Consider the following 44,235-nt stretch of genomic DNA (forward strand, 5'->3'; position numbering starts at 1 on the left):
AGCCCATGACCGCCACGCTAAGACACCACCAAGCGGTGCGACAATCCCCAACCCGCACCAAACAAGGAAACTGTGGATAACCCACTAGGCCCACCACAGTTATCCACAGCCGGGCCGCCTAGCCAGAACTTGGCAGTGCAATAGCAAGGTCATTCGGCTTATCCTGAATGATCGGGCTCAAACGGAGGACAACCAACCAACAAAATCAATGCACTCCAAAACCAAAAGAGCCATTAAAGCTCACCACACCGCAGCGGTTTGCAAACCCCTAAAGAGCCCGCCGCTCCGCTATTGCCTTGGTGTACTGAACGCTGCGGACATTGGACACGAAGAACTCCAGAACGAGGCGTATCTGAATGACGTAGATAAAGAAGAACGCCGTTCCGAAGATGAGGTGTCCAAGCAGCGCCAAAACTATGGTAAACACACCATCACCCATGCCTGCAGCACCGAGGACGAGGGCAAGCAGGAATCCACCACACCAGCAGGCCACACCGATGAGGACGCGCACGGTGTAGATCATCGAGGCGAAGTGCACGGTGATGAACGTGGTGAAGCGCATGTCAAAGAGAGCCTTGAAGAAGCCCTCGCGCTGCGGCTCGCTGTCCCCGCGCCCAAACTGTGCCGTCTGGCTTTGCGCGGGCTGCCATGCTTGGCCCTGCTGCTGAGGTTGGGGCTGCTGCCAAGGCTGGCTCGGACCGGCTTGAGCTGCCGGTTGAGTTTGCCACGGGGAGGCCTGCTGCGACTGAGGCACCTGCTGCTGTGGCGCGGCCTGACCGAAGCCCTCATTGGCGCCAGCTTCGTGCCGGTTTCCTTCTGACCACGGCGCTGAAAAGTTGTCGCTGTAGTTGTCGCCGTTGCTGGCGTCGCTGTTGCTTGCGTTATCCGGGGTAGTCATTGAAGAGAGAGTGCTTTCTTTCGCCTTAGGAGGCGAAGATAGAGGGAAAGTTAGGGAAATCTCAGAGAAATCTAAAACAGAGAAAAGGGCGGGAAGCCCTCAAAGAGGGTCCCCCCGCCCTAGTTGCCGCCTCCGAAGCAATTAGTGGGAACGGCAGACACAAGCCATTTTAGACAGCCTGTGCCTCTACGCGTGCGATTGCCTCAGCAGCGACCTTTTCTTGAATGCCCATGTCCAATTCGGAGGTGAAGCCTACGCAGGAGCAGTTGATCTCTCCGAGCACGTAGGTGTCTTCCCCGTCTGGGCCATCCGCCAACATGAAGTCCGCGGTCCAGATGAGCGGAACGGTATCGGTATCCCCGAGCTTTTCCGCGATGACAGGACGGGCGTCGGCGAAGAGCTCGAGCAGCTCAGGCCAGTCATCTGGGTGATCGTAGGTGTAGGTGGCGCCGGAGAACAAGGTGGCGGAGAAGGAATCCCCACCGGCGGCCGGCTGCTTATGAACAATGAAGACGGGCTCGTTGCCTACGAGCAGAATGCGAATCTCACCCTCTACGATGCGCGGCATGAAGCGCATGTCCACGAGCATGCCATTGTGGCCAATGATGTACTTGTCGCAGAAGTCCATGAACTCCCCGAGGGTGAAATCATGGGTCTTATTGTCCACGGCCTCGGTGCACTTGAGCTCGGTATCGAGAGGCAGAGCAGTACCCGGCGTTAGCGACTCAGCCAGCGCCTTATCGGCCAAACGTACGCGCCAGATTCCCTCACCTGTGGAGCCCCGGTTCTGCTTGAGCACGCGCTCCCCGTAGGACAAGGTAACGGGGAAGGTCTTGTGGAAGTCCTCAACATCGTAATAAGCGCGGGTGTCCTCCGGCACGAGGGAGGTGTCATTGAGCTTCACCAAGGCATCCTTGGCACCATAGGCCATCATGTCTGCGGGAGTGGACATTCCCACCAGGCCGGCCTCCGCCAGGTTGGTCAGAAGCTCGAAGTAGCCCTTCTCACCGCCCGGAATATTCCCGGGATTAACGCGAGAGATATAGCCGTCATAGTTCTTAGAAACTTCGCGGAAGATCTCCTCCGCGCGGTCCGGGTGGAAGTAGATTACTGTGGATTCCCAGCCAGCATCCTTGATGGCGTTGACGATGGGAAGAGTGTCTTTGCGGTGGCCGTCCGGGCCTTTATCGGATCCGCCCTCGACTTCGAAGACGACGATTGCCTTGTGCACTTGTTAACTCCCTTTCATTAAGAGGGTCCGAGGAGATGTTCCCCGGTCATATCAGCCGGGGAGTGTCCTTCGATGGGACAGAGACCACCGAGTACTTTTCTAAAATTATCCTAAGAACCCCTTCCCCGCCGAGCTATTAACCAAACTTTAACCCCGCAAGGATGCGATCTAGCTCGGCTTTTTCTTGATGCAAGCTACACCACATTTGCGGGCCCCGCGTGACCAATCGAGATCGATACAGGCTAGAGTTGGTGCAGAAACTCTTTTCCCCAAAAGACTTTTTTCTTAGAGCACGAACCCCGAAAACACACAGAAAGGCAGACGGAAAGTGGCTGAATTTGATCCGAATCCCCCTTTTCAAGAATATGCAAACCCGCAGCGGCTCGTGTCTGCGCCATGGCTGTCTGCACGCTTGGGCATTAAAGGTCTGCGAGTGATCGAGGTCGATGAGGATTCGCTCCTCTACGACATTGGCCACATCCCCACGGCCAGCCGCATCATTTTCCAAAAAGAATTGCTCGATCCGCTTACCCGCGACACCGTGGACGGGGAGGCCTTTGCCACTCTCATGCAGGCCAAGGGGATCAATCGGGAAGATACGGTGGTGCTCTACGGCGATAAGTCGAACTGGTGGGCAGCCTACGCACTGTGGGTCTTTGAGCTCTTCGGGCACCCAGATGTCCGTTTGCTCGACGGCGGGCGTGACGCGTGGATGATTGAGGAGCGCGATACCTCCTACATGGTCCCGGAGTTCACTGCTTCCGATTATCCCGTCGTAGAGCGCAATGATGCGGAGTTTAGGGCCTTCGTGGCGGAGGTACGCGAAACCTCTGCACACATAGTTGATACCCGCACCCCTGAGGAATACGCAGGCGAGGCCACCGTGGATTCTCCGCTGGGCAATTCCTCCTACGGCACCACCATGCGCCACGGCCACATCCCTGGCGCCAGCAACCTCGAGTGGGATCGCGCGGTCTACCCCAATGCCTGCTTCCGCAGCGCCGATGAACTGCGCGTGAACTACGGTTCCCTCGAACCGGCCAAGGAGACCATCCTCTACTCTCACGTGGGAGCGCAGGCCGCGCACTCTTGGTTCGTGCTCAAGCACCTGCTCGGCTTCGATGACGTCCGCACTTATGACGGCTCTTGGGCAGAGTGGGGCAACATGGTCCGCATGCCGATAGAGAAGTAGGTCACCGTGGCGTAACACCACGGCCTGTCGCGACGAAAAACAGTTAAGACCCCGGCGGTAACACGCCGGTGATTCCCGCATCATCGCTGGTGCGGGATTATTTCTGACACAAAACTGGAACCTGACGGTTTTCTCATGTTTTTGTGTGCAAGAATAGTGGGCAGTCCAATTCAAGATTAATCAGGAGGGTTCCTGCCGTGGCAGTTGAAACCAAGAAGATCACCAAGGTACTTATCGCTAACCGTGGTGAGATCGCAGTTCGCGTGATCCGCGCCGCGCGCGACGCTGGCATTGCCTCCGTCGCCGTCTATGCGGAGCCGGATAAAGACGCATCATTCGTATCCTTGGCCGATGAGGCCTTTGCTCTTGGCGGAAACACCTCCGCCGAGTCCTACCTGGTCTTCGACAAGATCCTCGACGCCGCAGCTAAGTCCGGCGCCAATGCCATTCACCCCGGCTACGGATTCTTGTCTGAAAACGCCGCCTTTGCCCAAGCCGTCATCGACGCTGGGCTCATCTGGATCGGCCCCTCCCCCGAATCCATCCGCGACCTCGGAGACAAGGTCACCGCCCGCCACATCGCCGAGCGCGCCAACGCCCCGATGGCCCCTGGCACCAAGGACCCCGTCGCAGACGCGGCCGAGGTCGAGGCCTTCGCGGCCGCCAATGGTCTACCCATCGCCATCAAGGCCGCTTTCGGCGGCGGCGGACGCGGAATGAAGGTCGCCTACGAGGCCTCCGAGATCCTCGAGCTCTTCGAGTCCGCCACCCGTGAGGCCACCGCGGCTTTCGGCCGTGGAGAGTGCTTCGTTGAGCGCTACCTGGATAAGGCTCGCCACGTCGAGGCCCAGGTCTTGGCGGATCACCACGGCAACGTGGTCGTCGTCGGCACGCGTGACTGCTCCCTGCAGCGCCGCTTCCAGAAGCTGGTGGAGGAGGCCCCTGCTCCCTTCCTGAGTGATGAGCAGCGCGAGGCCATCCATGATTCCGCCAAGCGCATCTGCCGCGAGGCCGGCTACTACGGCGCCGGCACCGTCGAGTACCTCGTTGGCTCCGACGGGCTCATCTCCTTCCTCGAGGTCAATACCCGCCTCCAGGTTGAGCACCCTGTCTCCGAGGAGACCACCGGCCTCGACCTCGTTCTCGAGCAGTTCAAGATCGCCGAGGGCCAGGAGCTGTCCTTCCACGAGGATCCCACCCCGCGTGGACACGCCTTCGAGTTCCGCATCAATGGCGAGGACCCTGCTGCAGGCTTCATGCCCTCCCCCGGCACCGTGGTCACCTACTCGGAGCCTGCAGGCCCCGGCGTTCGCGTGGATTCCGGCGTGCGTCAGGGCTCTGTCATCGGCGGCCAGTTCGATTCCATGCTGGCAAAGCTCATCGTGTGGGGCCCGGACCGCGAGTCCGCTCTGCACCGCGCTGCCCGCGCTCTTTCTGAGTACAAGGTCGAGGGCCTGCCCACGGTCATCCCCTTCCACCGCGCTATCGTCGAAGATCCTGCTTTCGGCGAAGATTTCCAGATCTACACCAAGTGGATCGAGGAGGAATGGAAGAACGAGCTTCCTCCCTACACCGATGATGCCGAGGCTGAGGACGAGGAGCAGGTCCCCTCGCAGAAGTATGTCGTCGAGGTCGATGGTCGCCGCATTGAGGTCGCACTGCCTGCAAGCATGACCCTCGGTGGAGGCGCAGCACCGCGCAAGAAGTCCAAGAAGCACCGTGGCTCTGGCTCCAAGGCTGCCGTCTCCGGTGATACCGTGGCCGCGCCCATGCAGGGCACCGTCATCAAGGTCAACGTGGAAGAGGGCCAAGAGGTCGCCGAGGGCGACATCGTGGTTGTTCTCGAGGCCATGAAGATGGAGAACCCCGTCAAGGCTCACAAGGCCGGAATCGTCACCGGCCTCGTGGTCGAGACCGGTGGTCAGATCAACAAGGGCATCGCCATGCTGGAGATCAAGTAGACCCCAGCTCGACAAAGCACTCCGAGGGCTGGTGGGAACTGGCCCTCGGGTAGCGTGGTGTCTATGACTGCCAACGACACCGAATACTCAGTCCGCCTCGCCCGCGAGGAGGACCGTACATATCTCTCGCGCCTGCTTTTCCTCGCCGATGTTCTTGGAGACGAGGAAGCCAATATCGGGGACTTCCACACCGGCGACGTCGGCCTTTACGTGGAACAGTGGTCTCCTTTGGCAGATGGCGGGGTTCTCGCAGTCTCCTCCCACAACGTACCCATGGGTGGCTCGTGGCTGCGCTACTACACCGGCGTCGACAAGGGCGCCGCCTACCTAGGCAGCCACAGCGCGGACCCACATGATGAAGATCTGTGGGCAACGGAGTTTGACCCAGAAGAAATGCCCGAGCTGTGCATCGCGGTCGAGCACCGCTACCGCCGACTAGGAATCGGCCGCACCCTTCTGCGCAACGCCTGCGATCTCGCCCGCGCTCAGCAGGCGCCAGGCATTGCCCTGTGGGTCGATGAGAATAACCAGGGCGCACGCTCCCTTTATGAGGCCGAGGGCTTTGAAGCCGTCGATGTCCCCGGGGAGGATCCAGGTATCATGTTCAAGCGCTTCTGGCCGGTGGCTTAAGCCAGATAAGCTTCAGCAGCGCTTTCTAGAACAAGCTGCACTTTCAGATAACACGAAAGGCGGTGCTTTAACCCTCCATTGCTGGGAGGCTAAAGCACCGCCTTTGTGCTGTGGCTGCTACTTGATGACGGCGATGAGGTCTCCGCCCTCTACCTTCGTAGCCTGGCCGATGGCCACGCGGTCAACAACTCCGTCCTTCGGCGCAGAGATGGAAGCCTCCATCTTCATGGCCTCAATGACGGCGACTTGGTCTCCGGCCTTAACCTTGTCGCCCGCGGCAACGGTGGCATTGACAACTCCGGCAAACGGTGCCGCAACATGACCCTCGTTGGAGGGATCGGCCTTTTCCACGGTGGCGACGGTGGATTCGACGTTGTTGTCGCGGACCTTGAGCGGGCGTACCTGACCGTTGACGTTGAGCACCACGTTGCGCATGCCCTTGGCATCCGGCTCGCCCACGGCATCGAGGCGAACAACCATGGCGTTGAGATCGCTGCGGTCGGTGGAATCCTTGGGGAAGAAGTGAATAACCTTTTCTTCACCCTCAGTCAGGCCGTAGAAGAAGTCGGCGTCCGTGAGCGCCTCGGTGTTGCCGAACTTGCGGCGGAACTCCTTGAACTCCTCCCACTGCTTCGGGAACAGCAGGCGGTTGAGTGCCTCACGGCGCTCGGTGGAGTTGTCAGAGTCGAGGTGCTTTGCCTCCTCCTCTGGGACCTCGGTGAGCTTCGCACCGGTCTGGGCGCGGCCGTCCAAGATCTTATCCCGCAGCGGCGGCCAGCCACCGGGAGGGGTGCCCAGCTCGCCGTGTAGGAAGGCGATGACGGAATCCGGGATGTCGTACTTCGTGGGATTAGCCTCGAAGTCCGCAGGATCAACGCCTGTACCAACCAGGTGTAGCGCCAAGTCCCCGACCACCTTGGAAGATGGGGTCACCTTGGTGGGACGGCCCAGCATCTCGTTGACGGCGGCGTAGTTGTTCTCAATGACCTCGAAGCGATCAGACAAGCCGAGCGCAACCGCTTGGGCACGAAGATTGGAGAGCTGGCCGCCGGGAATCTCGTGCTTGTACACGCGGCCGGTGGGGCCGGGAATGCCGTTCTCGAAGGGAGCGTAGAGCTGACGGACGGCCTCCCAGTAAGGCTCCAGATCGGAGACTGCCTGCAGGTCTAGCCCGGTATCGCGCGTGGAGTTCGAGAACGCCGCAACGAGGGCAGACAGCGAAGGCTGCGAGGTGGTGCCCGCCAAAGGAGCGGAGGCACCGTCGACGGCGTCGGCCCCAGACAATGCAGCGGCGTAGTAGGTAGCCATCTGCCCGCCTGCGGTGTCGTGCGTGTGCACGTGGACCGGAAGGTCGAATTCCTTACGCAGCGCCATGACGAGCTTGGAGGCAGCCTCTGGGCGCAGTAGTCCCGCCATGTCCTTGATGGCCAACACATGGGCGCCGGACTCGACGATCTGCTCTGCCAAGTGGAGGTAGTAGTCCAAGGTGTAGAGCTTCTCATTCGGCGAAACCATGTCCCCGGAGTAGGCCATGGCGACCTCGGCAACGGTGGTATTGGTCTCCAGCACGGCCTCGATGGCCGGGCGCATCTGAGATACTTCATTGAGTGCATCGAAGATACGGAAGACATCGACGCCGGACTTGACGGCCTCTTCAACGAAGCCGCGGCAGACGGAATCCGGGTAGGGGGTATAACCCACGGTATTGCGCCCGCGCAGCAGCATCTGAATGTTCTGGTTGGGCATGGCCTCGCGCAGCAGGTCGAGGCGAACCCAGGGATCCTCGTGGAGAAAGCGCATGGCTACGTCATAGGTGGCGCCGCCCCAGGCCTCGACGGAGAAAAGGTTCGGGGTCAGCCGCGCCACGGCCTCGGCCGCGGAGACCAGGGCGGTGCCTCGCACGCGGGTCGCAAGCAGGGACTGGTGCGCGTCACGGAAGGTGGTATCGGTGACGGCGAGGGCATCCTGCTTGCGAATCTTCTCCGCCCACTTCTGCGGGCCGAGCTCAAGCAGGTCATCGCGCGAGCCGCGCGGCAAAGGCTGTCCGTGATCCAGCTTGGGGAGCTTGTCAAAGGGACGCAGGGAAGTTGGGCGCTTGCCGTTGGGCTTGTTGACCGTGACATCGGCGATGTAATCGAGGATGCGTCCAGACTCATCGACCGCCGGGGGCGCCTTGAGCAGCTCAGGGTGGTCCGTGATGAAGCCGGTGTCAACGCGCTTGGCGGTGAAGTCCGGCTCACGCAGAAGCGCACGCAGGAAGCCGATGTTGGTGGCCACGCCAGAGACCGTGAACTCGTTGAGCGCGCGCTGGGCACGCGCGACGGCCTGTGCGAAGGTGGCGCCACGGCAGGTCATCTTGACGAGCAAGGAGTCGAAGTTCGGGGAGATTTCCGCTCCCACGGACGTTGCTCCGTCGAGGCGCACACCCGCGCCGCCCGGCGAGCGATAAGAGGTCAGCGTTCCCGTATCGGGGCGGAAGCCGTTGTTCGGGTCCTCGGTGGTGATGCGGCACTGCAGCGCGAAACCATTGATGTGGATCTTGTCCTGGCTCAGGCCAAGATCCGCCAGGGAAGCGCCGGCGGCGATCTGCATCTGGGATTTAACGATGTCGACGCCGGTGATTTCCTCGGTCACGGTGTGCTCAACCTGCACGCGCGGGTTCATCTCGATGAATACGTGGTTGCCACGCTCATCCACCAAGAACTCCACGGTGCCGGCACCCTCGTAGTTGATGTACTTACAGAACTTCACCGCATCCTCGCAGATGCGATCCCGCAGCTGCGGGTCCAGGCTCGGCGCCGGAGCAATCTCGACGACCTTTTGGTGGCGACGCTGCACGGAGCAATCGCGCTCGAAAAGGTGAATGACGTTGCCCTGCGAGTCCGCGAGGATCTGCACCTCGATGTGCTGGGGCTTGATCACCGCAGTCTCAAGGTAGACCGCACCATCACCGAAGGCTGCCTCGGCCTCGCGGGAGGCCTCAGCTGCCTTCTCCTTGAGCTGCTCGGGGCTTTCGACGAAGCGCATACCTCGTCCGCCGCCGCCGGCCACGGCCTTGACGAATACGGGGAAGGTGAAGTCCTTGGCGTACTCGACAAGCTTGTCGACGTCCTCAGAAGGCTCAGAATCCTGCAACGTAGGCAGGCCGGCCTTCTGCGCTGCGGACACCGCGGCAGCCTTATCACCGGTGAGATCGAGCGTTGAGGGGCTGGGGCCGATGAACTTGATGCCTGCCTCTTCGCAGGCGCGGGCTAGGTCAGCACGCTCGGAGAGGAAGCCATAGCCTGGGTAGATGGCGTCAGCTCCGGACTTCTTGGCGGCACGGATAATCTCATCGATGTCGAGATATGCCTTGACTGGCTGCCCCTCGGTACCAATGCGGACTGCCTCATCAGCAAAAGCGCGGTGAAAAGAATTTCGATCCTCGCGGGGGTAGACGGCCACTGTTTTAGCACCGGTCTCGAACGCGGCACGGAAAGCACGAACGGCGATCTCGCCACGGTTGGCTACGAGAATCTTGTTGAACGATGGAAGCGCGGTTTGAGCCACTTCTTTATGTTCCTTTCAATAACGGGTAATTGCCTCTGATGTTGGGGGAGTTATGGCACCACTAGCAATGAGCCCTCACGGGTGATCCGCATCTCACATTAGTGGGCGCGAACCTAAATATCCACAGGTTTGGGATGCGGATTGTGCCACATTAGGGCCTAAATTGAGAGCAATCGCGTCCCAAGGCACCCTGGGACGCAGGTGAAGAACTCTTGTCATATTGCAAATACTGCAAAGAAAAGAGGTGCGAAGAAGTCTCCTCCCTCGCACCCCCAATCCCGGGTTGCCGCCTTAGAAAGACTTAGGCGGAACCGAGCGCTGCGGCTCGCCAATGTAAGCCGAGAGCGGGCGAATGAGGGAGTTGCTCTCATTCTGCTCGACGATGTGAGCGGTCCAACCGGTGATGCGGGACATCACAAAGATCGGAGTGAAGAACTCGATGGGGAAGCCCAGGATGTAATAGGCCGGGCCAGCCGGGAAGTCCAGGTTGGGGCGAATCTTGATGGAGGTGTTGTCATACATCGTCTGAGACATGATGTCATACATCTCCACCCACTTTTCCTGGCCATGCTTGGCTGCCAGCTCACGGAAAGCAGCTTCCATGGTGGGAACGCGGGAGTCACCCTTCTTGTACACGCGGTGACCGAAGCCCATGACGAGGTCCTTGTTCGCCAGCTTGTTCTTGGTCCACTCCTCCGCCTTGGCGGGGTCTCCCACCTCGATGAAGTTGTGCATGACAGCCTCGTTGGCGCCGCCGTGCAGCGGGCCCTTCAGCGCGCCGATGGCGCCAACAACGGCGGAGTAGGTATCCGACATCGTAGAGGTGATAACGCGCGCCGCGAAGGTCGAAGCATTGAAGGAGTGCTCAGCATAAAGGATGAGGGACTTGTCAAAGGCCTCGATGTCGGCACGGTTGGTGGCCGGGGAGCCTTCCTCCTCACCAAATACCATCCACAGGAAGTTCTCGGCAAAGCCCTTCTTGCGGGAAGGCTCGATGTAGGCCTCGCCGCGGCGACGGCGAATATCCAGGGCGATGATGGTCGGAATCTTCGCCATCAGCTCGAGAGCGGTGCGACGAATGTGCTCGGAGTCCTTGGTGTACTCCTCGGGGTCCTGGGCGCCAATGAAGGAGACGGCGGTGCGCAACACATCCATGGGGTGGCACGACAGCGGCATAGACATGATGAGGTCGATGAGGTGGCGGTCGAGGTGACGCAGCGCCTTCTCACGGGCGGAGAAGCGGGTGAGCTCGGCGGACTCGGGCAGGTCGCCATTCCACAACAGGTAGGCGACCTCCTCAAAGGAGCAGTAGCGGGCGAGTTCTTGGACAGGGTATCCGCGGTAGGTCAGCGAGTTGGTCTCAGGAACGACCTTGGACACTGCGGTTTCGTCGACGACGACGCCGTAGAGGCCCTTACGGATTTCTGGTTGCTCTGGGGTGGTGGACATGGTGAAGCTCCTTCAAGTTTGGCTTTCAGGGGTTAGGGGGAGGTGGGAAAAATGCAGGGAAAGGGAGGCGACTTAGTCGAAGGTGGGCTTGTAGGAGTCCTTCGAGTAGGTAAATACTTCTTGGTCAAAAGCGTTGTACTCGTTGTAGCGAACGAGCTCGTAGAGGCGTGAGCGGTGCTGCATGCGGTCAAGCCATTCGCTTTGGATGCCGGTTTCTTGCAGGTCGCGCAGGAAGTCCTCGGTGGCGCCCATGGCAACACGGAAAGTGGAAACCGGCCAGATGACTGCGTTATAGCCCAGGTCTTCGAGCTGGCGGGCGGAGAGCAGCTCGGTCTTGCCAAACTCCGTCATATTGGCCAGCAGCGGGGTGTCAACAGCGGCGCGGAAGGCCTCGAAGTCCTCCGGGCGATAGAGAGCCTCGGTGAAGATGAGGTCGGCCCCGGCATCGGCATAGGCCTTCGCGCGTTCAATAGCATCGTCGATACCGTTGACGCCGGCTGCATCCGTGCGTGCACAGATGATGAAGTTCTCATCGCGGCGCTCGTTCGCGGCGGCGGTAATGCGGCGGACCATGAGGTCTACCGGCACGACTTCCTTGCCATCGAGGTGGCCACAGCGCTTGGGGTTTACCTGGTCCTCAAGGTGACAGCCGGACAGTCCTGCGTCCTCGAGTGCGGCGATGGTGCGCGCGGCGGACATGGGTTCGCCGAAGCCAGTGTCGGCGTCGACAAGCACGGGCAAATCGGTGACACGGGCAATCTGACCAGCGCGGGTGGCCACCTCGGTCAGGGTGGTCATACCGATGTCCGGCAGGCCCAGATCATTGGCCAAGACGGCACCGGAGATGTAGACGCCGCCGAAGCCGCCGATATCCTGGATAAGACGGGCAGACAAGGGGTTGAAAGCACCAGGCAGGGTGGTGATGCCAGGACCTTCGAGCGCGGCACGGAAGTCCGCGCGCTTTTGGGCGTTGGTCTTAAGAGATCCAAACAGGCCGGCCATTTAGAACACTCCCTTCGGGGTATGCGGTGCGGAAGCAAGGTTTTCTTCAGTGACGCGAACGTTGAGCTCACGCAGGTCCTGGAGGTTTTCCAGGTTCTGGGCGGCGGCGAGGAAGCGCTCCTGCTCCTCGGGGGCGACGATGCCCTCCGCCAGGGTGCGGAACTTCTCGATGTACTGCTCGCGTCCAAAGGGACGGGCGCCGAGCGGGTGCGCATCGGCCACGGCCATCTCATCCTCGATGACGGTGCCATCGCGGAAGGTGATGACGGCGCGGGCGCCGAAGGCCTTTTCCGCCGGATCCTGCGAGTGATAACGCCGGGTCCACTCAGGGTCCTCCACCGTGGAGATCTTGTGCCAGAGCTCAATCGTCTCGGGGTGGTGTGCACGCTCAGGGGAGTAGGACTTGACGTGGTGCCAGCCCCCATCCTCTAGAGCGACGGCGAAGATGTACATGATGGAGTGGTCCAGGGTCTCGCGCGAAGCGTCCGGATCCATCTTCTGGGGATCGTTGGCACCGGTGCCGATGACGTAGTGGGTGTGGTGCGAGGTATGCAGAACGATGGACTCAATTTCGGAGGTCGGGCGTCCGGCATCCGCCAGCGTCTTCTTCATCCGGCGAGCCAGGTCGATGGGCGCCTGGGACTGGTACTCTGCGGAGTGCTCCTTGGTATAAGTCTCCAGGATGGCGCGCTTTTCCTCGCCGGGGCCGGGCAGCGGGACGGTGTAGGTGCGGTCCGGGGAGTGCAGCATCCAAGCGATGAACCCGTCCTCGCCTTCCCAGATGGGGGCAGGGGCACCCTCGCCGCGCATCGCACGGTCGGCGGCCTCGATGGCCATCTTGCCGGCGAAGGAGGGCGCATAGGCCTTCCAGGAAGAAATGAGGCCCTTGCGCGACTGGCGGGTGGCGGTGGTGGTGTGCAGCGCCTGTCCAATGGCCTGGTAGATGGTGTCAACGTCGAGGTCGAGCATGGTTCCCAGTCCGGCAGCCACGGAGGGTCCGAGGTGCGCGACGTGGTCGATCTTCCACTCGTGCAGGCAGATACCCTTGACCAGGTTGACCTGGATTTCATATCCGGTGGCCACACCACGGATGAGGTCTTGCCCACTCAGGCCCTTGTGCTGGGCGACGGCGAGGATCGGCGGGATGTTATCCCCCGGGTGAGAGTACTCGGCAGCCAGGAAGGTGTCGTGGAAGTCGAGCTCGCGCACTGCGGTGCCGTTGGCCAAGGCTGCCCACTCCGCGGAGTAGGTGCCGTCGATGCCGACGACGTTGGCGCCGCCTTCAGAAACAGGGTGAGCCTGCGCCATAACGCGGGCGGAGGTCACGGGACGACGCGCAACCGAGGCCACGGCGACGGCAGCGTTGTCGATGATGCGGTTGATGATCATCTCCGCCGTATCCTGCGGAACGGCTACCGAATCGGCGGCTACCTGAGCAATCTTATAAGCCAGGTGCTCTTCAATGGGGAAATCCTCGGCGGACTTGTGGGTACGTACTTCGTGGTTGATCACGGCCGGTGGTGCTCCTTCATCTTGATGCCTCGTCGTGCGGGGCCCGGTATGAAACGAATATTCAGCATTGCTAAGCGCTAATGCGTTGTCGGTCACATTAGTCAGTTGCGTGTGCTGGGAACCATAGGTAAGGTTTGCGTAAACTAGCGGCATGAAAACGCGGATCTTGCGTAATCTGTAAAAATCGCTGCTAATGGCCGGTTTTTCAAAGGAGACAAACGTGAGCAAACTCTATGCGGGGGCAAGAATCCACGCGCTGCGCAAAGCCCGGAATCTCACCCAAGTCGCCATGGCCAAGCAACTTGATCTGTCCACGAGTTACCTCAATCAGCTAGAAAATGATCAACGCCCCCTTACCGCGACGGTGCTCATGCAACTCTCGCGGCGCTTCGACCTCGACCCCGCCTACTTCTCCCCCGACCGCGATCTCCACGCCATAGCAGAACTGCGCACTCTCTTCCCCGCGGCTGCCGAGGACACCCTCTCCGACCTGGCATCGCGGTTCCCCGAGCTCATCCCCCGGCTCGTCGAGGTGGCAGGACACGCCCCTGCCACGCCGGCGGTCAGCCCCTCAGAGCTGGTCCGTGACTTCTTCTACGAGGCTGGCAACTACATCCACGACTTGGACGTCCTCGGCGAGGATCTGGCCCAGCACACCGGCGATAAGATCCTGCGCCTGACCCGGCTATCCAACGAGCTCGACCAGCAATTCGGGGTGCGCGTGCGCTTTGGTCACCGCACCTCTGGAGCGCGGCGCCAGTTCCACCCCGATAGACGCGAGCTGAGCCTGCGCGCTGGGCTCAGTGACGCTCAGCTCTGCTTCGAAATGGCCCTCCAATACTGCCTGCTGGCCTATCCGCACGTCCTAGAGAACCTTGTCTCGGAGCTGCCCACGAGTGCCGCCAAGAAGCTGGCCACCTATGGGCTAGCCCAGTACTTCGCTGCCGCTGTGACCATGCCCTACCGCCAGTTTCTCGCCGCCGCGGAAGACACGCGTTACGACATCGACCGCGTCGCCAGCATCTTTGGAACAGGCTTTGAAACCACCGCCCAGCGCCTGACCACCCTGCAGCGCCCCGGCACGCGCGGGGTGCCTTTCTTCTTCATCCGCACCGACCGCGCTGGCAATATCTCCAAGCGCCAATCCGCCACCGGCTTTCACTTCTCGCGCTCGGGTGGCTCGTGTCCCCTCTGGGTGGTTCACCGCGCTTTCGAGACCCCCAACCGCATCACCCGGCAGGTGGCCACCATGCCGGATGGGCGCACCTACCTGTGGATAGCCCGCCACGTACAGGGCGAGGCCAAGCGTTTTGGCACCCCCCGCAAGGAATTCGCGGTGGGGCTGGGCTGCGACATTTCCCAGGCACACCGGCTGGTCTACTCGGATGCGCTCAACCTCTCACCCTCCGCCGCCACTCCCATCGGCCCCGGCTGCATTTCCTGCCCGCGGGAAAACTGCGCACAGCGTGCGTTTCCGCAGGCCGGCAGCAACCAGGCGCCCGATCTTAACTTCAGCATCGGCATTCAGTAGTTACCTACCGTGCCGGGGCTGCGCACAACCGTTCTAAAGCTATGCCGCGCATGTCTGGGCACAATGCTTAATTAAAAGGGCTCCGTAGATTATGTTGCGGAGCACTCTCTATCACTCACGGCTGTCCTCCCCTTTTCCCCTATCCACCGGCTCCCCCTAGCCGGCGGCACGGGGAGGGCAGCCCTGAATTGTCTACTCCTCCCCCCTATTCGCGCTTGTTATTCGTACCTATAGTTCTTGCTTACTCAAGGTCATCGTGGGCAACGAGGCGGCGAGCGGCCTCCGTAATCGTGCCCGAAAGCGAGGGGTAGACCGCGAAAGAATCCGCCAGCTGATTAACAGTGAGCTGGTTGGTCACCGCCACGGCGATGGGCAAGATGAGCTCAGAGGCGGTCGGCGCCACGATAACTCCGCCGATAATTCGGCCCGAGGTCTGACGGCAAAATAGTTTGACAAAGCCGTGCTTCAGCGAGCGCATCTTGGCGCGCGGGTTCGTCGCCAGCGGCATGGTGATGGTCCGAGCTGCAATATCGCCGTTTTCGATCTCCGCCTGCGAATAGCCTACGGCGGCGATCTCGGGGCGAGTAAACACAGCGGTGGCAACAGTCTTCAGACGCAGCGGGGACACGCCCTCCCCCAAGGAGTGGTACATGGCGATGCGCCCCTGCATAGCTGCCACAGAAGCCAGCGGGAAGAGATCGGAGCAATCACCTGCAGCATAAATGCCGGCGATGTTGGTGCGTGATACGCGGTCGACGTGAATATGGCCGGACTTCACCGTCTCTACCCCGACGTTGTCCAAGCCAAGGTTCTTGGTATTGGGCACAGAGCCGATGGACATAATCGCGTGGGAGCCGGTAATTTCACGCCCATCCTGAGTCTTGACCAGCACTCCGCCGTCTGCGGTTCGAGTGACTGACTCGACGCGGCAATTCTTCTCTAGCTCCACGCCGCGCTCGGCGAGGACGGTCTCGAGCACATCTGCGGCATCAGCATCGTCGTGGGGAAGAATACGGTCCCGAGAAGCAACCATGGTGACCTTCACGCCCATCTCAGCAAAGGCGGAGACGAACTCCGCGCCGGTCACGCCGGAACCGACCACGATGAGGTGCTCGGGAATCTCCGGCAAGGCATAAACCTGCTGCCAGGTCAGAATGCGCTCACCATCCGGCTGCGCACCGGGCAAGATGCGCGGGGTGGCGCCAGTGGCGATGAGGACTAGGTCAGCATCGAGGACCTCCTCGTGCCCGTCCGAGTTGTGAACTGCGACGACCTTGTGCCCACCAAAGTGCTGGGATTGCTGGTCCTGCGGGAAATAGCCGCGGCCGTCGATGACGCGAGCGCCCAGCTCGCCCATGCGATCACGGATGTCGGAGGACTGCCGCTGCGCCAGAGCTTGCACGCGCTCATTAAGGGCTGTGAAGGAGAGCTCGGCTTTACCAATGTGCTCGTTGAGGCCCATGGCCTCCGCACGGCGAAGGTCTGTCTTGATATTCGCGCCGGCGATGAATGACTTCGAAGGAACACAATCGAGGATGACCCCGGAGCCTCCCATGTCTTGATCCTCAATGATCGTAATATCAGCGCCGTATTTTGCGCCCGCATGGGCCGCCTCATAGCCCGCGGGGCCGCCGCCGATGATGACGATGCGTTTGGTCTGGTTAGACACGGAGTAGCTCCTTTTTATGTACCACATTAAAAGTCCTAACAGAGTTTAACGCTTAGGACGCAAAACCACCTATCGAGGATTGCGCCGCCTTACCTAAGTCCCTAGCCAAGGGTGTTCTTTCCCAGAAACTGGTCAACAACCGCACCAAAGAGTTTGATTCCCACCCCAATAGCGCGCTCATCCACGATGAGGTCCCCCATGTGTAGATCGTGCTGCTCGCCCTCCCCCGACCAGCAGCCCAGCCGCGCCATGGAACCGGGCACATGCTCGAGATACCAGGAGAAATCCTCGCCTCCCGAGGACTGCGGCGCCTGCACCACTGCCTGTGGGTCGATCGCCTGAGCGGCGGAGGCAAGCATGGCGGTAGCAACGTCGTCATTCAGCACGGGGGGAACCCCGCGGTGATAATCAAGCTCGTAGTCCACGCCGACGGGAGCCAGCACCTGCCCCACCAACTCGCTAAATAGACCCTGAATCTGGCGCCACACCGCGATGTCCGCGGTGCGTAGGGTGCCGCTGAGCGAGCCAAGCTTGGGGATAGCATTCGGCGCGTATCCGGAATCAACTTGTCCAAAGACCAGCACCGTTCCGGTGCGCGGATCCACCCGGCGGGAGAGCAGAACCGGCAGCTCCGTGATGAGTTTGCCCAGGGCATAGACCACGTCACCCGTGAGGTGCGGGCGCGACGTATGCCCTCCCGGGCCCTTGACCTTAATCTCCACGACGTCCGTGGCCGAGGTGATGGCGCCGGCGCGCACGCCGATGCGGCCCACCCGCAACTTCGGCTCCGCGTGAATGGCGAAGATGGAGTTAACCCCCTCGAGCGCACCCCACTCAATAACGTCCGTGGCGCCGCCAACCCACAGCTCCTCGGCAGGCTGGAAGATGATACGGATGCCGATGGGCAGGCCGTGCTCGCGCTCATAATCCCCCAGCGCGCAAGCTAGGCCGAGGGCAATGGTGGTGTGGACATCGTGCCCACAGGCGTGCATCACGCCGGGGTTCTCCGAGCTAAACTCCAGCCCAGTAACCTCCGTGACGGGCAGCGCATCGATATCCGCGCGGAAGGCCAGACGCCCCAGCTCGGTCTCGGGGCCAATGTCCACCATCAGTCCCGTCTCTGGGAAACGTTGCGGCTCGAGTCCGCGCTCACGCAGCCGCGCCTCAATGTATGCGGTGGTGGCGACCTCGTGGTTCGATACCTCCGGATGGCGGTGGATATGCCGACGCCATGCGATGACCTCGGCGCGATGAGCCGTGAACCATTCGTCGATGAATGCCGAGACCATGCCTACCTCTTCTTAAAACCTAGCGCTAGCAACTGAGCGTCGAACCCGCTTACCCTCCAAGATTCTACAACTAGACTATGCGGTTCAGTTAGCGCCCCAGTTCACCGGAGGAATATACAAAGATGTACACCCTAAGCTATGCCCAGCCGCGCTAGGCGACGCCGCTCGATATAGTCCCGCGGAAAAGGCGCCAAGTCCGCTATTTTGTCCTCCAATTGCCCAGACGAACGGCTGCAATGATGACGTTCCACGAGCGCATCAGCGCCGGGCAACAACAAGCCAGGCGGGACTTCCAGGGCTAGCGCCAGCTTGTAAATGGTAGACAGCTGCGGATCCGCCATGGAATGCGGCCCGTTCTCATTTCTTTCCAGGTTGCAGATTTGCGAGCGCGAGACCCCTGAAATCTCCGCCAACGCCTGCTGAGACAGCCGCCGAGCGTGACGTGCACTGCGCAACAGCTGTGAAAAACCGTGGCCGTAGCTCGACCACATGAGCCTATGAATAGACACCTTTTGCCTCCCCCGAGTACTTGGGAAGACAGCTTAGCCTAAAGGTCGATATTGCGCGGGCCGTAGAGGCGATCTCCCGCGTCCCCCAAGCCGGGCACGATGTAGGCATCCTCATTGAGAGCTGGGTCGATGACAGCGGTAACCAAGCGTACGGGCAGGCCGGAATTAGCCAGAGCATCGACGCCGGGCTTGGCCGAGACCATGCAGATAGCCGTGATGTCTGTGGCGCCACGATCCGCGAGCAGGCGCAACGAATGCAGCAGAGAGCCGCCCGTGGCCAGCATGGGGTCAACGACAAATACGGTGCGCCCGCTGAGATCGTGCGGCAGCGCCTCGAGGTAGGGCACCGGCTGGTGCGTCTTCTCGTCGCGCGCCATACCGATGAAGCCAACCTGTGCGTCCGGAATCATCGACAAAGCCGGATCAATCATTCCCAGTCCTGCGCGAATGATGGGGACCACGATCGGTGGATCCTGCAGGCGCGTTCCCTTGGCCACCGCCACGGGGGTCTGGCAGTCGAAGTTCTCAACCGCCAAGTCGCGCGAGGCCTCATAAACGAGCATCGCTCCAAGATCGCGGAGGGCCTCGCGGAAGGCGGCGTTATCACTGCGGGCATCTCTCATCAGCGTCAGGCGGGAAGCGGCAAGGGGGTGATCTACTACGTGGATTTCCATAAACACCACTCTAAACTTTTGGGAACCTTCACGGGTAGCGGGAAGTCCAATAGCCCATGACAACCTTTGCGATAGACACGGAATACGCTCGCCGCCTCTCCCATGAACTGTTCCAGGCCTCCCAGGGATCGAATCCTCCTCCTCCGCCCTTGCCGGGTGATTCTTCTCTGGCACACTTTTCTCAGTGCCTCCACGCGGCGCTGCTTAACGTGGGCACGCGCACCGACAGGCTGCGCGGCGACCTCGACCATCTCGCACGCTTTGGCCTGCGCATGGCCCACGAGGCAGAGACCACAGAGAGTGCTCACTCTGCCGCGCTGGGAGGCAGGGGCTGATGATTGATGTAGCACTCAAGCGCATCCAAGGACTCATTCCAGCCCCTCTGCCACGCGTCGAGCTTCCCGCGTTGCCAGATATGGCCGCCGTTGAGCCCCTGGCAGACATCGCTCACGGGGATCCCTCGCGGATTCTCGAGGTCGCCCGCCTTATCGCCAGCGATGAAGAAGCCATAGATAAAGCCGTGAACGAGGCCGCTGCCCTGTGCTCGCGCGCCGGCGCGGATCTGTTGGCCATCGCAGGCGGCCTCATCGCCAAGGCGCTCCCCTTGAGTTTCGGTCTTCTCGCGCCTAACCCGGCGCTCAACCTCGCCGCGCGGGCCGGCATCGAGGCGCTCATGGCCCAGCACGTGGCTTTAGCCTTGGCGCGAATCCAGCAGCTCATGCAGGAACTCGTGAGCGTGGCTAGACCTTTGCTTAGCATTGCCAGCCGCGAGATCTATTCCACCGTCTCTGAGCCCGACTCCCCGGAGGCTTCTCATGCCCCCGCGCATGCGGTCAAAGAGCCCACGCCGCTTGGCCTAGTTCCAACACCCGATCCTCCAGCAGATCAGGGAGCGCAAGAGTCCTCTGGCCAAGGTGCCGCAGCAGTCGCAGCTGCCAAGAGCCAGATCGGCACCCCCTATGTCTGGGGAGGAACGGGCAATGGCGGCTTCGATTGCTCCGGGCTGACCCAATGGGCTTGGCGGCAGGCGGGCGTAGAGCTGCCGCGCACCGCGGACGCACAGGCGGTGGGCCGCCAGATCAGCGCCGAGGAGCTGCAGGCGGGCGACCTCGTGGTCTGGGACGGGCACGTGGCCATGTATGCAGGCAACGGCGAAATGGTAGAGGCCGGCAGCCCAGTGCAGACTAGTCCTTTGCGCACCACGAATATGGGCATGGGTTTCAAGGGCTTTTGGCGCCCTACCGGTTAAGCGCAGCCGCCGCGGGTTGGGTAAACTGGCTCTTCATGAGCGAGCGCACAATTGTTCCGGTCCGGCTATCTATGAGCGAGGGGGACTTCTATACCCTCTGGGCGCCCAAGTGGCGCCAAAACGGCTCCGAGTGGCAGGCCTTTTTGGGAGATGAAGATGCAGTCTTGGGCTTCGAGTCGGAGGCCGCACTGCTGTGTTTCCTGGACTCGGGCCAACGCCATGACTTGCTCGATCACCCCGATTGGGACACCTTTGCGGCTTCCGGCGCCAACCGCGTCACTCCCACGGCGCAGCACCTCTATGATCTGATTGGCCTGCCGGACTACCTGGCGGGACGGCCCAGCTATGACAATGTCGCCGCCGTCGGGCGCGGCTTGGAAATCGTAGAGGCGCTGGCTACCGTCACTGCGGCCGAGCACGCTGTCATTTTCTTTGCCTCGCACTCCATCCTGCGCAACGCCTCCCGCGGCGCGGATCACTATTCCGGAGACCAAGGTATGAGCGAGTGGACCGGGCTGGGCCGCGTGGTATTGAGCAACTGGAAGCAGGTCATGGAGGACCTTGACGCCCAGGTCAAGGCTGTTGAGTCCACGGATTTCTCCGCCGCTGAGCTCGAGGATGCTCAGGAGCGAATCACCGCTGCAGCTGCCGCAGCCCAGGAGCGCCGTGACAAACGCGCACAGGAGAAGGAAGAAAAGGACAAGGCCACCGATCCTTATGACAAGACCGTCTGGGCTGCCGCCGGTATTGACCCGATCAAGGTCACGGTCGATCTGAAGTCGGTCTACACTCTGCGCACCTACCTCGATGGCAAGCCCATCTTCCTAGGCAAGTGGGGCGAGATCTACACCTTCGATACGCCCAAGACTCTCGTGCGCTGGATCATGGAGAATGACGATCACGATCTGGCCCGCGTCTCCACCTGGGAGGACATCGTCGCCGCAGCCAACGCCGGGGAACTTGAGGTCAGCGTGCACCCGGAGAACCAATACACCTTCACCGGAATCGTGCGTGACATTGACAAGGGCCCAGAGTCCGTCGATGCCACACAGATGGGCCGCTGCTACGAAGTCTGCGCGGACGCCGCGGACTGGGCCGGGGATGACTCGATCAACTCCTACATGCTGGCCAACCCGCGCTTCCAGGATTACCTGGGTTACATGCTCGGTTCCACCGAACACGCAGGCTACGTGCCCTCCAAGCCCTATACGCAACACGCCGAGGCGTGGAAGGGCCTCGAGGAGATGCTGGTCAAGCGTTTCTCCAAGTTCTAAGGCGCTAGCCTTCAAGCCCCGTGCGCAGGGCCTCCGCAAAGTGTCTAAACATCTTCCGCGAGGCCCCAGCGGCGGGGCGTATTTGATCAAAGATGTGATAGGCACCCGGGATAACCTCGACGGTGGTGTCCACTCCCGCACCTCGCAGGCGCCGCGCATAGTCCACGACTTCATCGTGGAAGAGGTCGAGCTCCCCCACCACCAGCCACGTGGGCGGAAGTCCCTGAAGGTCTTCCCGCCGCCCCGGCGCGGCATAGCGCTTCAGGCCCTCACTCCGGTGGTTCTTGCCCAGATAGGAAGACCAGGCCGCGCGATTGAAGGGCGCGGTCCACATGAACTTCCCCACCGCGCCCTCCTTGTCAGGGGTGCGATTATCGAGCATGGGGTAAATGAGCGCCTGGAAACACACCGGATGCCCCTCGTCGAAGGCCCGCTGTGTCACGGCGGCGGCGAGTCCCCCGCCTGCACTGTCCCCGGCAATGGCGATGCGCTGCTTGTCGAAGCCCATTTCCTCCGCATGTTCCTGCGCCCACCGCAGGGCGGCATAACAGGCATTAAGGCCTGCGGGAAAGAGCGCTTGCGTGGACTTGGGATAGTACGGGGAGATGACCACCGCGCCCAGCGTCGCTGCCAGCTCGGAGTTCTGGGGATCGTAGAAGGCGGGACTACCAATCAAGTGACCGCCGCCGTGCATCCACAGCACCGCCGGGGCCGGTACTTGAGCTGCAGGCGGGCGAAGTATGCGCACGTGGAAGTCATGGCCTTCACACTCGCCGGCAATCTCCTTTACTTCGACGGGCTGCCGCATCGCCCGTGCCAGATTCACGGAGCGAATGAGCACGCTTAGTGGGGCCACCACGCATCCGGGGATGAACGCGGAGTCAAGGTAGAGAAACGGGGAGCGCAACTCCGGTGCGACGGCGCGCGTCAGCCGGTGGCGTTTATATCCCCACCACCCTGTTGCGACACCTGCAGCTATTCCAGCCGCGGCGAAGACCCCCCTGCGCATCACTCCTCCTCGCCCTGGGCAAGCTCCTCATAGGCGGGCAAGATGACTTCCTCGATGAGCACTTGACGCTCCTCCTGGGAGCTAAAGGAGTTCTCGATGGCCTTGATCGTCAGATCAAAGTACTCCTCCAGCCCGTAGCCAAAGGCCTGCGTCAGGGCCACAAAGGTCTCATTGATATCGCCGGCACCAGCGCTCAGAGCGCAGGTAAAGCCCAGCTGCTGCAACAGGGGAAGCGGATGATCGGGCAGCTCGGCGACCTCGCGGAGTGGATCGAAGCTCAGCGCGATGTGGCGATCCCTAATCCAGCAGGACACCGTTCCTGGGCGGATGCCGTCGAGGTCGGCACCGAAGTCGTCGATAAGCTGCGTGGCATGCGCCAGGCGGGTGGCGCCTGCCTGGACCGCGGCGGCGACCGCTTGGAAGTCCTCGCCTTCTACATCGGCGACGAAGGGAACGAAGTTAGCACGCAGGTCTGCCACCACCTGCTCATCGAGCTCACCACTGATGACGTAGCCGGCCACCGTCGATCCTTTGCGGGCGATGGCGGACTGCGGCGCGCTGGTCAGCAACAGCCGGGCATCTATCCCCTCTACACCCAGTGCGGATTCGGCGGCCTCGAGCGCCGCCTCGACGCCGAAGCCATAGGACTGCGGATCGAGGCGAATCTCGGCGTAGACCACGTTATCCTTGACTAGATTCTCAACCGTGGTGCGCAGGGCGGCGGTCAATTCCTCCGGCGTGGTCGGCATCTGCGCCGGTTCAAAAGTTACGTCAATATCAACTTTAGGCAGGCCCGCGAGAATTTCCGGAGAGTAGTCCTTATTCTCGGGGCTGATAAGAGGCGCGTCATGCATATGGACCATAGTAGGCATGGGCCTAAGATCTGTCATGCTATGAAGAAAACTGTCCTCACGACCCTTCTCGCGATCGCGTTGAGTGCGCCTGTGGCCGCCGGCCAAGAGCTTCCCGCACCCGCGAGCGAGACCTCAACCCGTACCGAGGCGCCGAATACGGATAACTGCCCGCACGCCCTCGTGCCGGAGGATCCGGTGACCACCTCCGAGCGTCTCGCCCCCAATGCCACCGCCCCCACTCCCCTGCCTGCGGTGGACAGTGCGGAGTCTTGCGGGGTGACCGTTCCCGCCGGATTCGAGGTCAGCCCGGAGGTCGTTGCCTCTGCATGGATGGTCTCCGACATCGACACCGGCGAGGTCATCGCCATGAAAGATCCCAACGGCCGTTACCGGCCGGCCTCCATCATCAAGGCGCTCTTGGCCCTCGTCGTCATCGACGAGCTTGACCTTAACCGCAAGGTGGAGGTCACCCAGGAATCCGCCGATGCGGACGGTTCCGCGGTTGGCATCGGCCCTGGTGGGAATTACACCGTAGAGCAGCTGCTCGACGGCCTCCTCTTGGCCTCCGGCAACGATGCCGCCCATGCCTTGGCCCAAGCCCTCGGCGACGACGAGGTGGCCTTGGATAAGGTCAACGCCTTGGCCCACCAGCTGGGCACGCGCTCCACGCATGCCTCGAGCTACTCAGGGCTTGACGCCGCAGGAATGTCGACGTCCGCCGAGGACATTTCCCTCATCTACCAGGCGGCTTTTTTGAACCCGACCTTCGCGCGCATCGTGGGCACCGAGCACGTTGATTTCCCCGGCTGGGGCGATATGCCTGGCTATGAGTTGTGGAATGACAACCACCTCTACCTCAACGATCCGGAAGGAATCGGCGGCAAGACCGGCTTTACTGACGACGCCCACCATACCTTCGTCGGCGCCCTCAACCGCGACGGCCGCAGGCTGCAGGCAGTGCTTCTCGACACCACTGTCGAGCACGGCTACCGCCCCTGGGAACAGGCGCAGACCCTCCTCCACGAGGCTTATAAGGTCAAGCCCGGGCAAGGCGTAGGCACGCTGCAGCGCGCCTCAGCGCCCGCAACCGTCACCGCTACGCCAACGCCTACTCCCACACCCGCGCCTACTGCCGTGGCTGCGGGAGCGGATTCCTCCGTGCGCGGCATCGAAGGCTGGGCCGGGTGGGCGGTGGCAGCACTCGTGGCCCTGCTCGTGATTATTGGAGGGGCTTTTTCACTACTTCGGCGTTAGCGATCTCGTCGTGCGTGCCGCGCATGCCCTTGGCCGGGGTGATCGTGCCGAGATACACCATGCCCGCGATGAGGCCAACGACCTGGCCAATACCAGGAACCACGTTGATGAGGCGCCACCACTGACGCTTCGCGGACTGCGCGACGCTCAGCTTCTGCTTGGTCTCAATGTCCCGGACTCGGTAGCCCATGGCCAGCTTGGCCGGGCTTCCGCCTGCTAGGACCTCAAAGCCCAAGGCATAGAGCGCCATCACTAGGCCAGTGACGACCACAAGGACATCGGAATTGAAAACCACCGCGAGCGGCGCGGTCAGCAGTGAGGCCGCCGCGGTGGCCAGGAAGAAATCCACCACGGCCATGAGAAACCGCGTTCCGCCAGTGGGACGCTGTGCGGCCGCCTCGGCGCTGCCTGCCTGAGGAACCGGCTGATTAGTGAAGTGGTTTTGCTGCAGGGGATCTCCATAAGGAGAGGAAGGAGCAGCTCCTGCCTGCGCGTAGGTCGGCGCATAAGAACCGTACATGGTGTTCTGCGGCTGCGGGTTGGCAGCCGGCCATTCGCCGTGCTGCGCCAAGAAGCTCAGCGTGGACCACGTGGGCTGCATGCCCTGATCGATTCCTTGATCATAGGTGGCGCGCTTTTCCGGGGAGGAGAGAATCTGCTGGGCGGTACGAACCTGGGCCAGCTCGTCGCTCTCCCCTAAAAACCCCAGAGAACCGAGCTGCGCTTGCTTGGCTTCCAGAAGGATGCTCAGCTCGCGGCAGGTATCACGACTGTCGAGAGAAAAGTGAGTATAAAGGTCTGCGGCAGGGGAATCGAGGCTCATGCCAGACATTCTAGAGCCATCGCCCGACAAAGCGCCGAAAGCACCCCGCCTACTTGCGCCCCCGCAGGCTGAGCAGGCCAGCTGCGAGCGCGCCAAGCGCCGCCCCCGCGCCTACGCTTAGCCCCACAGGCGGGCCCTTCTTAATCTCGTTGCGCACGCGGATGACCGCTGGCTCTGGCACGGGTGGCTTCACGAGCTCCAGGGATTCTTCTGTGGTTGCCGTCCACGCCGAGACATAAAGGACAACGCGCCACAGCAGGTACATCACCACCATCAGCACGATGACCGGGCCGAATACTGCGCCGGCGGGGTTGCCCGCAGCCGAGGACATGATAAGCGTCGAGGCCTGCTTGAGGATCTCGAGCGCCACCGCACCTATCACCGCACCGATGAGACCAGAGCGCAGCGGAACCCGCGTGCGCGGTAAGAATACAAGCATCCACCAGACAACGAGGAAGTTGGCGATGAGCCCGGCCACCAGCCCAATAAGAAAGACCACCCAGCCGCTGCCGGGGAAGGATTCAATGCCGAGGAGGTCAAAAATCCGGGTGCTCAGGCCGGAAGTCCCAGCCACCGTCACACCGAAGGCAATGGCGAGGGCGACAAGCAGCCCTACTAGGCCTAGGAAATCGGAGATCTTGGTGCGCACAAAACCGCCGCCGTCATTTGGGTCAATGCCCCACATCGCGGAGATTCCAATGCGCAGGTTGCCCATCCAGCCCAGCCCCGACCACAAGGTGGTCAGGCCGCCGACGCCGAACATGGCGCCACGCTGGGCGACGGCCGTCTCCAGGACCCGGTTGAGCGTCCCTCCCAGCTCGCCCGACACGGACTCCGCGATACGCCCCTGGAGCTGATCGAAGAGATCCGGGCGTGCAGCAAGCACCGTGGCGGCCGTGGCCACCGCAATCATCAGCAGCGGAAAGACAGCGAGCACGGAGTAATAGGTGATTCCCGCCGCGTACTGGTTGCCGCCTGCCCCGCTATAACGGTCATTCATGCGGAGGAGATGATCAACGAAGGGCGAGCGCTCGCGCACTTTTTCTACCGGCCCCGGCTTATCGGCGTGCGCGCGCTCAATCCCATACTCGTCGCTGCGGGATGCGTCGGACTGCGTTGTCGTGGCCATGCCATCACCTTTCTGTAACTTATCTCACATCTTAGCCGCATTTGGGTGGCGCGGTATGGGGAGGCGACATCGCCAAGCGCCGGAAACTGAAACTAACGGCGACGCGGGAGGAAGCCAACCTTGGAATAGACCTCATCGACCAGGGGATCCGCCACCTCGCGGGCGCGCGCGGCGCCCTTGGCCAAAATGTTCTCAATCTCGGCGGGATCCGCCATCAGCTCATCGAATCGCGCCTTGAGCGGGGTGGTGAAAGCCTCGAGCGCCTCGGCGGTGTCGACCTTGAGGTGGCCGTATCCCTTGCCCTGATACTTCTCCACCAGGGAATCGATGCTCTCCCCGCTCAACTTGGACTGAATGACCAACAAGTTGGCCACACCCGGCTGCTTCTCCCTGTCGAAGGCCACCACACCTAGGTCATCGGTGACGGCGGACTTGATGCGCTTGGCCGAGGTCTTGGGCGCGTCCAGCAGGTTGATAATGCCCTTGGGATTATCCCCCGACTTAGACATCTTGGAGGTGGGATCCTGCAAATCGTAGATCTTGGCCGAGCCCTCCGGAATGAAGGGCTCAGGCACACGGAAGGTCTCCCCGAAGCGCGAGTTGAAGCGCTCGGCCAGGTTGCGAGTGAGCTCGAGGTGCTGGCGCTGATCCTCGCCCACGGGCACGTAGTGCGGCGAGTACAGCAGAATATCCGCCGCCATGAGCATGGGGTAGGTAAACAGCCCCACCGTGGTGCGATCCGAGCCCTGCTTGGCCGACTTATCCTTGAACTGCGTCATCCGCGAGGCCTCACCGAAACCGGTCAAGCACTGCAGGACCCACGTCAACTCCGTGTGAGCAGGCACGTGCGACTGCACGAAGAGCGTGGACTTATCCGGGTCAATACCCAAGGCGATAAGCTGCGCCACGCCCGCAATGGTGCGCCGACGCAACTCCTCCGGATCCTGCGCCACGGTGATGGCATGCAGATCCGGGATGAAGTAGAAAGCATCATAGCTATCTTGCAGGTCTATCCACTGCTTCAAGGCCCCGAGGAAGTTACCCAGGTGATAGGAGTCCGCGGTGGGCTGGATGCCGGAAAGTACGCGAGAGAAAGAAGAAGTGTGCTCGGTCATGATTGTCCTCATTGAGATGTTCCCCGCTGCCCGGGGAGGGGTGGTGTAGACATACGGATAAAGGGAGCAGGAAAGACTTCCCCACTCCCCCCTCTATTCAGGCGCCGCGCTCTAGTTTAGAGCTTGCGGGACGTTGGATTACGAACGTCCAAGAATACGGCGAAAGCGCTCACGATGAAGGCTCCGCCGATACCCTGCAAAATGATCGGTGCCAAGAAGGCGAATGATGGGCCAATAACGGTCCACCACCAAATACCCAGGGCGAGCAAAACAGCGCCGAGGACCAAGTAAATGAGCGCGCGGGTCATGAGCTTCTCCAGTGCAGATTAGAATTAAAGACGGATTTACTCTACCACTATAGGTCTTAGCTGTATTCGACTACGAGCGGAGAATGGTCTGACCAACGTTGCTCCACCGTGGGCGCCCTGTCTACCCAGGCGCGCTGAGCCCGGTCAAGCATGGCACGGGTGGCTGCCTGGTAGTCAATGCGCCAACCCGCGTCATTGTTAAAAGCCTGTCCGCGGTAGGTCCACCACGTATAGGGCCCCTTTGCCTCAGGCTGCAAACGTCGAGCCACATCGAACCACTGCGGATTACGCGCCGCCTCCCACGTGGTGCGCGCCGAATAGTTCACCACCCCGAGGTAATTGCCGAGGCCCTTCTTCTCCTGCGGGGCGGCATCAGGAAAAGACCCGAAGACATGATCCATGAAGGCCCGCTCCTCCGGCAGGTGCCCGGCCTTCTTCTCATTGGGCTTATTGTTCTTCAGGTCCTGGGCGCGGTGGCAGATATTCCAGTCCCCGCCGATGACCATCTCCGGGTAGGCCTCCGCGGCCCTGTCCAAGACCCCGGCGAACTGATCAAGGAAAGTGTACTTCTCATCCAGTTTGGGACTCCCGACGTCCCCCGAAGGCAGGTAGAGCGAGGCCACCCGAATCCCCGCGGTGGTGGCCGCCAGCCAGCGCCCGGAATCAGTGAAGTCCCCGAAACCAGTCTCCACATCCTCCAAGGGGGTGCGCGAGAGGATAGCCACTCCCGCGCGCCCCTTGGCCGCAGCTTCTGCTTGGACGAGGTTCCAGCCCCGGTCCAGGGAGGGCGCCAGCGCTTTTTCGGTCTCCTTTGGGTTAGCGCGGACCTCCTGGAGCAAAACGACGTCCGCGGCAGTGTTCTCCAGCCAGGCGTTCATGCCCGGGTTATCTTCGTTGCGCTGCTTGCAGGCGGCACGAATGCCGTTGACGTTGACGGTGGCGATGCAAAAAGTCATGCGCTCAAGCATAACCACCGCGCCAGACACGCGGCCTATGCCCGGCGGGCCAGGCGCTTCTTATCCCACTGCGTAACGCCCCAGACCAGGCAGGCGGCGGCGGCGAGGCCGGCACCCGCCACCGCTGGGGCGGAGTATCCCAAGCCTGCGCCGACCACGATGCCACCAATCGCGGCGCCGGAGGCGTTCGCGATGTTGAGGGCGGATTGATTGAGTGCGGAGGCTAGTGTCTGCGCGTCCCCGGCTACTTGCACGAGCCGCAGCTGCAGGGAGGGCACCAACGTGGAGCCGAAGAAGGCAACGATGCCGAAGAAGATAGAACCCAGGATGGCGCTGGAAGAGAAGAAGTAAAAACACACCAGCGCTACTACAAGCATTCCCAACGCGAAGATAATTCCAAACTCGAGGTTGCGGTCAGCGAGCCAGCCACCGAAGGTATTGCCCACAGTCATGCCGATGCCGTAGACCATCAGCACCGCCCAGATGAGATTCGAGCTCAGGCCGGCAACCTCCGTCATGGTCCAAGAAATGTAGGTATAGACGGAGAACATGCCGCCGAAGCCGACGACGCCCATGATGACGGTCAGCCACACCTGCGAGTTCTTAAAGGCCTTGAACTCGGTGGAGATATCCGTGGAAGGCATTTCCGTCATGTGCGGCATGAGGAAGAACAGCAGCGTGGCGGTCGTGGCGCCTAAGAGAACCACCAGCACGTAGGCCGCATGCCAGCCCAAGGCCGAGCCGAGCGCCTGAGCGGCCGGAACGCCGATGACCGTGGCCACCGCAAGCCCCATGCCGACGAAGGCCATGGCGCGTCCGCGCTGGCCCGGGGGCGACATCGAGGCCGCCGAGAGGTTAGCAACGGAGAAGTAAGCACCATGTGGGAGACCAGCGATGAACCGCGCCGCCATGAGGACTGCGTAATTGGGCGCCAAGACCGAGAGCAGGTTGCCCACGACGAGAAAGGCAATGAGCAACAAGATGAGGCGGCGGCGGGGAAGCTTTCCCGTGAAAGCCGCGATAAGCGGTGCTCCCACCACCACGCCGAGCGCGTAGATGGCGATAAGGGTCGAGGCGTGGTCCTCGGAGATTCCGAAGTCGGCGGCAATGAGCGGGAGAAGGCCCATCGAGACGAACTCGGTCGTGCCGATGGCGAAGGCGCCCAGCGCCATGGCCAGCATGACGATGGTGCGCCGCCCCGGCGTGATTTCGGTCTGGCGAGGCAGCTGTTTCCTGCGCACGTGGATCCTCTTGCTGGCGTGGGCCTCCTGTGCAGATTGCGGGGTCTGCTCATCGATGATTTTCACGAGCAGCCACCTTACAGTCCAGCGCCTTGTTAAGCACGGCCACGCTGGCAGTTAGTGAAAATCCTGGCCGGCCCGGGGGATCGGTGATCTTCCTCGCAAAAGAGGTTCTTGCGCACAGCGTCAGGTTTGGTAACATGATTTGAGTTTGCGATAGGCTAACCTAAATCCCTTTACAGGAGGACCATAATGCATCTCTCCCGCGCGGTGACCGCCGCCCTACTGGCCGGCTCCCTCGGCCTCAGTCTCGCCGCGTGTTCCGCGGATGACAGCGGCGAAGGCCAAACCACGTCCTCTGCCGCCTCCAATGGTACCGGGGACAACGGGAACGCTGAGAGCACCGAGCAGTTCCCCGTCACCATTCCCAACGCCTTCGGCGAAACCACCATCGAGAAGGCTCCCGAGCGCGTAGCCTCCGTGGGCTGGGCCAACCACGAGGTTCCCCTCGCCCTGGGCGTTGTTCCCGTAGGCATGTCCAAGACCACCTGGGGAGATGATGACGACAACGGAGTCCTGCCCTGGACCGAGGACAAGCTCAAGGAGCTGGGTGCACAGACTCCCGTCCTCTTCGACGAGACTGACGGCATCCCTTACGAGCAGGTCGCAGACACCAAGCCGGATGTCATCCTGGCCTCCTACTCAGGCATCACGAAGGAGGACTACGACACCCTGTCCAAGATCGCACCCGTCGTGGCCTACCCCGAACTGCCCTGGGAGACCTCCTTGGAGGATATGATCAAGCTCAACTCGCGGGCCATCGGCAAGCAGGCGGAGGGCGAGCAGCTCATCGCAGATCTCAACGATCAAACCGAGCAGGCACTGCAGAAGTACCCCAACCTGGAGGGCAAGAAGGTCCTGTTCACCGCCTTCGGCGGCGGCACGGATAACTCCAAGATCGGCTTCTACACCACCGGCGATCCCCGCATGGGCTTCCTCGCTGACCACGGTACGGGAGTTCCGAAGATCGTCGAGGAAAGCTCGCGTACCTCCGATCAGTTCTGGGTCGAAGTCTCTGCCGAAAAGCCCGAGGACTTCCAGGACGTCGATCTCATCGTGGCCTATTCCTCCGGCAACGCAGCCGACGATCAAAAGATGATCGAGGAGCTGCAGAAAGATCCGCTGAAGTCGAAGATCCCCGCCGTCGAAAAGGGCAACGTTGCTTTCCTCGATGATGGCCCCCTCGGTGCCTCGGCCAACCAGTCCCCGCTGTCTATCCCGTGGGGCATCGACCGTTACTTCGCAGCGCTCAATGAGGGCCTGAAGGCTTAAAGCCTCGTTGTGAATATTAAAAAGACTGCCATTGTGTGCGGGCTTGTGGCCGCCATCGCCTGTGCGATGGTGGCTTCGGTCATGTGTGGCGTCCGCACAATATCTGTATCCGATGCCGTCTCCGCACTGGGGGGCTCCACCGCCAGCGCCGGCGAGGCCGCCGCCTACCTGCGGGTACCGCGCACGGTCCTGGCCATATTCGTGGGCGCCGCTCTAGCTCTGGCTGGCACCACGTTCCAGGCAATGACGCGCAACCCTTTGGCGGATCCCGGAATCTTCGGGGTGCTCTCTGGCGCCTCGCTGGCCGTGGTCGTGGGCATCGCCTTCTTCGGGCTCTCGCGTCCGGTTCCGACCATGATCGCAGCTATCGTCGGTTCCTTCGCAGCCGCCGTATTTGTCTACTTCGTCGGCTCGCTCGGTCGCGGCGGCGCCACGCCGCTCAAGTTAGCCCTCGCCGGCGCAGCCACCGCAGCCGCGTGCTCTAGCCTGGTCAGCGCCGTCCTTTTGCCGCGCGCCGATGTCATGGATGAGTTTCGCTTCTGGCAGATAGGCTCGGTCGGCGGCGCGCAGTGGGATCTCATCGGCATGGCCGCGCCCTTGCTGGTGCTGGGAACCCTCATCGTCCTGGCGTGCTCGACTGGGCTCAATGCCCTCGCGCTTGGCGACGACGTCGCCACCGGACTCGGCATCAACGTCCTGCGCACCCGTGTGCTCTCCGCAGTGGGCGCAGTCATCTTGTGCGGAACGGCCACGGCCCTAGCTGGGCCCATCGCCTTCGTCGGCCTCATCGTTCCCCACGTCATGCGCCTGTTGCTGGGCACTGATCATCGCTGGCTGTTGCCTGCCACCGCTCTCGCCGGGGCCCTGCTGTTGGTCAGCGCGGATACTCTCGGCCGCGTGGTCGCCCGCCCCTCCGAGGTGGCGGTCGGCATTCTCACCCCGCTTATTGGCGCACCTTTATTCATCTGGATCGTGCGCCGGACCAAGGTGCGTGAACTGTGATGACAACTATCAAGCAAGCCCAGCGCGCCCGCGCCCGCTCCTATGCCTGGCGTCTGTGCGCACTCATCCTGCTTGTGGTGGCGCTGTGGCTGGCCAACCTCATGTTCGGCGAGACCTTCTACGGGCCAGGCAAGGTCCTGCGCGTCATCGCCGGCGAGACCGTGCCTGGCGCCTCCTTTACGGTCGGAGATCTGCGTCTGCCGCGGGCGACCGCCGCCGTCGCGGCGGGGGTGGCCTTCGGCATGGCGGGCGTGACCTTTCAGACGATGCTGCGCAATCAGCTGGCCTCGCCGGACATCATCGGCATCTCCTCTGGTGCCTCGGCCGCCGGCATCACGGCCATCATCTTCTTCAACGTCTCCCAGACCACCGTTTCCCTGTTCTCCTTGGCCGCCTCGCTGATCATCGCGGCTCTCATCTACCTGCTGTCGCTCAAGTCCGGGTTCACCGGCACGCGCCTTATCCTCATCGGCATCGGCATAGCGGCCATCTTGCAGGCATGGACCAACTTCGTGCTCTCCAAGGCTGCGTCCTGGGACCTGCCCACAGCCACGCGCTGGATTACGGGTTCCCTCAACACGATGTCGTGGGAGCGTACCCTCCCGCTGCTTGCCACCGTGGCCGTCATAGCCCCGCTGATGATTCTCGCCGGCAACCAGCTTTCTGTGCTGCGCCTGGGCGACGACCTGGCAACCGGCTTTGGACTGCGCGTGAACCTCGTTCGCATTGCCACCATCGTGGGAGCCGTCCTCCTCATCGCCGTGGCCACGGCGGCGACGGGGCCCATCGCCTTCGTCGCTTTCATGTCAGGGCCGATTGCCGCCCGGCTCTTCAGGCCCGGGCCCGCGCTGCTCGCCCCGGCTGCGGCCGTGGGCGCCATCCTCGTGTTGGCGGGTGACCTCGCTGGCCAGTACTTCTTCGGCACCCGCTACCCCGTCGGCGTGATAACCGGCGTGCTCGGCGCACCCTTCCTTATCTATTTGCTCACCCGCACCAACCGTTAAGGAGCAACCATGCAAAGACAACTAGCCGCCCGCGGCATTTCCCTGGGATACGCCGATTCCGACATCATCACCGACTTGAGCGTCGACATCGCCCCCGGCAAGGTCACCTCCATCGTGGGACCCAACGGCTGCGGCAAGTCCACGCTTTTGCGCTCCCTCTCGCGCCTGCTCAAGCCGCGCGGCGGAGAGATCCTCTTGGACGGCAAGGCTATCGCGGAGATCCGCACCAAGGAGCTAGCCAAGTCTCTGGGCCTTCTGCCGCAATCACCGATAGCTCCCGACGGCATCGTCGTGGCCGACCTCGTCGGGCGGGGGCGCACCCCGCACCAAGGCATGCTGGGGAGGTGGAGCACCGAGGACTACGAAATAGTGGAGGAATCGATGCGCACAACTGGCACCTTCGAGCTGGCCGAGCGCTCCATCGACGAGCTCTCCGGCGGCCAGCGCCAGCGGGTATGGATCGCCATGGCGCTCGCGCAACGCACAGATATTTTGCTTCTCGACGAGCCCACCACCTACCTCGACATCAAGCACCAACTCGAAGTCCTCGATCTCCTCACCGACCTCAACGCACAACATGGGACGACCATCGCCATGGTCCTCCACGATCTCAACCTGGCCGCGCGCTATTCCGACGAGCTCATCGCCGTAGCGGACGGCAAAATCTACGCCCAAGGCAGCCCGCGCGAGGTCATCACCTCCGAGACGGTGCGCCACGTATTCGGCGTGGATTCCCTCATCATCGACGATCCCGTCTCCGGCTTGCCCGCAGTCATGCCCATCGGCCACCACCACGTTCTCTAAGGAGCACTTATGCCTTATCATCCCTTCCGCGCCACCGTCGTCTCCACGCAGCGCCTGTCCCCCAACTTCCAGCGCGTGCGCTTGAGCGGCCTTAAGTACATGGGCCCGCGAGGCCACATTCACGATCTGCGCATCAAGCTGATTTTCCCCGGTCCTTCCGGGCTCGTGGAGTTCCCCACCGACACGCAGGAGAATTGGTTCGAGGTCTGGCAAAGCCTCGATCCCGCCACCCGCGGGGCAATGCGGACCTATTCGGTGCGCGAGCTCGACCGCGACACCGGCATCCTCACCGTCGACTTTATCCTCCACACCGCCCCCGGTCAAGCCGGCCCCGCCTGCACCTGGGCCTCGAGTGCCACCCCCGGCGATGACATCTACGTGGTCGCGCCCAGCGCCGACGATGAATCCGGCCCCGGCATCGAGTTCCAACCCGCCGACGCAAACGAGGTTCACCTCTTTGGCGACGAGACTGCCCTGCCCGCGCTCGCCCGCATCGTCGATGAGTGGCCTAAAACCCTCACCGGCACAATTCACATCGAGGTTCCCACCGCGGCTGATCGCCAGGAGGTCAACGCGCCGCCCGGAGTGAGTATCGAGTGGCTGCCGCGCGAGGATGCGCAGCTCGGGGCCTTGCTTATCGAAGTCCTCTCCCGCCACCGCGGCCTGCCCTCCCCAGCGCCAGAAACGGAGGACGCGCCCGATCCTGACATCCTCTGGGAAACCCCAGCCTTCTCCTCCTCAGGCGAGGAGATTGATCCCCGCACGAGCGGCGGCGCGTACTGGTGGATTGCGGGGGAAAGCGGCGTCGTCAAGCATATGCGCCGGATGCTGGTACGTGGCGCAGGAATCCCCCGCTCCCAGGTCTCTTTCATGGGCTATTGGAAGCGCGGGGCGGCCGAGGGCTAAATATCCCACGCGCCGATCACTAAGTAGGTATCCTTATCAACTGAACATTTCTTGAGAACCGCTAGGAGAATTATGTCGAAGATTATCTGGACCCGTACCGATGAGGCGCCGCTGCTCGCGACGTACTCTTTTAAGCCCATCGTCGAAGCCTTCGCCTCAACCGCCGACATCGACGTCGAAACCAGCGATATCTCGCTGGCGGCCCGCATCATCTCCCAGTTCCCGGAGCGCCTGCGCGAGGACCAGAAGATCGATGACGCCCTTTCCCAACTCGGTGCCTTGGCCAAGACCCCGGAAGCAAACATCATCAAGCTTCCTAACATCTCGGCCTCTCTGGTCCAGCTCAAGAAGGCCATCGCCGAGCTGCAAGCTGATGGCTACGATCTGCCGGAGTACCCGGACAGCCCCGCCACGCCCGAGGAAGAAGAAATCGCCGCGCGCTATGACGCCATCAAGGGCTCCGCGGTCAACCCCGTCCTGCGCGAGGGCAACTCCGATCGCCGCGCACCCCAGGCAGTGAAGAACTTCGTGAAGAAGCACCCGCACCGCATGGGTGCTTGGTCCGCCGATTCCAAGACCAACGTCACCACCATGGATCACGGCGACTTCCGCCACAACGAAAAGTCCGTGGTGATGCCCGAGGCCGACACGCTGACCATCAAGCTCACCGCCGCTGACGGCACCGAGACCATCCTCCTCGACGGCCTCGACGTGCTCAAGGGCGAGGTCATCGACGGCACCTTCATGTCCGCGCGAGCCCTCGACGAGTTCCTGGCGCAGCAGGTCAAGCGCGCCAAGGAGGAGGGCGTGCTCTTCTCCGCACACCTGAAGGCCACCATGATGAAGGTCTCCGACCCGATCATGTTCGGCCATGTCGTGCGCGCCTACTTCGCTGATGTCTTTGCCAAGTACGGCGATGAGTTGCTGGCCGCCGGCCTTAACGGCGAGAACGGCCTCGGCGCCATCTACGCCGGCCTCGACGCGCTGGACAATGGCGCTGAAATCAAGGCAGCTTTCGAAGCGGCTCTGGCCGCAGGCCCTGACCTGGCCATGGTCAACTCCTCCAAGGGCATCACGAACCTCCACGTCCCCTCCGACGTCATCATCGACGCCTCCATGCCCGCCATGATCCGCACCTCCGGGCACATGTGGAACAAGAACGACGAAGAGCAGGACACCCTTGCCGTCATTCCGGATTCCTCCTACGCAGGCGTGTACCAGGCTGTCATCGAGGATTGCAAGGCACACGGCCAGTTTGACCCCACCACGATGGGCACCGTGCCCAACGTCGGTCTCATGGCGCAGAAGGCCGAGGAGTACGGCTCCCACAACAAGACCTTCAAGATTCCGGCCGCCGGCACCGTCACCGTTGTCAACAAGGCCGGCGAGGCACTTATCTCCCACGAGGTCGAGGCTGGCGATATCTGGCGCGCCTGCCAGACCAAGGATGCCCCCATCCAGGACTGGGTCAAGCTGGCCGTGACGCGCTCGCGCATTTCCGGCATGCCCGCCATCTTCTGGCTCGACCCCACCCGCGGACACGATGCGCAGCTCATCACCCTCGTGAAAAAGTACCTGGGTGACCACGACACCGCGGGTCTTGACATCACCATCGCCTCGCCTATCGAGGCCACCAAGACCTCCGTCGAGCGTATCCGCCGCGGCGAGGACACCATCTCCGTGACCGGCAACGTGCTGCGTGACTACAACACCGACCTTTTCCCCATCCTCGAGCTGGGCACCTCGGCAAAGATGCTTTCCGTGGTTCCGCTCATGGCCGGGGGCGGCCTCTTCGAGACCGGAGCCGGCGGCTCCGCCCCGAAGCACGTGCAGCAGGTGGAAGAGGAGAACCACTTGCGCTGGGACTCGCTCGGTGAGTTCCTCGCGCTTGCGGAGTCCTTCCGCCACGAGCTGCACGCTCACGGCAACCAGAAGGCAGGCGTGCTGGCTGCGGCCCTCGATAAGGCCACCGAGAAGCTGCTCAACGAGGGCAAGTCTCCTTCGCGCAAGGTCGGCGAGATCGACAACCGCGGCTCGCACTTCTTCCTGGCCACCTACTGGGCCGAGGAGCTCGCTCAGCAGACCGAGGATGCCGCCCTTTCAGCGACCTTCCAGCGCCTCGCGCAGGAGCTGAGCTCCGCTGCCGAGGAGATCGCCCAAGGCCTTCTCGACGTACAGGGTTCCCCCGCCGATCTCGGCGGTTACTACTGGGTCGATGACGCCAAGACCACCCAGGTCATGCGTCCGGTGGCGAAGTTCAACGCCATCATCGACGGCCTGAAGTAGCCTCTCTTCGCGCTTACCGCGCTTGTCCGCCTTTTTGGCGGGCAGGCGCGGTTTCGTTGTTTTCTACCACTCTTATAGCCGCCGGTTTCCCCTAAATCCGCTGCTTAACACTACTTTCTAGACCCCGCGGGGGTGTGACACCACCATAACTATTGCTTGAAAGAAATAACCCAGCCGGTTTATCTATTTGGCAGTAGGTACTTATTTCTCTTTGGCGTCCACCACACCTTCAAAAGACGGGAGATGCGAATGGAAGCAGCAGACGTCGCGTGGGTGCTCAGCGCATTCGCACTTGTCTCTCTGATATTCCCGGGCCTGGCCCTCCTCTACGGCGGAATGCTCGGACAAAAGCAAGTTCTTAATATGTTCATGATGGTCATGGCTCGTCGTCGGCGATTCACTTGGCGGACTAGGTATCATTGGCAACCCCCTGGAGTACCTCGGATTTGCCAACCTCATGGAAGATGACGGCGCCCGCTCCACCTTGTGGGCAGCCTTCTACATCTTCTTCGCCGCAATCTCTCTAGCCCTGACCTCCTCGGGCGCTGCCGGCCGCATGAAAATCAGTGCCTTTCTGATTTTCGGATTCTTCTGGCTCACGTTCGTCTACGCGCCGCTGGCGCACTGGGTATTTGCCATCTCTGACCTCGAGACCGGCTACGTCGGCGGCTGGATGCGCGATGTCCTCGGATTCCACGACTTCACCGGCGGCACCGCCGTGCACATGAATGCCGGCGCAACGGGACTGGCACTTGCTGTCATACTCGGTCGACGCAGCTCGACCTCGATGACTCGCCCGCACAGCCTGCCGCTTGTCCTCATCGGCCTGGGCATCATCATCGCCGGCTGGTTCGGATTCAATGGCGGCACGCAGGTGGCGCAAACCTCCTCGCTACCTATGTCGTCATGACCAGCGTCATCGCCGCCTCTATGGGCGCCTTCGCCTTCATGGTCTACGAGTGGATTACCAGCAAGAAGCCCACGCTGCTGGGATTTTGTACCGGTGTGCTCGGCGGACTCGTCGCCATTACGCCTTCCGCAGACGCGGTCTCTCCCCTAGGGGCGATGGCCATGGGCATCTTCGGCGCTATCGTCGCCGCGTGGGGAATCTCCCTCAAGCGTCGTCACGCCCTCGATGATTCACTCGACGTCTTCGCGGTTCACGGCATGGCCGGCATCGCCGGAGCAATATACGAAATGTTCCTTGGCAACCCCGCCGCCCCAGCCGGGTTCGCGGGAGTCTTCCGCGGCGGCGAACTGTCGCTGCTGTGGCGCGAGCCGGCTGCCATCATCGTCACCCTGGTATTCGCTTTCGGAGTCTCGTGGCTCATCCTCAAGATGATGAGCCAGTTCATGGAGCTGCGCATCAGCGACGAAGACGAATTCGCGGGCATCGACCTGGCAGAGCATCACGAAAGCGCCTACGACACCCGCACCGCAAACGCCTAACCCATTTTCTACAAGGAGTATTTTCCAATGTCTCAGACCCCCGAGCAGGCCTCGACTCGCATAGAGTTTCTCTACCTTTCCGAGCCGGACATGATCGAGGCCGGGGTAACCGATATCGCCCGCTGCATCGACGTCATGGATGAAACCCTCGTGCTCCTCGCCGACGAGGACTACCGCATGGCCGGTCAGAACGCGAACTCGCACGGCGCAATGATGAGCTTCCCCGCGCAGCCACGCTTCGACTCCATGCCTACCGACGGCCCCGACCGCCGCTTCATGGCCATGCCCGCCTACTTGGGCGGCCGCTTCCGCAATACCGGAGTCAAGTGGTACGGCTTCAACGCCGAAAACCGCAAGAAGGGGCTCCCCCCTCCATCCACACATCCACGCTGAATGACACCGACACCGGCGTTCCGCTGGCAATCATGTCCGGCAACCTGCTTTCAGCCTATCGCACCGACGCCGTGCCCGGAGTGGGAGTCAAGCACTGTGCCAAGGAAGACGCCACCAGCCTGGGCGTCATCGGCCCCAGAGTCATGCGCCGCCCCCTCGTCGAGGCAGTCATTGCTCTGAGGCCGGGGATCAAGCCCATCAAGGTCAAGGGGCGCAGTCAGGGCAGCACCGACTCATTTATCGAATGGGTAACCCAGACCTATCCCCTCCGTCGCCGAGGTCTATCGCCTGGAAACCGACGCCGAGGCCACCCGGGACAGCGACATCGTCATCGCAGCCACGACAACCGACGCCGCCGGCTCCTCCGCCTTTCCTTACTTCAAGAAAGAAGACATCAAGCCCGGCGCGCTCCTGCTCCTGCCCGCTGCCGCGCGCTTCGACGACGACTTCTTAGGCGAAGACAACACCCGTCTCGTGCTTGACTACCACGGACTCTACGATGCCTGGGCCGAGGAATACGGCGACGAGGCCTATCAGATCCTCGGTATTCCCGGCTGCCACTGGAACGGACTCGTGGAGAAAGGCCAGCTAGACGCCTCCAACTTCGACCAGATTGGTGACATCTCCGCCGGGCGCACCCCGGCGCGCCGCAACGAGGATGAGAGCATCCTCTCCTCGGTAGGCGGCATGCCCGTCGAGGACGTCGCCTGGGCAACCGAGGTCTACGACAACGCCCACGCCAAGGGCCTCGGCCAGAACCTTCTTCTCTGGGACGAACCGGCCATCAAATAACACCACTATCATCATTAAGAAAGAAGAAATCTCACTCATGAGCAGCAAAAAAGTCGTCGTCATCGGGCTGGGCACCATGGGCTCCATGTCATTATGGCAGCTCTCCCAGCACGCCGACGTCGAAGCCGTCGGCATCGAACAATTCGGCCTCGTTCACGGATACGGCGCCTTCACCGGTGAATCGCGCCTGTTCCGAGCGGCTTACCAAGAAGGAACCAAGTACGTTCCCATTCTCAAAGAAGCGCGCAACTTGTGGCAAGAGCTCGCCGCCGCCTCTGGCCGTCAGCTCTTCCTCAACTTCGGAGTCATCTCCATTGGCGAGGAGTCCAATGCGCCTTTCCAGATGATGCTGCAGTCCATCAAGGATTGGGGGCTGCCTCACGAGCACCTCAGCGCCGCGGATCTTCGCGAGCGCTTCCCTGCCATGGATTTCAAGGATACGGAAGAAGGCGTCGTCGACAAGCTGGGCGGGGCGCTGCGCCCCGAGCTGGCGGTCCTTTCCGCCTTGGAACAAGCTCGTGCTAACGGTGCAACCATCTACGAACACGAGGAAGTCCTCGCCTTCGAAGACACGGGCAGCGGCGTCACGGTGACCACCTCCCAGCGCACCATCAATGCTGACTCCGTCATCGTTTCCGCCGGCGCATGGACCGAGTTAGTGCTGCCGCAGCTCACGCCGCTGCTGGAGGTACGAAAGCTGGCTCTCACCTGGTTCCTGCCCAAGGACCTCCAGCTCTTCCAGCCTGACCGGCTCCCCTACTTCATCTGGGACAAGGATGATTTCCACGTCTTCGGCGCACCCTGCGTCGACGGGTATTCCGTCAAGATTTCCGGACTCGACCTGTGGGGCGGACCCGACACCGAACGCGTCGAGGACGCAGACTTGCGCCTTGAAAGAGACGCAGTCTCTGCCTTTGGACGCCAAGTCGCCGGGCTATTCCCCGGCGTCGATGCGGAGCCTAACCGCTACTCGGTGCACTTCGATACCTACACCGCGGATAAGACACCCATCATCGACCGCGTGGGCAACGTCGTTGTTACGGCTGGCTTCTCTGGCCACGGGTTCAAGCTCTCTCCTGCGGTGCGCAAGCTCGCTACCGCGTTGGCGCTGGGTGAGGACACCGCACTTCATCATCCCGACTTCCGAATCGAGGCACACGGGCCGGTGCTGGCAGCGGTATAACCCCCTTTTCAGTCAATTTACAGAAATGGGTTCGGATTCGGCGGTCGTGGCTCCTATACTTAGCTTGTTTTTGACGACTCTCCAGCTAGTAAGAAACAAGGAACCTCGATGCATGATTTTTCCGCGGCGCTCGCGCACCCCGACCAACGCAAGCGCCGCATCGCCGAATCCCTCTCCCAACAGGCCGAGACGGTGCTCGCTACCGCTCGCAGCATCCATGCGGAGCCGGAAACTTCCTTCCAGGAATTTAACAGCGCCAAGAAGCTAGCTGCAGTGCTTGCCGAAGCCGGATTCCGCGTCGAAGCTCCCTTCGCCGGACTTGATACCGCCTTCCGCGCCACCGCAGGTAGCGGTTCTCTCGTCGTCACACTGTGCCTGGAGTATGACTCCTTGGAGGGCATCGGTCACGCCTGCGGGCACAACATCATCGCGGGCGCCTCCCTCGGTGCCGGCCTGGCCTTGCGAGGGCTGGTAGATGAACTCGATATCACGCTGCACCTCATCGGCACCCCGGCCGAGGAGCATGGTGCAGGCAAACAGATCATGCTCGACAACGGAGCCTTTGTCGGCACCCATCTAGCGATGATGACGCACCCCGGCCCCGACGTCGGGACCTATGATGTCTTAGGCTCCACCTCCCAAGCCGTCGGGCGCTTTCAGACCACTTTCCACGGGCGCGCCGCGCACGCGGCCGGCTTCCCGCATCGCGGGCTCAATGCCTCAGATGCGGCGATCATCGCTCAGGTTGCGGCGGGGATGCTGCGCCAGCAGGTCGAGGATGGGCATCGCTTTGCCCTTATCACCCGCGAGGCAGGGGTCGAAACAAACATCATCCCCGAGCGCGCCGTAGTGGACTGGGAATGCCGGGCTGTAACCCTCGAAGGGTGGACCACTTTGCGCGAACGCATCGTCGCTTGTCTTGAGGCCGGGGCCCATGCGGCGCAGTGCACGATGGACACCGTCGAGCTAGAGCCTTTGTATGAGCCACTGCTGCAGAACACGACGCTGGGCACCGCCTGGAACGAGGCCATGTCTGTGCTGGGCCGCCCGCTCAACGGATCGCTCGGTGTTAATGCCGCGTCGACTGATATGGGCAACGTCTCGCAGCGCTTCCCCTCCCTGCATCCTTTTGTCGGAGTGAGCGGAGCGCACGAGAGCCTCCACTCTGCCGCCTTTACCCAAGCCGCCGACACCGACGCCGCTTATGACCTCATGTTCGATTCCGCCCTCGCCATGGCGTGGATAGCCGAGGATGTCGCCTCCAACCCCCATCGCCGCCAGCAGATTCTTGCCGACGCCGCCCTTCTCCAAGAACGGAACCTCTAATGTCCATCACTCACCGCCCGCACACAGGGACAGCCGCCGCGCCGATCGATAGGGCCGGAAAGCACCAGATTCTGCCTTTGGTTGTCCTGTCGGTGCTTATTGCGGTTGTGGCCTCGATCATCGGCAAGGTCACTATTCCGGTTGGTCCCGCGACGATCAGCATCTTCCCCATGGTCTGGGGCCTCATCTTGGGCGCACTAATCTCGATGCAGAAGGTCAAGCCCGTCCCCGTATTTGTCCAGCGCACCGCCAATGCCCTGCTGGGCCTTTTCGTCCTCTTCCTCGTCGCCAGGCTCAGTTTCAACATCGGGCCGGAGCTGCGCACCATTTTGCAAGCAGGCCCAGCGCTTTTGCTCCAAGAGGTAGGCCACTTTCTCGGGACCATCGTGCTGGCGTTGCCGCTGGCCGTGGCTTTGAAGATGGGGCCGGCGACCATTGGCGCCACTTTCTCCCTCGACCGCGAGCCTGCGTTCGCGATGGTCAACGAGAAGTACGGCCCAGATTCCGATCAGTATCGCGGCGTTTTGGCCATGTACGTCTTTGGCACACTCTTCGGCGCAGTCATCATTTCCTTCCTGACCTCTTTGGTGGCCAGCCTCGACATCTTCGACCCAGGCGCCTTGGCGATGGGCGTGGGCGTGGGCTCTGGGTCAATGATGGCGGCGGGAATCGCCTCCATCGTCGACATCTACCCGGACGCTGCAGCCACCGTGTCCGGTCTAGCCGCGGTATCCAACCTCATCACCACCGTCGGCGGCGTGTACGTGGGCGTGTTCATCGCCCTCCCGCTCGCCGACAAGTTCTACCACTTCCTTACGCGCGGCAAGCAGGCAGACGCCGTCGTCAGTGCGGAAGAAGGCGAAGCCAACCGGGCCCTGCGCGAGAAGATCAGCGCCAATATGCGTCCGGTTTCGGTTCCGCTGTGGACCTCTTTCGCCATCATCAACGCGCTGGGGCTTTTTACGGCCACCATCGAAACCGGCGGATGGGACATCAAGTACCTCTGGGGATACCTCACGATGGACGCGCTAGTGGCGCTGAGCATGCTCCTGCACAAGGCGTTTAAACCTATTTCCACCATCATCTGGGTCACGACTCTGGGCACAGCCATCTCCTCGCCATGGTCGCCCCTGACCGGCGTCATGCACGACTGGGTCGGCAGCGTTGACTACCTCTCCCTGTGTACGGTAGTCCTCGTCATGGCAGGGCTGTCTATCGGCAAAGACGCTCCCCTCTTGCGCCAAATCGGGTGGAAGATCATCCCGGTCGGCGTGACGGCCATCGTGGCCTCGTTCCTCTTTTCTGTCGTTATCGCCGAGTTCTCGCTCGGCATGTGGACTCTCTAGCCGGACACTTTATCGCCCGGCGGGGGCTGCCAGATTATCTTTCCGCCTTCGCGGGCAAGGCGCCCGCGCCGCGGTGGCGCATTCGGATCATCCTCATTAACCCC

General features: G+C 61.9%; 36 protein-coding genes and 2 pseudogenes. 20 read left to right on the forward strand and 18 right to left on the reverse strand.

Features of this window, described 5'->3' with window-relative positions; translation table 11 throughout:
* Nucleotides 1-268 precede the first annotated feature (268 nt).
* The gene (locus tag B2696_RS10630) at nt 269-898 is read right to left on the reverse strand and encodes a DUF4282 domain-containing protein (protein ID WP_286955324.1); all 630 of its coding nucleotides are present in this window, start codon (nt 896-898) and stop codon (nt 269-271) included.
* Between the two features lie 169 nt (nt 899-1,067).
* Nucleotides 1,068-2,129 (reverse strand): Cj0069 family protein, encoded by a 1,062-nt coding sequence (locus B2696_RS10635; RefSeq protein ID WP_286955325.1) that lies wholly within the window; start codon nt 2,127-2,129, stop codon nt 1,068-1,070.
* A gap of 328 nt (nt 2,130-2,457) precedes the next feature.
* Here B2696_RS10635 and B2696_RS10640 point away from each other — a divergent pair, with 328 nt between their 5' ends.
* The 3 genes from B2696_RS10640 (at nt 2,458) to B2696_RS10650 (ending at nt 5,912) form a co-directional block, all read left to right on the forward strand.
* Nucleotides 2,458-3,321: a sulfurtransferase gene (locus B2696_RS10640; protein ID WP_075729243.1), complete on the forward strand. Its 864-nt coding sequence runs from the start codon at nt 2,458-2,460 to the stop codon at nt 3,319-3,321.
* A gap of 197 nt (nt 3,322-3,518) precedes the next feature.
* Nucleotides 3,519-5,282, forward strand: coding sequence for an acetyl-CoA carboxylase biotin carboxylase subunit (locus B2696_RS10645; RefSeq protein WP_286955328.1), 1,764 nt, complete (start codon nt 3,519-3,521; stop codon nt 5,280-5,282).
* A 63-nt stretch (nt 5,283-5,345) separates the two neighbouring features.
* Nucleotides 5,346-5,912 carry a GNAT family N-acetyltransferase gene (locus B2696_RS10650; protein ID WP_286955330.1) on the forward strand — a complete coding sequence of 189 codons (567 nt, stop codon included), beginning with the start codon at nt 5,346-5,348 and terminating at the stop codon, nt 5,910-5,912.
* A gap of 117 nt (nt 5,913-6,029) precedes the next feature.
* On the opposite strand, the gene B2696_RS10655 is transcribed toward B2696_RS10650, so the two are convergent.
* From B2696_RS10655 to prpD, 4 genes are all read right to left on the reverse strand, one after another.
* Complete coding sequence (locus B2696_RS10655) at nt 6,030-9,461, reverse strand: pyruvate carboxylase (RefSeq protein WP_276623541.1); 3,432 nt, start codon at nt 9,459-9,461, stop codon at nt 6,030-6,032.
* Nucleotides 9,462-9,752: 291 nt separating this feature from the next.
* A complete protein-coding gene (locus B2696_RS10660) occupies nt 9,753-10,910 on the reverse strand; it encodes a bifunctional 2-methylcitrate synthase/citrate synthase (RefSeq protein ID WP_276623540.1) in 1,158 nt (385 codons plus the stop codon).
* A 72-nt stretch (nt 10,911-10,982) separates the two neighbouring features.
* A complete protein-coding gene (prpB, locus tag B2696_RS10665; RefSeq protein ID WP_276623539.1) occupies nt 10,983-11,912 on the reverse strand; it encodes a methylisocitrate lyase in 930 nt (309 codons plus the stop codon).
* The gene (gene prpD / locus B2696_RS10670; RefSeq protein WP_276623538.1) at nt 11,913-13,424 is read right to left on the reverse strand and encodes a 2-methylcitrate dehydratase PrpD; all 1,512 of its coding nucleotides are present in this window, start codon (nt 13,422-13,424) and stop codon (nt 11,913-11,915) included.
* 220 nt (nt 13,425-13,644) lie between these two features.
* Between prpD and B2696_RS10675 the strand changes: the two genes are divergently transcribed.
* On the forward strand, nt 13,645-14,955 hold the full coding sequence (locus tag B2696_RS10675; RefSeq protein ID WP_286955331.1) for a short-chain fatty acyl-CoA regulator family protein: 1,311 nt from the start codon (nt 13,645-13,647) through the stop codon (nt 14,953-14,955).
* Nucleotides 14,956-15,196: 241 nt separating this feature from the next.
* On the opposite strand, the gene B2696_RS10680 is transcribed toward B2696_RS10675, so the two are convergent.
* From B2696_RS10680 to upp, 4 genes are all read right to left on the reverse strand, one after another.
* Nucleotides 15,197-16,651, reverse strand: coding sequence for an NAD(P)H-quinone dehydrogenase (locus tag B2696_RS10680; protein ID WP_174775538.1), 1,455 nt, complete (start codon nt 16,649-16,651; stop codon nt 15,197-15,199).
* A 74-nt stretch (nt 16,652-16,725) separates the two neighbouring features.
* A complete protein-coding gene (locus B2696_RS10685) occupies nt 16,726-17,913 on the reverse strand; it encodes a M20 family metallopeptidase (protein WP_286955332.1) in 1,188 nt (395 codons plus the stop codon).
* A 131-nt stretch (nt 17,914-18,044) separates the two neighbouring features.
* The gene (locus B2696_RS10690; RefSeq protein WP_075729233.1) at nt 18,045-18,422 is read right to left on the reverse strand and encodes a helix-turn-helix domain-containing protein; all 378 of its coding nucleotides are present in this window, start codon (nt 18,420-18,422) and stop codon (nt 18,045-18,047) included.
* A gap of 38 nt (nt 18,423-18,460) precedes the next feature.
* Complete coding sequence (upp, locus tag B2696_RS10695) at nt 18,461-19,096, reverse strand: uracil phosphoribosyltransferase (RefSeq protein WP_075729232.1); 636 nt, start codon at nt 19,094-19,096, stop codon at nt 18,461-18,463.
* A 56-nt stretch (nt 19,097-19,152) separates the two neighbouring features.
* Here upp and B2696_RS10700 point away from each other — a divergent pair, with 56 nt between their 5' ends.
* From B2696_RS10700 to B2696_RS10710, 3 genes are read left to right on the forward strand one after another with little or no spacing between them, the layout of a single operon-like run.
* A complete protein-coding gene (locus B2696_RS10700; protein WP_075729231.1) occupies nt 19,153-19,431 on the forward strand; it encodes a hypothetical protein in 279 nt (92 codons plus the stop codon).
* Nucleotides 19,431-20,345: a C40 family peptidase gene (locus tag B2696_RS10705; RefSeq protein ID WP_286955336.1), complete on the forward strand. Its 915-nt coding sequence runs from the start codon at nt 19,431-19,433 to the stop codon at nt 20,343-20,345. Before B2696_RS10700 ends, B2696_RS10705 begins: the two co-directional genes overlap by 1 nt.
* Nucleotides 20,346-20,380: 35 nt before the next feature.
* A complete protein-coding gene (locus tag B2696_RS10710) occupies nt 20,381-21,619 on the forward strand; it encodes a hypothetical protein (protein ID WP_286955338.1) in 1,239 nt (412 codons plus the stop codon).
* 4 nt (nt 21,620-21,623) lie between these two features.
* Here the strand turns inward: B2696_RS10710 and B2696_RS10715 are convergent, their stop codons facing one another.
* A complete protein-coding gene (locus B2696_RS10715; RefSeq protein WP_276623533.1) occupies nt 21,624-22,628 on the reverse strand; it encodes an alpha/beta hydrolase in 1,005 nt (334 codons plus the stop codon).
* Complete coding sequence (locus B2696_RS10720) at nt 22,628-23,482, reverse strand: adenosine deaminase (protein WP_276623532.1); 855 nt, start codon at nt 23,480-23,482, stop codon at nt 22,628-22,630. The genes B2696_RS10715 and B2696_RS10720 overlap by 1 nt, the downstream gene beginning before the upstream one ends.
* 39 nt (nt 23,483-23,521) lie before the next feature.
* Here B2696_RS10720 and B2696_RS10725 point away from each other — a divergent pair, with 39 nt between their 5' ends.
* Complete coding sequence (locus B2696_RS10725) at nt 23,522-24,736, forward strand: D-alanyl-D-alanine carboxypeptidase family protein (RefSeq protein WP_286955339.1); 1,215 nt, start codon at nt 23,522-23,524, stop codon at nt 24,734-24,736.
* Here B2696_RS10725 and B2696_RS10730 read toward each other — a convergent pair.
* From B2696_RS10730 to B2696_RS10755, 6 genes are all read right to left on the reverse strand, one after another.
* Nucleotides 24,702-25,559: an RDD family protein gene (locus B2696_RS10730; RefSeq protein ID WP_286955341.1), complete on the reverse strand. Its 858-nt coding sequence runs from the start codon at nt 25,557-25,559 to the stop codon at nt 24,702-24,704. The genes B2696_RS10725 and B2696_RS10730 overlap by 35 nt on opposite strands.
* Nucleotides 25,560-25,608: 49 nt before the next feature.
* Nucleotides 25,609-26,688, reverse strand: a complete 1,080-nt coding sequence (locus B2696_RS10735) for a YhjD/YihY/BrkB family envelope integrity protein (RefSeq protein ID WP_286955343.1) — start codon at nt 26,686-26,688, stop codon at nt 25,609-25,611.
* 92 nt (nt 26,689-26,780) lie between these two features.
* The gene (gene trpS, locus B2696_RS10740) at nt 26,781-27,803 is read right to left on the reverse strand and encodes a tryptophan--tRNA ligase (RefSeq protein WP_286955345.1); all 1,023 of its coding nucleotides are present in this window, start codon (nt 27,801-27,803) and stop codon (nt 26,781-26,783) included.
* Between the two features lie 116 nt (nt 27,804-27,919).
* Nucleotides 27,920-28,111, reverse strand: coding sequence for a hypothetical protein (locus tag B2696_RS10745; RefSeq protein ID WP_075729223.1), 192 nt, complete (start codon nt 28,109-28,111; stop codon nt 27,920-27,922).
* A gap of 56 nt (nt 28,112-28,167) precedes the next feature.
* Complete coding sequence (locus B2696_RS10750) at nt 28,168-29,067, reverse strand: exodeoxyribonuclease III (RefSeq protein WP_075730996.1); 900 nt, start codon at nt 29,065-29,067, stop codon at nt 28,168-28,170.
* Nucleotides 29,068-29,102: 35 nt separating this feature from the next.
* Nucleotides 29,103-30,374: an MFS transporter gene (locus B2696_RS10755; RefSeq protein ID WP_376778877.1), complete on the reverse strand. Its 1,272-nt coding sequence runs from the start codon at nt 30,372-30,374 to the stop codon at nt 29,103-29,105.
* 186 nt (nt 30,375-30,560) lie between these two features.
* On the opposite strand from B2696_RS10755, the gene B2696_RS10760 reads away from it, so the two are divergent.
* The 12 genes and pseudogenes from B2696_RS10760 to B2696_RS10810 all read left to right on the forward strand — a co-directional run bounded on the left by B2696_RS10760 (nt 30,561) and on the right by B2696_RS10810 (nt 44,131).
* Nucleotides 30,561-31,640: an iron-siderophore ABC transporter substrate-binding protein gene (locus B2696_RS10760; RefSeq protein WP_286955349.1), complete on the forward strand. Its 1,080-nt coding sequence runs from the start codon at nt 30,561-30,563 to the stop codon at nt 31,638-31,640.
* A gap of 66 nt (nt 31,641-31,706) precedes the next feature.
* A complete protein-coding gene (locus B2696_RS10765) occupies nt 31,707-32,642 on the forward strand; it encodes a FecCD family ABC transporter permease (protein WP_286955366.1) in 936 nt (311 codons plus the stop codon).
* Nucleotides 32,642-33,646: a FecCD family ABC transporter permease gene (locus B2696_RS10770; protein ID WP_286955351.1), complete on the forward strand. Its 1,005-nt coding sequence runs from the start codon at nt 32,642-32,644 to the stop codon at nt 33,644-33,646. The genes B2696_RS10765 and B2696_RS10770 overlap by 1 nt, the downstream gene beginning before the upstream one ends.
* A 9-nt stretch (nt 33,647-33,655) precedes the next feature.
* The gene (locus B2696_RS10775) at nt 33,656-34,450 is read left to right on the forward strand and encodes an ABC transporter ATP-binding protein (RefSeq protein ID WP_286955352.1); all 795 of its coding nucleotides are present in this window, start codon (nt 33,656-33,658) and stop codon (nt 34,448-34,450) included.
* A 9-nt stretch (nt 34,451-34,459) separates the two neighbouring features.
* On the forward strand, nt 34,460-35,356 hold the full coding sequence (locus B2696_RS10780; protein WP_286955354.1) for a siderophore-interacting protein: 897 nt from the start codon (nt 34,460-34,462) through the stop codon (nt 35,354-35,356).
* A gap of 72 nt (nt 35,357-35,428) precedes the next feature.
* Nucleotides 35,429-37,642, forward strand: coding sequence for an NADP-dependent isocitrate dehydrogenase (locus B2696_RS10785; RefSeq protein ID WP_286955356.1), 2,214 nt, complete (start codon nt 35,429-35,431; stop codon nt 37,640-37,642).
* A 249-nt stretch (nt 37,643-37,891) separates the two neighbouring features.
* Nucleotides 37,892-39,091, forward strand: a pseudogene (locus tag B2696_RS10790) (ammonium transporter).
* 135 nt (nt 39,092-39,226) lie between these two features.
* Nucleotides 39,227-39,681 (forward strand): annotated as a pseudogene (locus tag B2696_RS11610) (ornithine cyclodeaminase); the annotation flags it as partial.
* Between the two features lie 91 nt (nt 39,682-39,772).
* Entirely contained in the window at nt 39,773-40,276 is a 504-nt protein-coding gene (locus tag B2696_RS11615; RefSeq protein WP_376778878.1) for a hypothetical protein, read from the forward strand.
* Between the two features lie 37 nt (nt 40,277-40,313).
* The gene (gene solA / locus B2696_RS10800) at nt 40,314-41,459 is read left to right on the forward strand and encodes an N-methyl-L-tryptophan oxidase (protein WP_286955358.1); all 1,146 of its coding nucleotides are present in this window, start codon (nt 40,314-40,316) and stop codon (nt 41,457-41,459) included.
* Between the two features lie 108 nt (nt 41,460-41,567).
* Entirely contained in the window at nt 41,568-42,785 is a 1,218-nt protein-coding gene (locus B2696_RS10805; protein WP_286955360.1) for a M20 family metallopeptidase, read from the forward strand.
* Nucleotides 42,785-44,131, forward strand: coding sequence for a DUF3100 domain-containing protein (locus tag B2696_RS10810; protein WP_286955362.1), 1,347 nt, complete (start codon nt 42,785-42,787; stop codon nt 44,129-44,131). Before B2696_RS10805 ends, B2696_RS10810 begins: the two co-directional genes overlap by 1 nt.
* Nucleotides 44,132-44,235: the final 104 nt, after the last annotated feature.

Source organism: Corynebacterium sp. UBA4397 (assembly GCF_002390965.1).
GTDB classification, from domain to species: Bacteria; Actinomycetota; Actinomycetes; order Mycobacteriales; family Mycobacteriaceae; genus Corynebacterium; species Corynebacterium flavescens.

Bases quoted from the DNA above. Each gene is read 5' to 3' on its own strand.
- B2696_RS10630 (WP_286955324.1), bottom strand. From the start codon at position 898: ATGACTACCCCGGATAACGCAAGCAACAGCGACGCCAGCAACGGCGAC.
- B2696_RS10650 (WP_286955330.1), top strand. From the start codon at position 5,346: ATGACTGCCAACGACACCGAATACTCAGTCCGCCTCGCCCGCGAGGAG.
- B2696_RS10660 (WP_276623540.1), bottom strand. From the start codon at position 10,910: ATGTCCACCACCCCAGAGCAACCAGAAATCCGTAAGGGCCTCTACGGC.
- prpB (WP_276623539.1), bottom strand. From the start codon at position 11,912: ATGGCCGGCCTGTTTGGATCTCTTAAGACCAACGCCCAAAAGCGCGCG.
- B2696_RS10680 (WP_174775538.1), bottom strand. From the start codon at position 16,651: ATGTGGTACATAAAAAGGAGCTACTCCGTGTCTAACCAGACCAAACGC.
- B2696_RS10685 (WP_286955332.1), bottom strand. From the start codon at position 17,913: ATGGTCTCGGCATTCATCGACGAATGGTTCACGGCTCATCGCGCCGAG.
- upp (WP_075729232.1), bottom strand. From the start codon at position 19,096: ATGGAAATCCACGTAGTAGATCACCCCCTTGCCGCTTCCCGCCTGACG.
- B2696_RS10700 (WP_075729231.1), top strand. From the start codon at position 19,153: ATGACAACCTTTGCGATAGACACGGAATACGCTCGCCGCCTCTCCCAT.
- B2696_RS10705 (WP_286955336.1), top strand. From the start codon at position 19,431: ATGATTGATGTAGCACTCAAGCGCATCCAAGGACTCATTCCAGCCCCT.
- B2696_RS10710 (WP_286955338.1), top strand. From the start codon at position 20,381: ATGAGCGAGCGCACAATTGTTCCGGTCCGGCTATCTATGAGCGAGGGG.
- B2696_RS10715 (WP_276623533.1), bottom strand. From the start codon at position 22,628: ATGCGCAGGGGGGTCTTCGCCGCGGCTGGAATAGCTGCAGGTGTCGCA.
- B2696_RS10720 (WP_276623532.1), bottom strand. From the start codon at position 23,482: ATGCATGACGCGCCTCTTATCAGCCCCGAGAATAAGGACTACTCTCCG.
- B2696_RS10725 (WP_286955339.1), top strand. From the start codon at position 23,522: ATGAAGAAAACTGTCCTCACGACCCTTCTCGCGATCGCGTTGAGTGCG.
- B2696_RS10730 (WP_286955341.1), bottom strand. From the start codon at position 25,559: ATGAGCCTCGATTCCCCTGCCGCAGACCTTTATACTCACTTTTCTCTC.
- B2696_RS10735 (WP_286955343.1), bottom strand. From the start codon at position 26,688: ATGGCCACGACAACGCAGTCCGACGCATCCCGCAGCGACGAGTATGGG.
- trpS (WP_286955345.1), bottom strand. From the start codon at position 27,803: ATGACCGAGCACACTTCTTCTTTCTCTCGCGTACTTTCCGGCATCCAG.
- B2696_RS10745 (WP_075729223.1), bottom strand. From the start codon at position 28,111: ATGACCCGCGCGCTCATTTACTTGGTCCTCGGCGCTGTTTTGCTCGCC.
- B2696_RS10750 (WP_075730996.1), bottom strand. From the start codon at position 29,067: ATGACTTTTTGCATCGCCACCGTCAACGTCAACGGCATTCGTGCCGCC.
- B2696_RS10760 (WP_286955349.1), top strand. From the start codon at position 30,561: ATGCATCTCTCCCGCGCGGTGACCGCCGCCCTACTGGCCGGCTCCCTC.
- B2696_RS10765 (WP_286955366.1), top strand. From the start codon at position 31,707: ATGGTGGCTTCGGTCATGTGTGGCGTCCGCACAATATCTGTATCCGAT.
- B2696_RS10770 (WP_286955351.1), top strand. From the start codon at position 32,642: ATGACAACTATCAAGCAAGCCCAGCGCGCCCGCGCCCGCTCCTATGCC.
- B2696_RS10775 (WP_286955352.1), top strand. From the start codon at position 33,656: ATGCAAAGACAACTAGCCGCCCGCGGCATTTCCCTGGGATACGCCGAT.
- B2696_RS10780 (WP_286955354.1), top strand. From the start codon at position 34,460: ATGCCTTATCATCCCTTCCGCGCCACCGTCGTCTCCACGCAGCGCCTG.
- B2696_RS10785 (WP_286955356.1), top strand. From the start codon at position 35,429: ATGTCGAAGATTATCTGGACCCGTACCGATGAGGCGCCGCTGCTCGCG.
- solA (WP_286955358.1), top strand. From the start codon at position 40,314: ATGAGCAGCAAAAAAGTCGTCGTCATCGGGCTGGGCACCATGGGCTCC.
- B2696_RS10805 (WP_286955360.1), top strand. From the start codon at position 41,568: ATGCATGATTTTTCCGCGGCGCTCGCGCACCCCGACCAACGCAAGCGC.
- B2696_RS10810 (WP_286955362.1), top strand. From the start codon at position 42,785: ATGTCCATCACTCACCGCCCGCACACAGGGACAGCCGCCGCGCCGATC.